This window comes from Xylophilus rhododendri, assembly GCF_009906855.1.
In the GTDB taxonomy this organism is placed as follows: domain Bacteria; phylum Pseudomonadota; class Gammaproteobacteria; order Burkholderiales; family Burkholderiaceae_C; genus Xylophilus; species Xylophilus rhododendri.
On sequence record NZ_CP047650.1, the window covers coordinates 4,887,277 to 4,943,946 of the forward strand.

Consider the following 56,670-nt stretch of genomic DNA (forward strand, 5'->3'; position numbering starts at 1 on the left):
CGCATGAGCCAGGCATTTCCCAAGCCGCGCAGCGGACCGCTGTCGCACCTCAAGGTGCTGGACCTGAGCCGGGTGCTGGCGGGCCCCTGGGCCGGCCAGGTGTTGGCCGACATGGGCGCGCAGGTGATCAAGGTGGAACGCCCCGGCGCGGGCGACGACACCCGCGTCTGGGGTCCGCCCTTCCTGAAGGACGCCGAAGGCCGCGAGACCCGCGAGGCCTGCTACTTCCTGGCGGCCAACCGCGGCAAGCGCTCGGTCACCCTCGACATCAGCCGTCCCGAGGGCCAGGAGATCGTGCGCCGGCTGGCCGCCGACGCCGACATCGTGCTGGAGAACTACAAGGTCGGCACGCTGGCGAAGTTCGGCCTGGACTACGAGAGCCTGAAGGCGGTGCGGCCCGACATCATCTACTGCTCGGTCACCGGCTTCGGCCAGACCGGGCCGCTGGCCAGGCTGCCCGCCTACGACTTCATGATCCAGGCCATGGGCGGCCTGATGAGCGTGACCGGCGAACGCGACGGCGAGCCCGGCGGCGGGCCGCAGAAGGTCGGCATGCCGATCATCGACGTGATGACCGGCATGTGGACAGCGGTCGGCGTGCTGGGCGCGCTGGCGCAGCGCGAGAAAACGGGGCAGGGCGACTACATCGACCTGGCCATGCTGGACGTGATGGTGGCCACCATCGCCAACCAGGGCATGAACTACCTGGTCTCGGGCAAGACGCCGCGCCGCATGGGAAACAAGCATCCCAACATCCAGCCGCAGGACGTCTTCACCTGCAGCGACGGCAAACAAATGGTGCTGGCCGTGGGCAACGACGGCCAGTTCGCCGCCTTCTGCGAAGCGGTCGGCGCGCCGCAGCTGGCGCGCGATCCGCGCTACGCGCTCAACAGCGACCGGGTGGTGAACCTGCAGCCGCTGATGGCATTCATCAGGGCCGAGATCGGACAGCGCCCGCGCCCGGAGATCATCGAACTGCTGCGCCGCCACGGCGTGCCCTGCAGCCCGATCAACGACATCGCCGAGATCCTGCAGGAGCCGCAGATCCTGCACCGGGAGATGCTGCGCTACCTCGACCATCCGACCGCCGGCAAGGTGCCGCAGATCGTCAGCCCGCTGCGCTTCCAGCAGATGCCGCTGGCCTTCGACGAGGCGCCGCCCTTGCTGGGGGCGGATACCGATGCCGTGCTGGCGGACATCGGGATGGGGGCCGGCGAGATCGCGGCCTTGCGGGCCGGCGGCGTGGTGTAGCAGCAGATTTTTTTCGGCTTACTTGCGTAGTTGGAATTTTCTGTTGCATAATTCGAGGCTCGCTACCAAGCAGGCTCAGGCTGAATCGGTAGCAAAGCAAGGAGTTTTTCTCCTGCAGAAATTTGACGGTTTCGAAGTGGGCTCTTAGCTCAGTTGGTAGAGCAGCGGACTCTTAATCCGTAGGTCGAGTGTTCGAGTCACTCAGGGCCCACCACCACTTCGCGAATAAAACCCCCAGCGCTTCCGGTGCTGGGGGTTTTGTCGTTTCGGGCTGGCAGAGGCTCACATCGTCAGGTGCTCGCCCGCGTTGTCGCCACCCAGCACCACATAGTTGGCGCGCTTCAGGTCGGCCAGCTGCGTGCCGCCGGCGTAGCTGATGCTGCTCTGCAGGTCCTGCTGCATCTCGGTCAGGGTGCCGGCGAGCGCGCCCTTGTGCGGCTGCAGGATGCGTTTGCCTTCCACGTGGCGGTACTCGCCCTTGTTGAAGTCGCTGGCGCTGCCGTAGTACTCCTTGAAGCGCTGGCCGTCGACCTCCACCGATTCGCCGGGCGACTCCTCGTGGCCGGCGAGCAGGCTGCCGATCATCACCATGCTGGCGCCGAAACGGATGCTCTTGGCGATGTCGCCGTGCTCGCGGATGCCGCCGTCGGCAATGATGGGTTTGGTGGCCACGCCGGCGCACCACTTCAGCGCCGAGAGCTGCCAGCCGCCGGTGCCGAAGCCGGTCTTCAGCCGGGTGATGCAGACCTTGCCCGGGCCGATGCCGACCTTGGTGGCGTCCGCGCCCCAGCTCTCCAGGTCGATCACCGCCTCGGGCGTGCCGATGTTGCCGGCGATGACGAAGCTGGCCGGCAGCTTTTGCTTGATGTGGCCGATCATGGCCTGCACCGTGTCGGCATGGCCGTGGGCGATGTCGATGGTGATGTATTCGGGCTGCAGGCCCTCGGCGGCCAGGCGATCGACGGTCGTGTAGTCGGCCGGCTTCACGCCCAGGGAGATGGAGGCGAAGAGGCCGGCTTCGCGCATCTGGCGCACGAACTCGACGTTGTCGAGGTCGAAGCGGTGCATCACGTAGAAGTAGCCGTTGGCGGCCATCCAGCGGCAGATGCGGGCATCGACCACGGTGCGCATGTTGGCCGGCACGACGGGAAGGCGGAAACTGCGGCCGCCCAGGGTGGCGGTGGTGTCGCACTCTGACCGGCTCTGCACCCGGCATTTGCGCGGCAGCAGCAGGACGTTGTCGTAATCGAAGATCTGCATGGGAATGACGGCCCCGGCGCCGCTTCCGGCAGGGTGCCGAAAGAAAAACCGGGCACCAAAAATAGTAGGCCCGGTGATCCATTCTAGGCCGACCGTTTAGGCGTGCGGCCCGGTGGGGCGTATAGACCTTATATGGCCGGGGCGCTCGACAAGTCCCGCGTTCTCAGGGTGTGCAGTGGCTGGCGGCGGAGGCGATCAGCCGGCCGCGGTCGTCGGCGATCCAGCCCACCAGGCGCAGCTTCGCGGGATCGGCGCCTTCGGGGATGTGCATGGAGCGCCGCTCGCTCCAGCCCTTGGCATCGAGGGCGATGTGCTCGACGGAGAGGGCGCCGCGCACCAGGCGGCGCGCACCGGTCGCTCCGGCGCTGCCGGCCGGCAGGTCCTCGATCAGCAGCAGCCAGGCATCGAAGGGGCCGCCGGCCGCGGCGGGCGGGGGCGTCCAGCCGATGGACACACCCAGGTAGTCGTTGACCGCCGGCCCCTGCGCCACCCGCAGCTTGCCGCCCTGGGCGGAGACGACGGGGTGGCGCCATTTCCAGAACTGCGGCTCGGGTGTTTCGGGTGTGTAGCCCAGCGCGGCCAGGCGTTCGCTGGCCTCGGGCAGTGCGGCGGCGGCCAAAGGCGCCTGGCTGTCGTCGCCGGGCACGATCCAGTCGATGGTGAAGGCGCCGCGGTCGGCCTGGGCGACGGGGCGCGACCAGCACTGGCTGCAGGTGTCGGGCAGGAAACGTTCGACGATCACCCGCGGCGGCGCCTTGCTGTCGCTGCTGCAGAGCGCGGCGGCCGCCGCGCCGGTGGCCGAGAACACCGCCAGGGCAGCGAGAAGGGCTGGTGCCAGCCGGGAAAGCGAGGTCATGACCAATAGCCTAACGCCTTGGCGCGACGGAGTTTCTACAATCGCCCGATGTTTCCAGACTCCTCGCAGGACGGCCTGTTCGCGGCACAGCCCGCATCCGGCCCAGCGGCCTCCGCGCCGCTGCTCGCCAACCTCAATCCCGAACAGCTGGCGGCGGTGACGCTGCCGGCCGGCCATGCGCTGATCCTGGCCGGCGCCGGCTCGGGCAAGACGCGGGTGCTCACCACCCGCATCGCCTGGCTGCTGCAGACCGGCCAGGTCTCGCCCGGCGGCATCCTGGCGGTGACCTTCACCAACAAGGCCGCCAAGGAGATGCAGGCGCGTCTCCAGGCCATGCTGCCGGTGAACACCCGCGGCATGTGGATCGGCACCTTCCACGGCCTGTGCAACCGCCTGCTGCGGGCGCATTACAAGCTGGTGAACCTGCCGCAGTCCTTCCAGATCCTGGACACGCAGGACATGCTCTCGGCCATCAAGCGCCTGATGAAGGAGCACAAGGTCGACGACGAACGTTTCCCGGCCAAGCAGGTGCAGTACTTCATCAGCGGCGCCAAGGAAGACGGCAACCGCCCCACCGACATCCAGCCGCGCGGCGAGGACGACCGCAAGAAGGTGGAGCTCTACGCCCTGTACGAGGCCCAGTGCCAGCGCGAGGGCGTGGTCGATTTCGGCGAGCTGATGCTGCGCAGCTACGAGCTGCTGCGCGACCACGCACCAGTGCGCGAGCACTATCAGCAGCGCTTCCGCCACATCCTGGTCGATGAGTTCCAGGACACCAACCGGCTGCAGTACGCCTGGTTGAAGCAACTGGCCGGCCCGAACGCCAGCGTGCTGGCGGTGGGCGACGACGACCAGAGCATCTACGCCTTCCGTGGCGCCAACGTCGGCAACATGGCCGACTTCGTGCGCGAATTCGATGTGAAGCACCAGATCAAGCTGGAGCAGAACTACCGCAGCTTCAGCAACATCCTGGACTCGGCCAACCACCTGATCAGCCACAACAGCCGGCGCCTGGGCAAGAACCTGCGCACCGACCAGGGTCCGGGCGAGCCGGTGCGGGTGTACGAGGCCACCAGCGATTTCGCCGAGGCGCAGTGGATCGTCGAGGAGATCCGCCAACTGGTGCGCGACGGCACCGATCGCAAGGAGATCGCCTGTCTCTACCGCAGCAATGCGCAGAGCCGGGTGATCGAGACGGCGCTGTTCAACGCCGCCGTGCCCTACCGGGTGTATGGCGGCCTGCGCTTCTTCGAGCGCGCCGAAATCAAGCATGCGCTGGCCTACCTGCGCCTGCTGGAGAACCCGAGCGACGACACCAGTTTCCTGCGGGTGGTGAACTTCCCGCCGCGCGGCATCGGCGCACGCAGCCTGGAGCAACTGCAGGATGCGGCGCGCGAGATGGGCTGCTCGCTGCACGACGCGGTATCCAGCATCAAGGGCAAGGCCGGCACCAACCTGGGCGCCTTCGTGGCGCTGGTGGATGTGGTGCGCGAGCAGAGCCAGGGCCAGCCGCTGCGCGCCATCATCGAGCAGGTGCTCGATGCCAGCGGCCTGCTGATCCACTACCGGGCCGAGCGCGAGGGCGCCGACCGGGTGGAGAACCTGGAGGAACTGGTCAACGCGGCCGAGAGTTTCGTCTCCATCGAGGGCTTCGGCCGCGATGCCAACGGCATGGATGCGCGGCCCTCGCAGTCGCCGGCCAGCCAGGGGCTGGACCTGTCCCAGCCGGTGCTGGACCAGCCGCTGGACGAACCGCCCGCCTTCGACGCCGAGACCGGCGAGACCCAGAGCCCGCTGGTCGCCTTCCTCACCCATGCAGCCCTGGAGGCCGGCGACAACCAGGCCCAGGCCGGCCAGGACGCCGTGCAGCTGATGACGGTGCATGCCTCGAAGGGCCTGGAGTTCGACTGCGTCTTCATCGGCGGCATGGAAGAGGGCCTGTTCCCGCACGAGAACTCCATGAGCGACCGCGACGGCCTGGAAGAGGAGCGCCGCCTGATGTACGTGGCGATCACCCGTGCGCGCAAGCGCCTGTACCTGAGCCATTCGCAGACCCGCATGCTGCACGGCCAGACGCGTTACCACGTCAAGAGCCGCTTCTTCGAGGAGCTGCCCGAGAACACACTGAAGTGGATCACGCCCAAGCAATCGGCCTTCGGCGCCTATGCGCCGCGGGCCGGCGCTGGCGGTTCGGGCTCGGGCTGGGGCGGCGGATCGGGCAGCTTCGGCATGGGTGCCGCGCCGCAACCGGTGGTTCAGCAGAAGGCCGCGCCCAGCCATGGGCTGCGGGCGGGGCTGCAGGTGTTCCACAACAAGTTCGGGGAAGGCACCGTGCTGTCGGTGGAGGGCGCCGGCGAGGAGGCGCGGGCCCAGGTCAACTTCCCGCGCCACGGGGTAAAGTGGCTGGCGCTGTCCGTCGCCAAATTGACGGTGGTCTGAAAACGGCGGGCCTGCCGCTCAGGCGGCGGCGGGCTCGGCGGCCGGTGCATCCGGCACCGGATGCACGAAGCAGTCGACGAAGGTGAAATACAGCGAGTTGAAGAACATCGCCGCCAGCGCCAGGGCCGAGATGGTGATCATGCCGGCCGTCACGCTCAGGGCCAGGGCCGAGCCGCTGTCGCCCAGCAGGCCGGTCAGCAGCAGCAGGGTGGTGAAGGTGCCCACCGCCACGCTCCACAGCAGGAAGATGCCCACCCAGGCCAGGGCATAGACCGAGAAGGCCCGCAGGTTGCGGATGCAGGCGATGAAGCTGAAGAACACGCTCTTCAGCGGCGAGATGCGGTACCAGTAGACCAGCGCCGGCGCATGCCAGAACAGCATCGACAGCGGCATGTACATCAGCAGCGTGAGCCACATGGCGGCCTGCACCGCCGGCACCTGGAACATCTCGGCCGGGCTGCGGTTGCCGGACACATAGGCGCGCGCGAACTGGCCGCCATCGATCAGCGCCGAAATGCCCAGCATGACGATGAAGCAGCCCGCGTACAGGGCGCCCAGCAGCAGCATCTGCCGCGCGTAGGCGGGGCCGGCACGGAAGGCAGAGAACAGCGCGGACGGCCGGGCCCGCTTGCCGGCCTCGGCATCGCGCGAGGCGGCCATCAGGCCGAGCGTGGCCGCCGGCATCAGGCACAGCACCACCAGGAAACCGATCACCGGCACCAGCGCCGCCATGCTCAGGCAGGCCAGGAACAGGATGAACAAGGCCGTCAGCGCCACCGGCTGGCGCCAGAAGATGCGCACGCCCTGGCGGGCCCAGGCCAGGCCGGTGCGAGCGGGGACGACGTTCAGGTGCATGTCAGGGGCAGTCGGTGGAAGGATGCGGAAGAAAAAGGGCGGTTCAGGCGGGCATCGGATCGCGTGCCTCGGCCAGGCGGCCGCGCAGCACACGTTCGAAATGGCCGGGATCGTGCGGCGTGAGCAGGGCGGCGTCGCGCGGCAGGTGGTAGTCCCACAGGCGCGAAATCCAGAAACGCAGCGCGGCGGCCCGCAGCATGGCAGTGCTGAGCCGCCGTTCGGCGGGCTCCAGCGGGCGCACGGCGGTGTAGGCGGCCAGGAAGGCCTGGCTGCGTTCGCTGTCCTGCAGGCCGGTTTCCAGGTCGATGCACCAGTCGTTGAGGCAGACGGCGATGTCGAAGAGAAAGCTGTCGATGCCCGCGAAGTAGAAATCGAAGAAGCCGGTGAGCCGCTCGCCCTCGAACATCACGTTGTCGCGGAACAGGTCGGCATGCACCGGGCCGCGCGGCAGGGCGGTGCTGTCGGATTGGGCGGCGATGTGGTTCTGGTAGGCCAGCTCGGCGCGCAGCAGCTGGGCCTGTTCGGCCTCCAGATGCGGCAGCACCGTGGGCGCCACCTCGTTCCACCAGGCCAGGCCCCGCAGATTGGGCTGTTGGCGCGAGAAGTCGGCGCCGGCCAGGTGCATGCGGGCCAGCATGTCGCCGACGGCCGCGCAGTGCGCCGCCTGGGGCGCCAGCTGGCTGCGGCCGGGCAGGCGGTTGACCACGGCGGCGGGCTTGCCCAGCAGCGCATGCAGCACGTCGCCGGAGCGGTCCGGCGCCGGGTCGGGCACCGGGATGCCGCGGGCGGCCAGGTGCTGCATCAGGTAGAGATAGAAGGGCAGCTGTTCGGCGGTCAGGCGCTCGAACAGGGTCAGCACGTAATCGACCGTGGCGCCCAGGTCGCCCTCGGCGGTGTCGGGCTGCACGGTGACGAAGTAGTTGGTGTTCTCGATGCCGCCGGCGATGCCGCGCAGGCTGACGAGTTCGCCCAGCCGCAACTGGCGCATCAGCTTGCGTGCCTCGTCTTCGGAGACTTCGGTGAATACGGCCATGGGAGAGGGGGAGACGAGAAACGGTCGGGGGACGGGAAGAGGAGGAAGGCGCGGGCGCCGCGATCAGAAGCCGATCATCTTCCAGGTGCGGGCGCCGCCGTTGGCATCGCCGCCTTCGCGCTCGGAAGCGCGGCGGCGCGCGCCGTCCGTCGGCTGCACGTCGTATTCCTTGGCGCCGCGCGGCTGCACCGTGATGCTCTGGGTGCGGCCGCCGTAGCGCACTTCGTCGATGGAGGTGCCTTCGTCGCCCACATGCAGGTGCTCGACCTTCTGCTCGACCCGCGGGGTGCGCGGCTCGGGTCCTTCGACCAGTTCTTCGGCCCGCACGTCGGACGCTAGCAGGCTGAAGGCAAGGGCCGCGGCCAGGATGGCGGCGGGGCGCAGGAGGGGGAGGGCGGACATGGGTTCGATTGTAGGCGCTGGCCTGCCGCCGGTCGTGGCTTGGCAGGCACAATCCCCGCCCATGAGCGACCTTCCGAACGCCGCGGCCGATGCCGCCTCCACACCCGCCCCCGCCGCCGCGCCGGAGCACGGCCGCAACACCCTGCTGCTGGTCGACGGCTCCAGCTATCTCTACCGCGCCTTCCACGCCATGCCCGACCTGCGGGCGGTGGCCGGCGACATGACCAGCCCCGCCACCGGCGCGATCCGCGGCATGGTCAACATGCTGGCCGCCCTGCGCCGCGAGGTGCGCGCGCACTACGCGGCCTGCGTCTTCGACGCCAGCGGGCCGACCTTCCGCGACGCGCTCTATCCCGAATACAAGGCCCAGCGCAGCCCGATGCCGCCGGACCTGCGCAGCCAGATCGAGCCGATCCACGAAGTGGTGCGCCTGCTCGGCTGGCCGGTGCTGTGCGTGCCGCATGTGGAGGCTGACGACGTCATCGGCACCCTGGCGGCGGCCGCGGCCGCGCAGGGCATGGACGTGATCGTCTCCAGCGGCGACAAGGACCTGAGCCAGCTGGTGAACGAGCGCATCACCATCATCGACACGATGAACGGCAAGAAACGCGACGTGGCCGGCGTGACGGCCGAGTTCGGCGTGCCGCCTTCGCTGATGATCGATTACCAGACCCTGGTGGGCGACGCGGTCGACAACGTGCCCGGCGTGCCCAAGGTCGGCCCCAAGACGGCCGCCAAGTGGCTGCTGGAATACGGCTCGCTCGAAGGCCTGCTGGCCCAGGCCGACAAGATCAAGGGCGTGGCGGGCGAGAACCTGCGCGGCGCCATCGAATGGCTGCCCAAGGGCCGGGAGCTGGTCACCATCCGCACCGATTGCGACCTGGCCGAACACATCGTGGGCCTGCCCTCGCTCGAAGGCGTGGCCATGGGCGCGCAGCAGACCGAGGAGCTGAAGGCCTTCTACCAGCGCTTCGGCTTCAAGGGCCTGGTGCAGTCGCTCAACGAGCAGGAACAGCCGCCCGAGCTGATCGAGAAATCGAAGAAGCCCGGCCGCAGCCCCGATCCGGGCCTGTTCGACGAGCCCGAGGTGCAGGCGGCAGAGAAGGTCAGCAACGTCCGCTACGACACCATCCTGGACTGGGCCGCCTTCGACACCTGGTTCGCCCGGGTGCAGGCCGCCGGACTGGTTGCCATCGACACCGAAACCACCTCCCTCGACGAGATGCGCGCCGAGATCGTCGGCATCAGCTGGAGCGTGGAGGCCGGCGAGGCCGCCTACATCCCGCTGACCCACGACTATCCCGACGCGCCGGCCCAGCTGCCGCGCGACGAGGTGCTGGCGCGGCTCAAGCCCTGGCTGGAGGACGCCTCCCGCGCCAAGCTCGGCCAGCATGTGAAGTACGACCGCCACGTCTTCGCCAACCACGGCATCGAAGTCGGCGGCTACCGCCACGACACCATGCTGCAGAGTTATGTGCTGGAAGTGCACAAGCCCCACGGCCTGGGCAGCCTGGCCGAGCGCCACCTGGGCCGCAGCGGCATCAGCTACGAAGACCTCTGCGGCAAGGGCGCCAGCCAGATCCCCTTCAGCCAGGTGTCGATCGACAAGGCGGCCGAATACTCCTGCGAGGATTCCGACCAGACGCTGGATGTGCACAACACCCTGTGGCCGCGCCTGGAGGCCGACGAGAAGCTGCGCTACATCTACGAACTGGAGATGAAGAGCAGCGAGGCGCTCTACCGCATAGAGCGCAACGGCGTGATGATCGATGCCGAGCGCCTGGCCCAGCAGAGCCACCAGCTCGGCCAGCGCATCCTGGAGCTGGAGCAGCAGGCCCACGAACTGGCCGGCCAGCCCTTCAACCTGGGCAGCCCCAAGCAGATCGGCGAGATCTTCTTCGTCAAGCTCGGCCTGCCGGTGGTCAAGAAGACGCCGAGCGGCGCGCCCAGCACCGACGAGGAGGTGCTGGAGAAGCTGGCCGAGGACTATCCCCTGCCGGCGCGCATCCTGGAGCACCGGGGCCTGTCGAAACTCAAGGGCACCTATACCGACAAGCTGGGCACCCTGGCCCTGCCGCGTACCGGCCGGGTCCACACCCACTACGCGCAGGCGGTGGCGGTGACCGGCCGGCTCTCCAGCAACGATCCCAACCTGCAGAACATCCCCGTGCGCACGGCCGAGGGCCGGCGGGTGCGCGAGGCCTTTGTCGCGCCGCCGGGCAGCGTGATCGCCAGCGCCGACTACAGCCAGATCGAGCTGCGCATCATGGCCCACCTGAGCAGCGACGAAGCCCTGCTGCGCGCCTTCCAGGACGGCCTGGACGTGCACCGCGCCACGGCGGCGGAGGTCTTCGGCGTGGCGGTGGAGGAGGTCGCCAGCGAGCAGCGGCGCTACGCCAAGGTCATCAATTTCGGCCTGATCTACGGCATGAGCAGCTTCGGGCTGGCGAAGAACCTGGGCATCGAGACCAAGGCGGCGGCCGCCTATATCGACCGCTACTTCCAGCGTTTCGCGGGTGTGAAACGCTACATGGACGAGACCCGCGCCTCGGCCAAGGAGAAGGGTTATGTCGAGACGGTGTTCGGCCGCCGCCTCTACCTGCCCGAGATCAACTCGCCCAACGGCCCGCGCCGCGGCGGCGCCGAACGCGCCGCGATCAACGCGCCCATGCAGGGCACGGCGGCCGACCTGATCAAGCTCAGCATGGTCGAGGTGCAGAAGGTGCTCGACGAGCAGCAGCGCGCCACCCGCATGATCATGCAGGTGCACGACGAACTGGTCTTCGAGGTGCCCGAGTCCGAGGCCGACTGGGTGCGCACCGAGGTGCCGCGCATCATGGCCGGCGTGGCGGCGCTGCAGGTGCCGCTGCTGGCCGAGATCGGTTTCGGCAGCAACTGGGAAGCCGCGCATTGAGCGCTTGACACGGTTGCTAAGATAAAAACGGCACAGCCCAGCGGCTCCTCGGACATCGGGGGGCCGTTTCTATTTGAGGACCGTGAGGTGAGAGGTTTATGGAACTGTTGGCAATTCTGGTGGCGACCCTGGCGGCGGGTGTGGGCAGCGTCTGGGTGGCGGCCCTGCTGCTGAAGGCGGGCGTGGGGTCTGGCCGCGGGCCGGGGCCGCAGCATCTGCTGAGCCTGGCGGCGGGGGCCTTGCTGTCCACCGCCTTCATGCACCTGCTGCCCGAGGCCTTCGAGAGCGGCATCGAGCCGCAGTGGCTGTTCGCGGTGCTGCTGGCCGGGGTGGTGTTCTTCTTCCTGCTGGACAAGGCCGAGCTGTGGCACCACGGCCATGAGCATGCCGCGCCCGGCCATGCACACGGGCACGGCCATCACGATCACCACGCCGACCATGCACACCACGATCACCCCGAACAGGAGCATGTGCATTCGCACACCCGCGCCTCCGGCGGCTGGGCGCTGGTCACCGGCGACAGCGTGCACTGCTTCGGCGACGGCGTGATGATCGCCTCGGCCTTCCTGGCCGACCTGCGGCTGGGCCTGGTCGCGGCGGTGGCGGTGCTGGCGCACGAGGTGCCGCACCATATCGGCGACCTGGTGGTGATGCGCAACTCGGCCGGCGGCCGGCGCATGGCGCTGGTGAAGGTGTCGCTGGCCGGTGCGGTCACCGCGCTCGGCGGCCTGGCCGGTTACTTCCTGCTGGAGCGTCTGCACGACCTGCTGCCGTATTTCCTGGTGGCCGCCGCCAGCAGCTTCATCTACGTGGCGCTGGCCGACCTGATCCCGCAGCTGCAGCGGCACCTCAGTTCACGCCAGACGGCTGCGCAGATCGCCTGGCTGCTCGGCGGCATCGTGCTGGTGGTGGTGGTGAGCCGGCTGGCCCACGAGCCGGAAGAGCCCGGCGAGCACGGCCACCGGCATTCGGCGGTGGCCGTGCAGGTGGACCAGGGCTGAGGCCCTGGCCGCGCCTCAGCTCGGGTCTGCGAGCTTGTAAACCGCCACTTTCTTGCTGACGATGATCTGCCGTGGGCTGCGCACCGACAGTTCGAGCAGGTTGAAGCTGCTGCCCGCCGCGTACTCGCTGAAGCCCAGGCTGTTGGTGCTGCAATGCCGGTCGGACGAGGTCTGCGGCGCGCAGTAGATGATGCCCTTGCGCGCGGTGCTGGCCAGGCCGGTGCTGTCGTTGAAACGTGCACCCTGCTGGCCCGCGGTGGTGCTGCCGAAAGGCGCGCGGCCGTTGACCGACAGGCTGGTGGGCGCCAGGGCGAAGGTGGGCACCATCCAGGCATCGCCGTTGTTGTCCTGGCTGAAGTCGATGTTGTTGGGGTCGGCCACCGTCGAGGTTCCGAAGAGGTGGTAGCCGTTGGCGCCCGAGTCCGCGCGGATCTCGGTTCGCATGCCGGCCGTGAGCTGCACGAACACACGCTGCTTCACTTCACCCAGCGTCTCGGCGCGCGAGATGGTGCGGGTGGTCTGCACCACATTGGTCCGGCCGTCCACGTGGAAGAACTCCACGGTCCACACGCCCTGGTTGGGCACCGCGGCGATGGTGGCGTCGGTGTACTGCGTGGGTGTGTAGACCAGCGGATCCAGGCTGGCCGGGTTGCCGCTCTTGCCGCTGTCCGCGTAGACGGCGGCCAGGCGCAGGATGTTGGTGCCGCTGGCCACGCCGTTCTGGGCGATCGCCATGAAGGACAGGCCCGCGGTGGGCAGCAGGGTCAGCTTGGGCTGGTTGGGGAAGGGCGAGGTCACTTCCACCTTGGTGAAGATGGAGTTGCCGTTGCTGTCCACCACGTTGGGCACATTGATGTTGTAGCCGGTGGTGAAGTAGCTGAAAGCGGGTGTGTTGACCAGCTCGCGGTCTTCCGAATAGGCGTTCACGGCGGCCGAATACGCATTGCCGTTGCCGCTCAGCTTGAGCGAGCCGTCGGCCAGGCGCAGCACCAGGGTGTTGGTGTCGGTGGTGGCCGTCGCGTCGGTGGTGCGGTAGGTGATCACGTAGTCGCCATTGCTGCGCACGAACTCGACATTGAAGCGATCCCACACCAGGCCGGTGGCGCCGCTGCGGAACAGGCTGGCGAAGGCGCCGCCGTTGTTGGCATCGCGGCCCACGTGCAGGCCGCTGTTGTAGTAGGTGGCGGGATCGTTGCCGACGAAGAGCTGGCGGCAGACCGGCGCGATCACGTTGGCCGGCTCGCCGATGCTGTTGCCCGTGTCGCTGCCGGCATTGACCCGCTGGCTCAGCGGCAGCGCATAGCAGGCCGTCATGCGGCTGGCCAGGTCGGCCAGGATGGCGGGCGTCGGCACCGTGGCGACGGTGGTGGTCGAGGTCACCGGCAGCGGCGGGATGGTCGCCGCGCTGCTGTCGAAGGCCACGAAGACGGCGTCGCTCGACGAGGTCTTCACGCTGATCTCGATATTGGCGCTGCTGCCGTTGGGCCGCACGGTGATGGACAGCGCGTCCAGCACCTTGTCCTGGCCGCTGCCGTCGGCGGCGAAGACGCCGGAGATCGGATCGATGGTCTGGCCGAGCAGGGCGAGGACCGGCGCCAGGGCGGTCTTCAGCGCATCGACCTGGGTCTGCAGCGTGGCCGCGGTGACGGTGGCCGGCGTGGTCTGGATGGTGCCGGCGAGGCTGGCCGGATTGCCGTCGGAAGCCAAGCGCGCGACGATGATGGTGGTCAGCGGCGTGACATTGGCCGTGCCGGTGGCCGAGGAGGCGGTGACGCTGTAGAGCGCCTGGTCGTCGCGCACCGCGCGGATCACCAGCGGCGCGGCGGTGCTGGCCGGCAGCGTGCAGCTGTAGCTGCCATCGGCGGCGGTGGTGGTGCTGCAGACGGTGGTGCCGGTGCTGTCGGTGACGGTGACCGCGGCGCCGGCGAACGGCGCGCCGGTGGCGGCCACGCCGCTCAGGGTGGTGGTGGTCGGCGAGACCGATCCGCCTCCGCCGCTGCCGGTATCGGTGCTGCCGCCGGAGCCGGCGCCACCGCTGGCCACGGTGCTGTTGCCGCTGCCGCCACAGGCCGACAGGAGCAGCGCGGTCGCGCCGACGAGGAAGGCTGCAGCCAGGCGCGTCGTGCGCCGGTTCTGCCTGCGGGAAGAGGTTTCGATCTCTGGCTTGAATTTCATGTTGCCGGGCTCCACGGATGGGTCATCGCCTCTAAATTGAGAGCCGGCCCAGCGTAGGTGGCATCGAAAACGCTCGCATCACCCATCCGGGTGAAAGAGGCCGCCGGAGCGCAGCTGTTACAGCTTCTGCATGCGCGCATTCGTCGATTTGGCGAAGTGCCTTATCGCAGCAGCGCATCCGCGTCCTTGCGGCGTATGACGTCCGCCAACTGCGGCCGGATCTCGCGATAGAGTTTTTCCGCGGATTCGCCATATTCCTGTCTGACAACCTGCCCGATATTTTCTTCCCGCGATTCGGCGCATATGCCATGTACGGCGCAATGGTCCATCACATACGGATCCAGCGGTCCGCTGCATGGCAGGCCCGTGCCGTCGCATATGGCGGCGCGCCAGGCCAGGTCGAATATTGCATTGGCATGCGGCTCTTCATAGACCCGGCCGCCGAATGTCACGTTGGAAGTGCTGGGTTTGAAAAACACTTTGCCTAATTTCTCTAGCGACAGCGGATCTGCTTCCGAAAGATATCGTTCCGCGATGTTGTGAGTTTCACGCTTGTTTTCTCCGATGAAATTCCATTCCTCGTAATGAGCGTCGAGCGGGCTGTTTTGCAGGCGGGGATCCTTGGATGTTCTAAGGGTGTTTTCAATGGATAATTCGTCGCTGGAAAAGCTGGCACACCGCGATGTGTAGATCTGTCGGGCAGTTTCTTGTGCCTGCGAACTTGCGGCCCTGGTGGAAAATTCGGCGACTTGCTCTCGCATTGCTTGGCATTGAATCAAAATATGCAAAGCGTAGGTGCCACCGCCCTCGGCACCCCGGCGCATCGACTTTTCAAAGACGGTGCGCCAGTCGCGTGAGCCCGCGTAATCAATCCCGAGCGATCGTAAGCCTTGATCTTGGGTGGTGCCGACTGCTGCCGTAATCTGAGTCGGCAGGTTTTTAAAAGTCACCATTGGCGGCGCTTCAAATGCTTTCTCTGCATAAGTGGGCTTCAGTGCTGTCGACGATGAGTTTGTCTTGGGTGCTGTTTCCTTCCATATCAAGAAAACACACCCAGCAAGCAGGAGCGCGCCGCCAACAGCAGATAGTATTTTTCCCACGCTTCAGCCGCAGACGACGTGACGATGTACAACGCCGTCTTTCTGCTTGAGGTCGGTGCCGTAGCCGCTTAAAGCGGCCGATGAAAGCGGTGACGTCACGACGTAGGTTTCCTCACCGCCGTCGGCGTAGATGACCGTAAATTTTTTGTCCCGTTTGAGCGGTGTTTTTCCTAGGCCAATAATGTCAAGTGCTGTGGTATATGTTAGCAATACTCGGTAGACGCGTTCAGCTGCCATCCAGCGGTCAAGCGATGAACTCCGCGATGTGGTGTTTCTGAGGTCTGTGCCGGCAGCGAGGCAGCGTACGTCGCGGGCCATTTCATATTTTTCTGCAAGAGCGGTTAGCACGACGAAGCCTTGGAAGGGCTCTCCAACGCCAAAGCTCACTCCGCCTGCTGCGCCAAGCGATGCTCCTGCGGGCCCAATGCTCACGCCGTATACGTCAATTGGCGGGAGCTGTGCGGCGGCTGGCTGAATCAGCGTCGATGCAAACATCAAAAAGACGGATGAGAAACGGATTTGGCGCCGGATATTCATTGAGCCCTCCAGAAAAGAGGGCCGAAGCTTGGCGTGGCGACTTAAAACTTTATGTGATCTTCAGGCAAAAGACGGGTGAGCGGGCTCTCGCATGTCATACGGATTACAGCTGGAGGTATTCGTTGGCGCCTGCCATCACATTCAATTCGGCCGCAGGCCCAACTGGCTGCGCACATCGCCAAGCATGCGCCGCGCCACCTGCAGCCGCTCGGCCGTGCCGCGCAGGCTCAGGTGCCAGCCCGAGACCTCTTCGTTTTCCGTCGCGCTGCGGTGCAGGGATTGCACCGCGTGGCGGGCCGCCAGCGTGTGGCGGTGCACCCGCAGCCAGTGGCCGGGCTGGCGCTTTTCCAGCTCGACCAGGGAGCCGTCGAGCATGAAGCTGCCGCGCGAGGTGACGGCCAGCAGGCGCTTGTCCTGCGCACGCAGGAACAGCACCTCCGACAGCGGCAGCCGCTGGGCCCGGCCGCGGTTGACCACCCTCAGGCTCTCTTCCACTTCCTCGATGGGCATGTCCGGCGTGCGGCACAGGCTGGCGGCCTTGTGCAGGGCGCGCTCCAGGCGCTCGGGGCGCACCGGCTTGGTCAGGTAGTCGACCGCATCGGCTTCGAAGGCCTGCAACGCATGCTGGCTGTGGCCGGTGACGAAGACCACCGCCGGCTTCGGTGTCCAGTAGCGCAGCGAGGAGGCCAGCTCCAGCCCGTCCTGCCCGGGCATCTGCACGTCGAGCAGCAGCAGGTCGAAGCGGCGGTGCCGCATCAGGCCGGTGGCGCGGCCGGTGTCGGCGGCTTCCTCGACCACGCCGCAGAGCCCGGTGCCGCAGCGCATCAGCATCTGCCGCATGCGCTGACGCGCGAGTTGGTCGTCGTCGACGATCAGGATGTTCATTGCCATGAAAGCAGCGCTCCGTTCAGGGATGGCGCGGCGGGCCCCGATAAAATGCCCGGCTGCGCTCTTTTCGACCTTACCCGATGTCCTCATCCGCCTCTCCGTCCCCCGCCTCCTCCAATCAACTCGACAAGAAGTCCGAGGCGTGGTCCGCTTTGTTCTCGGAGCCGATGAGCGATCTGGTCAAGCGTTATACCGCCAGCGTGTTCTTCGACAAGCGCCTGTGGCAGGCCGACATCCAGGGCAGCCTGGCGCATGCCGGCATGCTGGCGGCGCAAGGGATCATCGCGGCGGACGACCATGCGTCCATCCAGCGCGGCATGGCGCAGATCACCGGCGAGATCGAATCCGGCGGCTTCGAATGGAAGCTCGACCTGGAAGACGTGCACCTCAACATCGAGGCCCGCCTGACCCAACTGGTGGGCGATGCCGGCAAGCGCCTGCACACCGGCCGCAGCCGCAACGATCAGGTGGCCACCGACGTGCGCCTGTGGCTGCGCGGCGAGATCGACCTGATCATCGGCCTGCTGGCCGACCTGCAACGCGCCCTGGTGGACATCGCCGAGAAGAACGCCGAGGTGATCCTGCCCGGCTTCACCCACCTGCAGGTGGCCCAGCCGGTGGCCTTTGGCCACCACATGCTGGCCTATGTGGAAATGTTCTCGCGCGATGCCGAGCGCCTGGTGGATGTGCGCCGCCGCGTCAACCGCCTGCCGCTGGGCGCTGCGGCCCTGGCCGGCACCAGCTATCCGCTGGACCGCGAGATGGTGGCGCGTTCGCTGGGCATGGTGGACGAGGCCGGCCAGGCGCAGGTTTGCCAGAACAGCCTGGACGCGGTGAGCGACCGCGACTTCGCCATCGAATTCACCGCGGCCGCCTCGCTGGCCATGGTGCATATCAGCCGCTTCTCGGAAGAGCTGATCCTGTGGATGAGCCAGAGCTTCGGCTTCATCGACATCGCCGACCGCTTCTGCACCGGCTCCTCGATCATGCCGCAGAAGAAGAACCCCGACGTGCCCGAGCTGGCGCGCGGCAAGACCGGCCGGGTGGTCGGTCACCTGATGGGCCTGATCACCCTGATGAAGGGCCAGCCCCTGGCCTACAACAAGGACAACCAGGAAGACAAGGAGCCGCTGTTCGACACGGTCGATACGCTCAAGGACACCCTGCGCATCTTCGCGGAGATGGTGGGCGGCATCACCGTCAAGCCCGAGGCGATGGAGAAGGCTGCGCTGCGCGGCTATGCCACCGCCACCGACCTGGCCGACTATCTGGTCAAGAAGGGCCTGCCCTTCCGCGATGCGCACGAGACGGTGGCGCATGCGGTGAAGGCGGCGATCTCGCACCGGGTGGACCTGTCGGAGCTGCCGCTGGCCGTGCTGCAGGAGTTCCATCCGCGGATCGAGAAGGACGTCTACCAGGTGCTGTCGCTGCGCGGCTCGCTGGAGGCCCGCTCCACGCTCGGCGGCACTGCGCCGAATCAGGTGCGTGCGCAGATCGCCCGCCACCGGGCCCGGCTGAACTAAGCGGCGCCTAAGACCGCGCACCGACAATCCCGGCCATGCGAATCCTGCTGGTCGAAGACGACACCATGATCGGCGAGGCCGTGCTCGGCCTGCTGCGCGCCGAGCGTTATGCGGTGGACTGGGTGCGCGACGGCGAGATGGCCGACACGGCGCTGCGCAGCGAGCACTACGACGGCGTGCTGCTCGACCTGGGCCTGCCGCGGCGCGACGGCATCGAGGTGCTGAAGGCCCTGCGCGCGCGCGGCGGCCGGGTGCCGGTGCTGATCGCCACGGCGCGGGATGCGATAGCCGACCGGGTCGCGGGGCTGGACGCCGGCGCCGAGGACTATGTCGTCAAGCCTTTCGACACCGACGAGCTGCTGGCCCGTATGCGCGCCCTGGTGCGGCGCGGCGAGGGCCATGCGGCGCCCACCTTCTCGCACCGCGGCGTGACACTCGACCCGGCCACCCACCAAGCCACGCAGGATGGCCGGCCGGTGGCCCTGTCCGCGCGGGAATGGGCGGTGCTGGAGCCGATGCTGGCCCGGCCCGGCGTGATCTTCTCCCGCACCCAGCTGGAGGAGCGCATGTTCAGCTGGAAGGACGAGGTGAGCAGCAATGCGGTGGAGGTCTATATCCACGGCGTGCGCAAGAAGCTCGGCGCCGAGCTGATCCAGACGGTGCGCGGCCTCGGCTACATGGTGCCCAAGGCATGAACCTGCACCTGCCCGCGCCGCGCTCGCTGCAGGACCGGCTGATGGTGCTGCTGCTGGCCTGCGTGGTGCTGGCCGCCGCCGCCCTGGCCATGGGCGCCTACCGCAATGCCCTGCAGGAGGCCGATGCGATCAACGACCTGCACCTGCAGCAGGTGGCCAATTCGCTGCGTCACACGGTGCCCCTGGGCGGCATGGCGGGCGAGGGCGACGACGGCGACCTGGACCTGCAGGTGCAGATCTGGGGCTCCGACGGCGTGCAGCTCTACCGCTCGGCGCGCTCCGGCCTGCCGCAGCGGGCGGTGCTGGGTTTTTCCGACATGACGGTCGAGGGCACGCGCTACCGCGTCTATTCGATCCAGACCCCGCTGCAGACGGTGCAGATCGCCCAGGACATGGACGCCCGCCAGGAGCGCGCCCGCGCCCAGGCCCTGCGCGCCACGCTGCCGGTGGTGCTGGTGGCGCCCGTCCTGATGCTGGCCATGGGCGCCATCATCAGCCGCACCCTGGCGCCGGTGGAGCGCATGCGCCGCCAGGTGGCCGGCCGCGCCGCCGACGACCTGCGGCCGCTGCCCGAAGACCATCTGCCCGACGAGGTGCTGCCCCTGGTGCAGGAACTCAACCTGCTGTTCGGCCGGGTGCGCGGCGCCTTCGATGCCCAGCGCCAGTTCGTCGCCGATGCGGCGCACGAGCTGCGCTCGCCGCTGACCGCACTCAAGCTGCAGGTGCAGGGCCTGCAGCGCGGGCCGACCGATGCCGCCGCGCAGGAGGCCGCCACCGCGCGGCTGGCGCAGGGCATAGACCGGGCGATCGCCCTGGTCGGCCAGCTGCTGCAGCTGGCGCGGCAGGATGCGGGCGAGGGCGCGGCATCGCCCGCCGTGCGTATCGACCTGCGCGACGTGGTGCAGACCGTGGTCGCCGACGCGCTGCCGCTGGCCGCCGCCCGGCAGATCGACCTGGGGGTGGTGGCATCCGACAGCGCCCCGCTGACCGGCCATGCCGAAAGCCTGCAGACCCTGCTGCGCAACCTGCTGGACAACGCGATCAAGTTCGCGCCGCCCGGCGGCCGGATCGATGTGGAACTGCGCCAATCCGCGGGCGAGGTGCTGCTGGCGGTCGACGACAACGGCCCCGGCATTGCGCAGGAGTTCCGCGCCCGGGTGCTCGACCGTTTCTTCCGCGCACCCGATGCCCAGGCGCCCGGCAGCGGCCTGGGCCTGGCCATCGTGCGGGCCGTGGCCGAGCGCCATGGCGGCCGGCTGGCGCTGCTGGCCTCGCCCACGCTGGGCGGGCTGCGGGTGGAGCTGCGCCTGCCCGGCGCCTGAGGCTGGACGGCGGGCTCAGCGCCTGTTGGATCGCAGGCCGAGCGCCCGCTCCGAAGTGCACTTGTCCTCGGCGGAGAATTTGCCGATGACCCGCACGACCCGGGCCCGCACGTCCGGCCAGAGCGGCGCCGGAATACCTTCGTGGACGGTCCTGAGCATTCCGAGATTGCCCATGATGAGATAGGAGCGCAGCCCATGCGCCAGATCCCACAGCCCATGCATGACCTCGGCCACGAGCGGTGGCGGCTGCCAGCACAGCTCCGTCAGCCGCTGGCGGAAGGCCAGGATGCGCTCCTCGCTGTGGGGCGTGAGCGAGGCGCTCAGCACCAGGCCGACCAGCAGGCGTTCCCGCGGGGGCAGCCCTGCGGCGTAGCGTCCCATGGTGCCCAGCAGTTCCTTGCGCAGTCCGTCGAATTCCTCGTCCTGCAGCAGCCTGGTGTAGATGGCCAGCAGGCGCAGGCAGACGCAGGCGCCGTGCCGGCCCAGGTGCTGGATCACATGGTTGGCCACCGGCCTCAGCAGGTCGTAGCTGCGCGAGCTGCCGAGGGTTCTTTCTTCGTCGAACATGCCCAGATAGCGGTGCAGATGCCTGGCCGCATCGGCCGGATCCCGCGGCAGGCTGGCCATCAGCAGGGCGGTGCGCTCGGCCTCCCATCCCTTGGCCGGCACGCTCTGCAGCGCCAGCACCTGGTATTGGCGCGGAAGCGCCTCGATGGCGTCGATCAGCAGGCGTTTCTGCGCGTCGGGGCCGTCGGCGGGATGGTTGGCCAGGGGCGCGTAGCAACTGTCGAGCAGCGCCAGCAGCCGCCAGCGGATGCCCGGCGGTGTCTGGGTCACCAGCGACAGGGCGGTCGGCAGGTTGGTGTGGTGGCGGCCGCTGTAGCGCATGCTGGCCAGGGCGGCCTGCACATGGGCGCGGCAGTAGGCCGGCAGGCGATCGACGTGGTTTTCCACGGCCTTGGGCAGTGCGGTGCTTTCGCTGGATCGGATCAGCAGGTCCAGCAGTGCCGCCACCAGCCTGTCCATGGGCGCGGGGTTGTCGATCAGCAGCGGCATGAATTCTTCCATCAGCGAAGGTGCGGCGGGCAGCACCTGCGCGGCGAAGCGCGCCAGATAGATGTCGCGGCGCTGGTCCCATTCGTATTGCTGGCAGCCGTCGGGCGCTTGCCGGGGCCATTGCCGCAGGTAATGCTCGACCAGCGCGGTGTTGGGCTGCAGGCCCATGGTCCTGGCCTTCTTGCCGAGGGCATGCCAGGAGGGCGCCTGCAGTTCCGGCAGCATGGCGTCGAGTTCGGACAGGGTGGCCGCCACGGTCTTGCCCTGGCAGGCCTTGTGGATGTTGCAGGCATGGGCCGCCGCCGCGATCGCCTTGGCGCCGGCCTGTTCCCATTCCGGGAACACCGTCGACAGGTCCAGCAGCTCTTGCATCACGGCATGGGCCTGCGCCAGCGTGTCGCCGGTGCTGGGCTGGTAGACCCAGGCGAACATGTCCTGCAGGATCTCCTGGGGCAGCATGCGGATGGAACTCACGGGGCTGGCCGCGGCGGCGGATGAAAGCATGGCAGGACGGCGCCGGCGGCGGTGCATCGGTCGGGGCTTGCGAATCTAGGGACGGGCCTCAGGGGCCGGCCGCGTCGATGCGAACCGCCGGCAAGGGTGGCGCAGCGCCGCGTTCGGCCAGGCCGCGGCTGTATTCGCGAACATGTGTCACGGCCTGCGAGCGGCATGCCGGCGGGAGCTGGTACAGCAGCTCGGCGAGTGCGACCTCGGCCCGCGCCTCGTCGTGCTGCTTCACATGCACGAACACCCTGGCCAGGGCATCGAGGCAGCCCATGAGGAGGTAGGAGGGCAGCCCCAGCGCCGGTTCGCGCATCACCCAGAAGACATCGGTCGCCAGCCACCGCTCCTGCGCGGACAGCCAGAGCAGCTGGTGGCGAAACACCCCCAGCCGGGTTTCCCCGTGCGGTGGCAGCAGGCCGCAGGCCAGGATGCTCAGCAGGCCGGAGGCGGCGGGCGGCAGTCCGGCGGCATAGTCCTTGCACATCACGATCAGCCCATGTCGGTGCTGCGCCTGTACGCCTTCGAGCCGCTCGGACAGCAGCCTGAGCAGCAACAGCACCACCGGCAGGCCGTGGCGGCCCAATTGGCGGGTGGCGTAGGCCAGCACACGCGTGAGGGCCAGCACGGCGTCGTTGCCGTTCAGCCGCGCCTGCGGATCGAATATGGCGAGGCTGCGCTTGAGGTGCGCGGCGGCCCGGGCCGGATCCTCAGGCAGCTTCCGCAGGCACTGCAGCAGCAGGGCGCAGCGCAGGTCCTCCCAGCCGGCGGCCGCCACCTCGGTCAGCACTCTCACGCCGTGGCGCTCCGGCAATGCCCGGATGGCCTGGATCAGGCTTCGCAGCAGCGGAGCGGAAAAACGCTTGTCCGCCCGCGCCGGCACCTCGATCCGGTCGGCCAGCGGCGGCAGCAGCCGGGCCTGCAGCCATGCCGGTGCCTGTGTTACCCGCTCCAGCTTCTTCGGCAGGGGACAGCGGGCCGCTTCGCCGTTTCGCAGGCAGGTGCGCACCGCCTGGAAGCTGGGCTGGCAGTAGGCCGGCAGGCTGTCGACCAGCCGGTGCAGCATGCCGGCGATGCGGGCGCTGCGCTTCTTCACGATGATGCGGTCGATCAGCGTGGACACCAGCCGGGGCATGTGCGGCCCGGACTCGGGCAGCAAGCGCATGAACGTTTCCAGCAGCCGGCTGTCGCGGTCGATCGCGATGGCCGCGAAGGCGGCGAGATGGCGGTCGCGCTGCAGGCTCCAGCCACGGATGCGGCTGCGTGGCGGAGGCTGGACCGGCCAGCGCGCCAGGTAGCGGCGGGTCGTCTTTTTCAGCGCCTCGCGGTCCATCGCCGACACCCGCTGCGCCAGGGTCCGCCAGGATGGCGCCTGCAGGCCGGCCGCGACCTTGCGGAGCCGGCGCAGCGCCGCGGCCAGTGCCGTGCCGGCGGGCTGCTCTTCGATGTCCACGCTGTTGCGCGCCGCCTTCACCGCGTCCTCGCAGGCCTTGTGCCAACGTGCGTTCAGGCTCGACAGGTCCAGCAGTTGCTGCAGCACGGACTGGGGCTGCCGCGCGCCATCCTGCGGGCCGCCGGCATAGACCTGGTCCGCGATCTGGATCAGTGTCTCGGTCGGCAGGTCGTCGATGCAGGCCGCCGGCACGGCGAGCGGGGCGGCGGAGGGCGTCGGGGTGCTTGGGGGCGCTGTCTGCATGGATGTCTCTCCGGTTCACGGCCGGGCTGGCTAGGGCCGCAGATGCAGGCCGAGCGTCCGGCCGAACAAGGCGCTGTCGTTCGCGACGAAGCCCCGCGCCAGCTCGCACAGGGTGTTCCGGACCCGCATCCAGAGCTGCTCGGGGAGCCGCTTGAGCACCGCGTCCAGGGTGTCCAGGCTGCTCATGAACAGGCAGGAGGACAGGCCGTGCTGCGGATCGCACAGCGAACACAGGACCCAGGCGATGAGGCCGGCGTCGTGCTTCAGCAGCTGGGCCAGGTCCATGCGGAAGGCCAGGACACGCATTTCGCCGGCCCGCTCGAACAGGCCGTGGACCAGCAGGCGGATCAGCATCCGGTCGCGCGGCGGCAGCTGCTCGGCATGCGCCTTGAACTGCTGCAGCACGTCCTGCCGCAGCGTTTCCTCCAGCGCCAGGCGCTGGTCGTAGTGCATCAGCAGGCTGCGGCACGCGCCCGTGCCGTGGGCGCCCAGCATGTCGAAGACATGGCGCCGTACCGGCTCCAGGATCTGGAAGACGGCCGGGGCACGCAGGTTCCGGCCGCTGTCGAAGACGGCCAGATAGGCCTCCAGATGCGGCGCCGCCTCTTGCGGCCGCGCGGGCAGGCAGTGCAGCAGCATGTCGGTGCGCAGCCGTTCCCAGCCCGGGGCGTGCAGCCGCCGCAGGGCGAGCACGCGGTACCGGGGGGCCAGCTTGCCGATGGCATCGACCAGCGCCTGCTGGGGCGCGCCCAGGCAGCAGCCTTCGTCCACCCTCGGCTGCGGAAACTGCGCATGCATCGCCACCAGCATGCGCCACTGCAGCCGCTGGGGCATTGCCTGCGCCATGAGCAGCACCGTCTGCAGGTTCAGGTGCTGCGTCTTGCCGTGGCGCATGCAGGCCTGCACGGCCTGGAAGCGCGCGCGGCAGTAGCGCGGCATGGTGTCGGCATGCAGGTCGAAGGCCTCTGCCAGGGACGGGCTGAGCAGGCCGTCGCAGGCCACGTCCAGCAAGGCCGCGGCCAGCCTGTCCATGGGGGCGCGGGATTCACCGAGCAGCAGCAGGAAATCCCGCATGCGCTCGCTCGCGTGGGGCAGCACCCCTGCCGCGAAATACGCCAGGCAGGCATCGCGCCGGCCGTGCCATTCGGCCTGCGGCATGCTGCCGGGCGGCACCCGGGCCGGCCATTGCTGCAGGTACTGGTCCACACCCAGATCCAGCGTGTGGGGGCCGAATGCCGCCGCGCGGCCGGGCAGGGCCTGCCAGGCCGGTTTCTGCAGGGCGGGGCGCAGAGCCTGGAGCGAAGCCAGGGCCTCGGCCAGGCCCTTGCCTCTTTTTTGCTGGTGGACGGCCAGGGCCTTGCCGGCCGCGAAGATGGAGTCCTGGCAGGCGGCCTTCCAGGCGCGGTTGAGCCTGGCCAGGTTCTGCAGCTGCTCCAGGGCGTATTCACCCTGCGCCAGGCTGGTGTTGGGCGAACCGGTGAAGACCTGCTCGACGATCTGCTGCAGCAGTTCGCCCGGCAGGTCGTTGATGGAGCCGATGCGGGCCTTGCCGGTAGCGGCGGCGATGAACATGAAGAGCCGGCGATCGGAGCGCCATCTGGATGTGATGAACGTTCCAATCTAGTCCGCGGCCCGGCCCCTGGCCGCGGGAAAACGAAAACCCCGCGCGTGCTGCGCAGGGCAGGCGGGCCTCGCTTATTCCAGCTCGCCCATCTGCGACTGCAGGTAGTTCGGCAGGCCGACCTTGGCCACCAGGTCGATCTGGGTTTCCAGGAAGTCGATGTGCTCCTCGGTGTCGTCGAGGATCTTCTGCAGCAGGTCGCGCGAGACATAGTCGCGCACCGATTCGCAGTGGGCCATGCCGGCCTTGATGGTGGCCTGGGCGCCGTATTCCAGTCCCAGGTCGGCGCTCAGCAGCTCGGGCACGTCCTCGCCGATGTTGAGCTTGCCCAGGTCCTGCAGGTTGGGCAGACCGTCGAGCATGAAGATGCGGTCCATCAGCCAGTCGGCGTGCTTCATCTCGCCGATGGATTCGGAGTATTCCTTCTTGGCCAGCTTGTCGAAGCCCCAGTGCTTCAACATGCGGTAGTGCAGGAAGTACTGGTTGATCGCGGTCAGCTCGTTCTTGAGCTGGGCCTGCAGATGCTGGATGACTTGGAGATCGCCCTTCATGTTGTTCTTTCTTTCGCGCTGATTGGATGGGGCGCGATTGTGGGGGTAGACCCCGAGGCCAACAAGGTAATCCCCCACGCGCGCGGTGTGCCTGCGGCTGAGGCTGAGACAGGTTCGCATTGTTCCCGGCGGGCGACGTCACGGCATCGTCAAACGCCGGGAATAGAAAATCCCAATTTGCCGCATACGTTCTATTCATCGGGAAGACGGGTTTGCCCGTCTATGCTTGCGGCTCTGTCAGTCATATCCAACGAGGAATCACGCAAATGTCTCTGATCAACAAGGAAGTCGCTCCTTTCAAGGCCACCGCTTACCACAACGGCAAGTTCGTGCCGGTGAGCGAGCAGAACTTCAAGGGCAAGTGGTCCGTCGTCGTGTTCTACCCGGCCGACTTCACCTTCGTCTGCCCCACCGAACTGGGTGATCTGGCCGACCACTACGCCGAATTCCAGAAGCTGGGCGCCGAAGTCTATGGCGTGTCCACCGACACCCACTTCACCCACAAGGCCTGGCACGACACCTCCGACACCATCGCCAAGGTCCAGTACCCGCTGATCGGCGACCCGAACCACCAGCTGGCCAGCTTCTTCGAAGTGCTGATCACCGAAGGCGACGACCACGGCCTGGCCCTGCGCGGCACCTTCGTGATCGACCCCGAAGGCCGCATCAAGACCATCGAAGTGCACGACAACGGCATCGGCCGTGACGCCACCGAAACCCTGCGCCGCCTGAAGGCCGCCCAGTACATCGCCGCCCACCCCGGCGAAGTCTGCCCCGCCAAGTGGAGCGAAGGCGCCGAGACCCTGACCCCCTCGCTCGACCTGGTCGGCAAGATCTAAGCGGTCCGCTGCGAACAGCCCGGGTGCGCCCGGGCTTTTTTTTCCGCAGCCGAACCATAACTATCGACTTATATAAATCAATAGCGAGTAATTATCATGCTGGACGCCAACCTCAAGAACGCACTCAAGGGCTACCTGGAGCGTGTCACCAGGCCGATCGAAATCGTCGCCTCGGTGGACGACAGCAAGGCGTCCGGCGACCTGAAGGACCTGCTGGCCGACATCGTCGCGCTGAGCGACAAGATCACCGTGGTCGAGCGCAGCGACGATGGCGAGCGCAAGCCCTCCTTCCTGATCACCAACCCCGGCGTGGACACCGGCCTGCGCTTCGCCGGCCTGCCGCTGGGCCATGAGTTCACCTCGCTGGTGCTGGCGCTGCTGCAGGTCGGCGGCCATCCGTCGAAGGCCGCGCAGGACACCATCGACCAGGTGAAGAACCTCGAAGGCGACTACCACTTCGAAACCTACTTCTCGCTGTCCTGCCAGAACTGCCCGGACGTGGTGCAGGCGCTGAACCTGATGGCGGTGCTCAACCCCAACATCAAGCACACCGCCATCGAAGGCAGCCTGTTCCCCGACGAGATCGAGGCGCGCCAGATCATGTCCGTGCCCACCGTCTATCTGAACGGCACCAACTTCGGCCAGGGCCGCATGCAGCTCGAAGAGATCGTCGCCAAGATCGATTCCGGCGCCGTGAAGCGCGAAGCAGCCAAAATCGATGCCCGCGCGCCCTACGACCTGCTGGTGGTCGGCGGCGGCCCGGCCGGCGCGGCGGCAGCCGTGTATGCCGCCCGCAAGGGCATCCGCACCGGCGTGGCGGCCGAGCGTTTCGGCGGCCAGGTGCTCGACACCCTGGGCATCGAGAACTTCATCTCGATCAAGGAGACCGAAGGGCCGAAGTTCGCCGTGGCGCTGGAAGAGCACGTCAAGCACTACGACGTGGACATCATGAACCTGCAGCGCGCCGAGGCCATCGTGCCCGGCGGCGAGCTGATCGAGGTGAAGCTGGCCAGCGGCGCGTCGCTGAAGGCCAAGTCGGTGGTGATCTCCACCGGCGCCCGGTGGCGCAACATCAACGTGCCCGGTGAGGCCGAGTACAAGAACAAGGGCGTGGCCTACTGCCCGCACTGCGACGGCCCGCTCTTCAAGGGCAAGCGCGTGGCGGTGATCGGCGGCGGCAACTCCGGCGTGGAGGCGGCGATCGACCTGGCCGGCGTGGTCGGCCATGTCACGCTGATCGAGTTCGGCGACCAGCTGCGCGCCGACGAGGTGCTGCAGCGCAAGCTGCGCAGCCTGCCCAACGCCAAGGTCATCGTGTCGGCGCAGACCACGGCCATCACCGGCGACGGCAACAAGGTCAACGGCCTGAGCTACAAGGACCGCGTCGGCGGCGAGGAGCACCAGGTGGAACTCGAAGGCGTGTTCATCCAGATCGGCCTGGTGCCCAACACCGAGTGGCTGAAGGGCACGCTGGAGCTGTCCAGGCACGGCGAGATCGTGGTGGATGCCCGCGGCCAGACCTCGCTGCCCGGCGTGTTCGCCGCCGGTGACGTCACCACGGTGCCGTTCAAGCAGATCATCATCGCGGCCGGCGACGGCGCGAAGGCCGCCCTGGGTGCCTTCGATCACCTGATCCGCAGTTCCGTGCCGGCCTGAGGCCCGTGCTCAGCCGAGTTCGTCCAGTTCGCGGTCGACGATCCGCTTCAGATGGGCCTCCACTTCGGGCGGCAGGTTTATCGGGGCAGGGATCACGACCGCGGACTTGATGCGGCTCAGAAACAAGTGCCGCGATCCCTCCAGCGCGCGCACCGTTGCCAGGGCCTGGTTCAGCGCCTCTTCGCAGGCCTCGAGGTCGGTCCTGTTCCGCCGCAGCGTCGTTTCCAGCTGGCGGCAGATGGAGAAGATCGTGGGGCTCGTCGGCAGTGCGAGGGTCAGCCGATATTCCAGGGCCCGCGCCCAGTCCGCTGCCTGCGACCAGTCGTGGCAGCGCACAGGCCGGGAACGGTCCTTCGGGAAGAACAGGCCGCCTTCGCCGCGGATATGTTCGCTCTCGTTGCGGTAGGCGAATCCGTCCTCGGTTTGGTAGAGCCTGCGGTCCTCGGAGTTGCCCGGCCGCCAGGACGGCGTGCCGGTCGGCACCCGGGCACCGGACTCGATGAGCTGGCCGTGCAGCGAAGCCAGCTTCTGATCCAGTCCTTGTCGCGGGATATCCGGCATCGCGCCGGCCTCTTGGGCCGGGGCGGTGGAGGCGCTCGAGCCTGAAGCCGCCGGGCTGCGGGTCGCCAACTCCTGAGGCAGGAGCGGGCAGGTGCTGTGGCTGGAAGGAAATGACATGGAGCGGCTTTCCAAACGGGGTGAAAAGCCGCGAGTCTCGAAGTGCCCCGGCCGCCAGCCGGCCCGCGTGGGCGAAGCGCTGGCCGCCGCGCCGAAGCCTCAGTAGATCAGCCGCTCGGGGCGGATCTCCTGCAGGATGGTGGTGGCGATCTCCTCGATCGACTTGGTGGTGGTCGACAGCCAGCGGATGCCGGTGCGCCGCATCATGGCCTCGGCCTCGGCCACCTCGTGGCGGCAGTTGACCAGGTTGGCGTATTTGGAGTTGGGCCGGCGCTCCTCGCGGATCTGCGCCAGGCGCTCGGGCAGGATGGTCAGGCCGAAGAGCTTCTTCTTGTGCGGCATCAGGGCCGGGGGCAGCTGGCGGCGCTCGAAGTCCTCGGGGATCAGCGGATAGTTGGCCGCCTTCAGGCCGTGCTGCATCGCCAGGTAGAGCGAGGTGGGTGTCTTGCCGCTGCGGCTCACGCCCACCAGGATCACGTCGGCGCCTTCGAGGTCGCGGTTGGACTGGCCGTCGTCATGGTCCAGGCTGTAGTTGATCGCCTCGATGCGGTCGTTGTATTCCTTGCTCTTGGAGACGTCGGCGAAGCGGCCCACGCGGTGCAGGGACTTGATCTCCAGCTCCTTTTCCAGCGGCTGCACGAAGGTGGCGAACATGTCCATCAGCATGCCCTTGCAGCCGCTCACCACCTTGAGCACCTCCATGTCGACCAGGGTGGTGAAGATCAGCGGGCGTTTGCCCTCCACCTCGAAGGTGTGGTTGATCTGGCGCACCACCTGGTGGGCCTTGTCGACGGTGTCGATGAAGGGCAGGCGCACATGGCGCGGCCGGATCTCGAACTGCGACATGATGGCGTTGCCGAAGGCTTCGGCGGTGATGCCGGTGCCGTCGGAGATGAAGAAAACGGTGCGGGTGTGCATGAGGGATATCCGGGGCTGGGCCAGGGGTTGGCGACATCGGCTGACGCGGCCTGTCATGGCCCGCGCCTACAATCCGCCGCATTATCCGAATTCCGCCATGGGCCACCACGACAACCCACAAGAAGCACAAAGCCGTGGTGCCGTCCCTGCCGCATGCCGCGCCCGCCCGGGCGATGACCGGCCCTTCGGATCGCAGGTTTTTACTTCTGGAGTCTTCCCATGTCCGCACTGTTCGAAGCGACCGCCCTGGTCGTTCCGTTTGAAAACCTGAGAATGTCCGACGTCGAGGCGGTCGGCGGCAAGAACGCCAGCCTCGGCGAAATGATCTCGCAGCTGCCCCAGGGCGTGCGGGTGCCCACCGGCTTCGCCACCACCGCCCACGCCTTCCGCCAGTTCCTGGCGCATGCAGGCCTGGCCGACCGCATCAGCGCCCGGCTTTCCAAGCTCGACACCGAGGACGTGCGTGAACTCGCCGTGGTCGGCGCCGAGATCCGCGGCTGGATCGAGGACCAGCCCTTCCCGGCCGATCTGGAAAAAGCCATCCGCGAAAGCTTCGTCACCCTGTCGGCCGGCAACCCCGCCGCCAGCTTCGCCGTGCGTTCCTCCGCCACCGCCGAAGACCTGCCGGACGCATCCTTCGCCGGCCAGCAGGAGACCTTCCTGAACGTCGTCGGCATCGAGGACGTCCTGCACAAGATGAAGGAGGTCTTCGCCTCCCTCTACAACGACCGCGCCATCAGCTACCGCGTGCACAAGGGCTTCGCCCACGACGTGGTGGCCCTGTCGGCCGGCGTGCAGCGCATGGTGCGCTCCGACCTGGGCGCGGCCGGCGTGATGTTCACCATCGACACCGAATCCGGTTTCGACCAGGTGGTCTTCATCACCAGCAGCTACGGCCTGGGCGAGACCGTGGTGCAGGGGGCGGTCAACCCCGACGAGTTCTACGTGCACAAGCCCATGCTCGAAGCCGGCAAGCGCGCGGTGATCCGCCGCAACCTGGGCTCCAAGCTGATCCAGATGGTGTTCTCCACGCCCGAGGAAAAGGCCGCCAGCGGCAAGCTGGTCAAGACCGTGGACGTGCCCACCGAGCAGCGCAACCGCTTCTCGCTGACCGACGCCGACGTCGAGCAGCTCGCCAAATACGCCCTGGTCATCGAGAAGCACTACGCCCGCCCGATGGACATCGAATGGGGCAAGGACGGCACCGACGGCCAGATCTACATCCTGCAGGCCCGCCCCGAGACGGTGAAGAGCCAGCAGGCCGGCAAGGCCGAGCAGCGCTTCAAGCTGAAGGGCACCGGCCCGGTGCTGGCCGAAGGTCGCGCCATCGGCCAGAAGATCGGCACCGGCCCGGTCCGCCTGGTGCACGACATCCGCGAGATGGACAAGGTGCAACCCGGCGACGTGCTGGTCACCGACATGACCGATCCCAACTGGGAGCCGGTGATGAAGCGCGCCAGCGCCATCGTCACCAACCGCGGCGGCCGTACCTGCCACGCGGCCATCATCGCGCGTGAACTGGGCATCCCGGCCGTGGTCGGCTGCGGCGACGCCACCGAACTGCTCAAGGACGGCACCCTGGTCACCGTCAGCTGCGCCGAAGGCGACACCGGCCGCATCTACGACGGCCTGCTCGAGACCGAAGTCACCGAAGTGCTGCGCGGCGAGATGCCGCCGGTCAAGGTGAAGATCATGATGAACGTCGGCAACCCCCAGCTGGCCTTCGACTTCTGCCAGCTGCCCAACGAAGGCGTGGGCCTGGCGCGGCTGGAGTTCATCATCAACAACAACATCGGCGTGCACCCCAAGGCCATCCTCGACTATCCGAATGTCGATGCCGACCTGAAGAAGGCCGTCGAGTCCGTCGCCCGCGGCCATGCCTCGCCCAAGGCCTTCTACGTGGACAAGGTCGCCGAAGGCGTGGCCACCATCGCCGCGGCCTTCTGGCCCAAGCCGGTAATCGTGCGCCTGTCGGACTTCAAGAGCAACGAGTACCGCAAGCTGATCGGCGGCAGCCGCTACGAGCCCGAGGAAGAGAACCCGATGCTGGGTTTCCGCGGCGCCGCCCGCTACATCAGCACCGAGTTCCGCGAAGCCTTCGCCATGGAATGCGAGGCCCTGCGCCGCGTCCGTGACGAGATGGGCCTGACCAACGTGCAGGTGATGGTGCCTTTCGTGCGCACCCTGAAGCAGGCCGAGCGTGTCACCGGCATGCTGGCCGAGCAGGGCCTGGCCCGCGGCCAGAACGACCTGAAGGTCATCATGATGTGCGAGGTGCCGAGCAACGCCATCCTGGCCGACCGCTTCCTGGAATACTTCGACGGCTTCTCCATCGGTTCCAACGACCTGACCCAGCTCACCCTGGGCCTGGACCGCGACTCCGGCCTGGAACTGCTGGCCGCCGATTTCGACGAGCGCGATCCCGCCGTGCAGGCCATGCTCTCGCGTGCCATCGCGGCCTGCCTGGCGCAGGGCAAGTACGTCGGCATCTGCGGCCAAGGCCCGAGCGACCATCCGGACTTCGCCCAGTGGCTGGCCGACGAAGGCATCGCCTCGATCTCGCTGAACCCCGACAGCGTGATGGACACCTGGAAGCGCCTGGCGGGCTGATCCCTTCGCCGCATGGCAAAAAGCCCCCGTGCCTCAAGGCGCGGGGGCTTTTTTCTTGGCGAAGGCGGCGGCTCGTCAGTCCTTGAACTCGGCCACCAGATCGCAGATCAGCTTGCGTTGCCGCGCATCGAGCTGCAGGTAGCGCGCCAGCATCGCGCGGTCGGCGGCGCTCATCGCCGGCTCCAGCGTCTCGGCCTCGCGGACCAGGGTGACCGGGCTGGCCTCGGGGCCGAAACGCAGTTCGTGGGGAGACACGTCCAGCCAGATCGCGAGGGCGCGCAGCTTGTCCTGGGTCGGCATGGATTGCCCTAGCAGCCAGTTGCGCACCGCATAGAGCGAGACGCTCTTGCCCCAGTAACGCAGGTTGAATTCATGGGCGATGACCGTGGGGGATTGCGGCACGCCGGCCGCCGCCAGCGCTTTGCGAAAGCGCTCTGAGAAGGTCTTGGCCTCGGGACGTGCAAGCTTGCTCGACATGGGGAGACCTTAGGACGGATGCGGACCGCGACGGAGAAAAGTCAGCAAATATCACGTGATACTGGATCAATCGGACCGCCTTTCGTCGGCCCTTCATGCGGCAAACCCCAGGAGCCCGGGCCGGGCCGCGCTGCGATGATCCGGACATGACGATCAGCGTGACCGAATCTCCATCCGAAGCCGGCCCCGTCCGGATCCACCGGCTGGGCGGGCTGCGCATCCTGCTGCTGGCCGTCTGGGCCGCGGCCGCCTTCGGCACCTGCTGGTTCGCCCGGGCGCTGCCCGGCGACGGGCAGGGCGGGCAGCCGCTGGCCTATGCCCTGGCCGGGCAGGGACTGCTGATCGTGTTCATCGTGCTCGTGGTGCTCAACGCCATCGTGTTCAACCGCCGGGATGCCCGGGCGCAGCAAGCAGGCGCCGGGGCAGGGCCCGGTGCCTGAGACCTCCGGCCGCGCCTATCTCCGCGGGCTGCACTGGATCCTGGCCGCCTATGTGGCGGGTGTGCTGCTCTTCCTCGGCCTGCTGGCGGCGGCCGAGCATGCGGGGCTGGCGCGGCAGTGGATAGGGCCGATCTTCCTGTTCTCCACGGTGATGGTGTATGCGGCCATCGGTGTCTGGGGCCGTACCTCGGATCCGGAGGAGTATTACGTCGCCGGCCGCCGCATCCCGCCGATGTACAACGGCATGGCCTCGGCGGCCGACTGGATGAGCGCGGCCTCCTTCATCAGCCTGCCGGGCGCGCTCTACCTGCAGGGCTTCTCCGGCACACCGGGGCAGGCCGGCGGGCTGGCCTATCTGCTGGGCTGGACCGGCGGCTTCTGCCTGGTGGCCATCCTGATCGCGCCGCAGCTGCGGGCGCTGCGGCTCTACACGGTGCCGGATTATTTCCAGCTGCGTTTCGGCGGCCGCTGGCCCCGGCGCATCGCGGCGGGCGCGGCGGTGCTGTGCTCCTTCACCTATGTGGTGGCGCAGATCTACGGCGTGGGCCTGATCGCCTCGCGGCTGACGGGAGTGCAGTTCGAGATCGGCATCATGCTGGGCCTGGGCGGCGTGCTGCTGTGCTCCTTCCTGGGCGGCATGCGGGCCATCACCTGGACGCAGGTCTCGCAGTACGTGGTGCTGCTGCTGGCCTTCCTGATCCCGGTGTCCTGGCTGGCCTGGCAGCAGTTCGGCAATCCGCTGGCGCCGCTGGTCTACGGCACGCAGATGCGCAAGATCGCCGCGCTGGAAGACCAGCTGCGCCAGGACCCCGCCGAGCAGCAGGTGGCCGGCCTCTACCGCGAACGCGCCCAGGGCTGGGCCGAACGCCTGCGCGATGTGGACGCCGCCCTGGCGCGCGACCGCGAGGCGGCGCAGGAGCACATCCGCGCGATGCGGGCGCGCCATGCGGACGTGGGCGAGATCGTCGTCGCCAGCCGCGCCCTGTCGCAGCTGCCGCGCGACGCGCAGGACGCCCGCGAGCGCTGGACCAAGGCCCAGCGCGAGGACAGCGAACGCGCCCACGCCCTCGGCGGCCTGCCATCGCATGCCACGCCCTACGCGGGTGACCCCGAAGGCACGCCGGCCGAGCGGGAGGCCTTCGAACTGTCGCGCCGCAATTTCCTGGCGCTGATGTTCTGCCTGATGGTGGGCACCGCCGGCCTGCCGCATCTGCTGACGCGGTACTACACCGTGCCCAGCGTGGCCGCGGCGCGCAGCTCGGTGGCCTGGTCGCTGGTCTTCATCGCGGTGCTGTATTCGGGCGCGCCGGCCCTGGCGGCGATGGTGAAGTTCGAGGTGATGCAGCACCTGGCCGGCAGCAGCTTCGGCAGCCTGCCGGACTGGATCGCGCAGTGGGCGAGGGTGGACCCGGCGCTGGTGGCGATCGAGGACATCAACGGGGACGGCATCCTGCAGTTCGGCGAGCTGCGCCTGGGCGCCGATGTGATCATGCTGGCCGCGCCCGAGCTGGCGGGGCTGCCTTATGTGGTGTCCGGCCTGGTGGCGGCGGGTGGGCTGGCGGCGGCCTTGTCGACCGCCGACGGCCTGCTGCTGACCATCAGCAACGCCCTGGTGCGCGACATCGCCCTGCCCGAGGTGCGGCGGCCGCTCACGCCCGAGCAGCGGGTGATCCTGGGCAAGTTCGCGCTGCTGGCCGTGGCCATGCTGGCGGCGGTGGCCGCGGCGGTGCGTTCGGCCGAGATCCTGTCGCTGGTCTCGGCCTCGTTCTCGCTGGCCGGCTCGGCCTTCGTGCCGGTGATGCTGCTGGGCCTGTTCTGGCGCCGCGCCAGCCCGGCGGGCGCCGTGGCCGGCATGCTGGCCGGCCTGGGCGTGACGGTGTATTACATGCTGGACCACAGCAGCAGCCTGCGCGGCCTGCTGGGGCTGGCGGCGCAGGCGCCGCTGTGGTGGGGCATACAGCCGGTGTCGGCCGGCGTGTTCGGCGTGCCGGCCGGGCTGGCCGCGGCGGTGCTGGTGAGCCTGCTGCGGCCGGCGCGCCGGCCGGGCGATGCGCCGATCAGTTGATCGCCAGCAGCTCCACGTCGAACTTTAGCGTGGCGTTCGGCGGGATCACACCGCCGGCGCCGCGTGCGCCATAGCCCATCTTCGGCGGGATGATCAGGGTGCGCTTGCCGCCCACCTTCATGCCCTGCACGCCTTCGTCCCAGCCCTGGATGACCATGCCGCCGCCCAGCGGGAATTCGAAGGGGTCGTTGCGGTCCAGGCTGGAGTCGAACTTCTTGCCCTGCTCGCCGTTCTCGTAGAGCCAGCCGGTGTAGTGCACCTGCACATTGGTGCCGCGGGTGGCTTCGGCGCCGGAGCCGACCAGGATGTCCTCGATCAGCAGGCCGGAGGTGGTGCCGTCCGAGCCTTCGTCCTCGTCCTCGTCGGACTCGACTTCCAGCAGCTCGACATCGAACTTCAGCGTGGCATTGGCCGGGATCACGCCGCCGGCGCCGCGTGCACCGTAGCCGAGGTCCGACGGAATGATCAGCGTGCGTTTGCCGCCGACCTTCATGCCCTGCACGCCTTCGTCCCAGCCCTTGATCACCATGCCGGCGCCGAGGCTGAATTCGAAGGGCGAGCGGCGGTCCAGGCTGGAGTCGAACTTCTGGCCCTGCACGCCGTTCTCGTAGAGCCAGCCGGTGTAGTGCACGGCGACATTGGCGCCACGGGTGGCTTCGGTGCCGGTGCCGGTCTCGGTGTCCTCGAACTGCAGGCCGGAGGCGGTGGTGGTGAAAGCCATGGATGGGTCTCCTCGGTAAAGGCTGGGGGCTGCAAAACCATCGATTATGGGACCCGCAGCAGGCGCTCCAGCGCGGCGGCCCGCAGCACGGCGGCAGCAGCGCCGTAGCGCTCGGCGATCGCGGATCCATGCCGGCCTTCCAGCGAATCGCACAGCTCCGCAAGCCGGGCGGAATGGACGTTGCCGGCGCCCAGCGCCCGGTCGAGCACGCCGCGGGCGATATAGGCCAGGCGCACGAAAGCCAGCGCATCGCCGGCGAGCTGCCGGCGCGGCTGGGATTGGTCCTGGAAGAGCTGCGCGAGATCGACGAGCCGCGACCGGTCATCGTCGTACGGGGCGTTCATCACCCCGCATTTACGGTGCTCAGGCGGCCGTGGATGCGCCGCGCGTGTGACTTGTGTGAGGAATCGTGGTCAGCGTGGACTCACGGACGTGCGATGTGCCAGACGCCGCGGAAGTTCTCGCCCTTGGTATCGCCCACCGCCATGTCGTCCTTGAAGCGGTAGACCGGCTTGCCCTTGTAGGCCCACTGGCCAGCGCCGTCGTCGCGCTTGACCACGGTGAACTCGCTCATGGTCTTGGCATCGGCCGCGGCCATGACCGGCGGCCACATGGCCACGCAGGGGCCGTTGCAGGCGCTCTTGCCGGCGGCGTCGCGGTCGAAGGTGTAGAGCGTCATGCCCTGGGCATCGACCAGCATGCCGTTGGAGACCTTCACAGGGCCCGAGCCCGGCTGCATGGAGGCGCAGCCGGCCAGGGCGGTGAGAACCAGGGAGGCGGCGAGGGCGGCGAGACGTTTTTGCATGGAAATTCTCCAGTCAGGGTGAAGCGAGGAAGTCGCCCTGCATGGACGCGGCAGCCGCCGCGTTTATTCCCGCGCCGCTATCAAAAAAACGTCAGACGCCGGCCGGGCGCGGCGGCTTGGGCCGCGGCGGCTCGGCGGTGTGGATCAGCTGCGTGGCCTTGTCCATGTCGCCGGCCAGCAGGGCGGGCACGGCGGCCAGGCTGCGGTCCATGGTCTGCTCGATGGCGATGCGGTCGTCCTGCGAGGGTTTCTTCAGCACCCAGTGGATGACCTCGTCGCGGTTGCCCGGATGGCCCACGCCCAGGCGCAGGCGCCAGTAGTCGGGGCTGCCCAGCTGTGCGTGGATGTCGCGCAGGCCGTTGTGGCCGGCATGGCCGCCGCCCTTCTTGAGCTTGGCCTGGCCGGGGGCGATGTCGAGTTCGTCGTGCGCCACCAGGATCTCCTGCGGCGCGATCTTGAAGAACTTGGCGAGCGCCGCCACCGACTTGCCCGAGGCGTTCATGAAGGTCAGCGGCTCCAGCAGCCAGACCGGCTTGCCGGCGATGGTGGTGCGGCCCGCCAGGCCCCAGTAGCCCTTTTCCACCGCCATGTTCACGCCGAGCTGGCGCGCCAGGGCGTCTATCCACCAGAAGCCGGCGTTGTGGCGGGTGGCCTCGTATTCCGGGCCTGGGTTGCCCAGGCCGACGAAGAGTTTGATCATGGGGAACGGGTGCGGTGGCTGCGGCGAAAAAAGGCCGCGGAATTTAGCACGCTGCCCCGGATGCGCTCAGGCCTGAGTCGCGAAATCGAGGATCGCGGTGTCGTCGCCATCGGCGACGACCGCCACGGCTGCATTGCGCAGATCGTCTCGGATCTCCTCGAAAGCCAGGTAGGGCGGCGTATGGGCTGCAGGTGCAAAGACCGTGAACAGTACCTTCTCCGGCAGGGCGCCGCGTTTGCGAAGGCGGCGGATCCTGTCGACCCACTGGCCTCCGTGTGTCAGAAGCTTGGTCGGTTCGTCCTGTCCGAGATAAAGCGGTTTGATGACTCTGTCTACCTCACCCCGAACCGTGCGGACAAAAGGGAAATTGACGGTGAAGTCGGCAGTTCCCAATTTCCCCGGCCGGTACAGCGGGCCCAGCTCCGCGCGCACAAGCAGCTTGCGCATCGCGGTTTCCAGCAAGCGCTCCTGATACTCCCTGCCAGCGAAATTTCGTTCAACGTAGCAGTCGAACAGATCGTCCAGTTTCTCGGCTGGATCATGGGCCAGCAGCATTCGTGGCTCATCGAACTGCAGCATCGCATCACGAGTCCGGGTGAGCTCGCTGAAAAGAAGGTCCGCCAGGGGGGCCGGCGCGGCCTGCGTCACGAATGCTGTTCGATCCAGCTCGTCCTTGAAGCGACGCAGTTCCTTCTCCATCATTTCGCGTGCATCCAGGTAGATTCTTCGATCGAGCTGGTGGAAGAAATGCGTGATCCGTCCCACGCGCTTGAGCAGTCGAAAGCCGAAGTACCGAGCCTGCGGTGCGATCAGCACCACACCCACGTTGGCGAACTCACCCGTTTCAACGAAAGGGCGAAATCGCAGGAGTGCGTATTGGCAGGGGAGCCTGTTCATGGGAGGTTCCAGAAGTCTTCCTGGAGAGCGCGCTCGAGGCATGCCGAAATTTCGTGCCAATCCACGTCGGCGGGAACGTCGGGGCCGGCATGCCACCAAGTCGAAGGAATGCTAGCACGCACGGAATCCAGATTACCCAGGGCACCTTTGAGTCGTTGGCGGTAGTGGGCGCGAAGGTCGTGATCGGCGTACACCGCGTTCCACCATGGCGCGAAAACGTGCGTGGACAGGAAGTCCGTCGCATTGAAATGGCGGTCAAATGCCTGGTTGTGATCGATGACGGCCAGGGTGGCGTCCTGCGCATTCCAGAGCAAATTGGGATTGCCTCCCATGGCTGTGAGTTTGCGGTCTTCGTTGCGTACCCACCAGTCGAAAACCAGCACGTCTGTTGCCATTGCATGCGAGACCATGCCGCGGGTCGTGAGATTCAACTCCTGAGCGAAGGGCAGGCGGCGGGATGCGAACACGAGGCCGGTGCCGAGCTGGTGAATGTCGGACCGGAACCTGATGTTCACCAATGGGCTTGGAACATCCGCCAGGACGAAGGGCGCCACCGGAAGCCCGAGAGCCACCGCCAGATGGCCCGCCACCCATTCGCATATCAGACTGCGCCGCCCGGCGCTCAAGCCTTTGACGTAGTAGATGCAACCGTCGTCGCCCCTGCAGATGAAAGGCTCGGTGATGCCCTGAGTGGCGCGGCCCAGGACCTCTTCGATGACGACGGCAGGCTGATCGGTAAGCATTCGGCCGGAATGTACCCCGGCCTTCGGGCCGCTCAGGCCGCCAGCACTTCCTTCACATAGGAAGGCGCATGCATCTCGATCACCTCCACGCTCAGCTGCACCATCATGCCGGCCGGCTGCGGGATGCGTTTGCGCATCACCACGGCGATGCGTTCGCTCATCTCGGCCTTGACCGCGTCGCTGCGGCCGGGCAGGAGCCGCAGCAGGCAGTAGACGAAGCCGCGATCGCCCAGGCCCGTGCCCACCACCGTCTCGTCCAGCGGCACGATGCGCGACTTGAGGTCGGGCTCGTTGCGGATCTGGCCGCTGGCCACCAGGGTGGCGTTGACCTCGCGCAGGGTCTCGGCCAGCGCGAAGCCGGCCTCCAGGTTGCGCGAGTATTCGATGGTCAGGTGGGGCATGGGCAATCCTCGGTGGCGGTCAGGCCAGGGTGTACGCGGTCTTCACGATGGTGAAGAATTCCTGCGCGTATTTTCCCTGTTCCCGCGGGCCGTAGCTGCTGCCCTTGCGGCCGCCGAAGGGCACGTGGTAGTCGACACCGGCCGTGGGCAGGTTGACCATCACCATGCCGGCCTGGCTGTGGCGCTTGAAGTGCGTGGCGTACTTCAGGCTGGTGGTGGCGATGCCGGCCGAGAGGCCGAACTCGGTGTCATTGGCCGTGGCCAGGGCCTCTTCGTAGTCCTTCACGCGGATCACGCTGGCGACCGGGCCGAAGACCTCCTCGCGGTTGATGCGCATGCCGGAGGTGCTGTCGGCGAACAGGGCGGGCGCCATGAAGAAGCCTTCGTTGCCGCTGCCGGTGTGGCAGGCGATGCGCTCGCCGCCGGCCACCAGGCGTGCGCCCTCGGACTTGGCGATCTCCACATAACTCAGGTCCTGCTCCAGCTGGCTCTGGCTGGAGACCGGGCCCATGTCGGTGCCGGCGGTCAGCGCATCGCCGACCTTGATCTTGGCCATGCGCGCGGCCAACGCCTCGACGAACCGGTCGTGGATGCCCTGGGTGACGATCAGCCGGCTCGACGCGGTGCAGCGCTGGCCGGTGGAATAGAAGGCCGACTGGGCGCACAGCTCCACCGCCTGGGCCAAATCGGCGTCGTCCAGCACCACCTGCGGGTTCTTGCCGCCCATCTCCAGCTGAACCTTCTTGCCGCCTTCCAGCGCCAGCGCCGCCAGGCGACGGCCCACGCCGACCGAGCCGGTGAAGCTGATCGCGTCGATGCCGGGGTGCTTCACCAGCGCATCGCCGATCACGCTGCCGCGGCCCATCACCAGGTTGAACACGCCGGCGGGGATGCCGCTGCGGCTGATGATCTCGGCCAGCGCCCAGGCGCAGCCCGGCACCAGGTCGGCGGGCTTCAGGACCACGCAGTTGCCGAAGGCCAGGGCCGGGGCGATCTTCCAGGCGGGAATGGCGATCGGGAAGTTCCAGGGCGTGACCAGGCCGACCACGCCGACCGGCTCGCGGGTGATCTCCACGCCGATGCCCGGGCGCACCGAAGGCACGGTCTCGCCCGACAGGCGCAGGCATTCGCCGGCGAAGAACTTGAAGATCTGGCCGGCGCGGGTGGCTTCGCCTATGCCTTCGGCCTTGGTCTTGCCTTCCTCGCGGGCCAGCAGCGTGCCCAGCTCCTCGCGGCGGGCGAGGATCTCGGTGGCGATCTTGTCCAGCGCGTCGCTGCGCGCCTGGATGCCGCCGGTGGACCAGGCGGGGAAGGCGGCGCGGGCGGCGGCCACGGCCTCGTCCACATGCGAGGCATCGCCCTGCGTGTACTGGCCGATCACGTCGGCGAGGTTGGACGGGTTGCGGTTGGGCGAGAGCGCGATGCCGGCTTTCCACTCGCCGGCGATGAGGTTCAGGTGTTCCATGGGGACCGATCAGAAAGAGACGATAAAAGGGATGCGGCTTATTCGAGTTTGATGCCGGTGGCCTTGACCACCTGGGCCCACTTGGCGACTTCGGCCTTCTGGAAGTCGGCGAACTGGGCCGGCGTGAAGGTGGAGGGCTGCATGCCCAGCGATTTCAGGCGCTCCTGCATCTCGGGCGTGGCGAGGATCTTCAGGATCTCGGTGTTGAGCCGGTCCACGATGGCCTTGGGCGTGCCGGCCGGCGCGAAGATGCCCTGCCAGGACAGCACCTCGAAGCCCGGCAGCGTCTCGGCCACGGTGGGCACGTCGGGCAGGGAGTCGATGCGTTTGGCGGAGCTGACGGCCAGGGCGCGCAGCTTGCCCGACTGGATGTGGGCGCCGGCCACCACGGTGGTGTCGAACATCATGTCGACCTGGCCGGCGATCACGTCCTGGATCGCGGGGCCGGAACCCTTGTAGGGCACGTGCACGAACTTGGCGCCGGCCTTGTAGCCCAGCAGTTCCAGCGTCATGTGCTGCGAGGTGCCGTTGCCGGCCGAGGCGGAAGTGACCGAATCCGGCTTGGCCTTGGCCGCGGCGATCACGTCCTTCAGGGACTTGTACGGGCTCTTCTCGCCCACCACCAGCACCACCGGGTTGGCGCCGATCAGCACCACCGGCGTGAAGGACTTGATCGGGTCATAGCCCAGCTTGGGATAGAGGCTGACGTTGATCGCATGCGAGCTGACCGTGCCGCCGACGATGGTGTAGCCATCGGGTGCCGCACGCGCGGCCAGCTCGGAGCCGATGCTGCCGCCGGCGCCGCCGCGGTTGTCCACCACGAAGGTGGTGTTCAGCACGGCGCCCAGCTTCTGGCCGATCAGGCGGGCCAGGATGTCGGTGGTGCCGCCGGTGGGGAAGGGCACGACATAGGTGATGGGCTTGCTGGGCCAGCCGTCCTGCGCGAAGGCGGGGAGGGCGGCGGCGGTGATGGCCGCGATGGCGGCTTGAAGTGCGTTGCGACGATTCATGGTTGTCTCCGTATGAAAATTAAAGAATCAGGAACTCTGGCGAGGCGCAGCGAGCCGCGGATTCCAGGGCCGAAGCCGCGAGGCTTCGCCGAGCCGCAAGGCGCCCCCGGTAGGGGGTTGGCGAAGACACGAAGTGCGGAGCCTGGGGGCGAGTCAAGTGACCGGTGCCGGGTTGAACAGCACCAATTGGTTGTGCAATTTCCAATGCTCGGCCCAGGTCTTCTTGCGCCCGCTGGCCACGTCGAGCATGAAGCGGAACATTTCCCAGCCCAGCTCCTCGATGGTGGCCTCGCCGTCGGCGATGCGGCCGGCGTTGATGTCCATCAGGTCGTGCCAGCGCCGCGCCAGGTCGGTGCGGGTGGCCACCTTGATGACCGGCACCTCGGCCAGGCCGTAGGGCGTGCCGCGGCCGGTGGTGAAGACATGCAGGTTCATGCCGGCCGCCAATTGCAGCGTGCCGCAGATGAAATCGCTGGCGGGCGTGGCGGCGTAGACCAGGCCCTTCTGGATACCTTCGCCGCGCAGGCGCTGGCCGGGCGAAAGCACGCCGCTGATGGCCGAGCTGCCCGACTTGATGATGGAGCCCATGGCCTTCTCCACGATGTTGGAGAGCCCGCCCTTCTTGTTGCCCGGCGTGGTGTTGGCGCTGCGGTCGGCCGAGCCGCGCTGCAGGTAGGCGTCGTACCAGGCCATCTCGCGGATCATGGCCTCGGCCACCTCGGGGCTGCTGGCGCGCGAGGTGAGCTGGTCGATGCCGTCGCGCACCTCGGTCACTTCCGAGAACATCACCGTGGCGCCGGCCCGCACCAGCAGGTCGGTGCAGAAACCCACGGCCGGATTGGCGGTGGCGCCGGAGAAGGCATCGCTGCCGCCGCACTGCACACCCACGATCAGGTCGGCGGCCGGGCAGGTCTGGCGCTGGCGGGCGTTCAGGCGCTCCAGGTGTTCCTCTGCCTGCCGCATGATGTGTTCGACCATGGACATGAAGCCCACATGCTCGTCGTCCTGCAGGCAGACCACGTCGAGTTTTGCTTCGGCGCTGGCGCCCACGTCGGCCACGTTGCGTTCGTCGATCAGGGGGATGGTGCCGGGCGGCATCAGGCGCTCGGGCTGCAGCTTCTCGCAGCCCAGGCTGACCAGCATCACCTCGCCGCCGAAATTGGGGTTCAGGCTGATGTTGCGCAGGGTGCGGATCGGGATCTTGGCGTCCGGCGCGTCGATGGCCACGCCGCAGCCGTAGCCGTGCTCCAGGGCGACCACGTCGTCCACGTTGGGAAAGCGCGGCAGCAGTTCCTTCTTGATGCGCTCGATGGCGTATTCGGTCACGCCGGCCACGCACTGCACCGTCTGGGTGATGGCCAGGATGTTGCGGGTGCCGACCGTGCCGTCCGGGTTGCGGAAGCCTTCGAAGGTGTAGCCCTCCAGCGGCGAGCTGTCGGGCGCGGCCACGGTGCTCAGCGGCAGGCCTTCGAGCGAGCGGGCCTCGGGCATGTCGAGCACCCGTTCGTGCACCCAGCTGCCGGCGGGCAGGTCCCGGGTGGTGTGACCGATCACCACGTTGTAGCGCCGCACGGCGGTGCCGGTCGGCAGGTCGGTGGTGGCCACCTTGTGGCCCTGGGGCACACGTTCGACCAGCCGGGTGCCGTCGGGCAGCACCGCGCCGGCATCCAGGCCGCCGTCGTTGGCGACGATGGCAACGTTGTCATTCGCATGCATGCGAATCGCATGCGGCGGGCGTACGGGGGAAACGATGGCGTTCATGGCGTGGAGCGGTGGCTCTTCGTTTGGCTGGGCCCACGATGGAAGCACAGCGGCGGTAGTCCGGTGGGCCCTGGGGTTTGTCTCGGGTTTTTGTTGTCTGTCGTATGTTGTCGTACAACGATCGGCCGCATTATCATCAGGCGATGGTCAGCCCGTCAACCGAGATTTCGCCGTCCCAGGAGCTTGGCTCCGCGGCGCCCGCCGCCGCTTCAGCCGCCCTGCCGCGGCCGCGTTCGCGCGGCCTGGCGCATGGCCTGGTGGAGGATTTCAGCGCGCGCATCCGCGGCCAGATGCTCAAGCCCGGCGACAAGCTGCCGACCGAGTCGGCCATCATGCAGAACTTCGGGGTGAGCCGGACGGTGGTGCGCGAGGCGCTGTCCAAGCTGCAGGCGGCGGGTCTTGTGGAGACGCGGCACGGCATCGGCACTTTCGTGCTGGCGGTGCGGCCGGGCGGCATCTTCCGGCTGGATCCGGCCGACATGGGCAATTCCATCGACGCGATCGCGGTGCTGGAGCTGCGCATCAGCCTGGAGACCGAGTCGGCCGGCCTGGCCTCCGGCCGTCGCAGCGACCAGGACCTGGCCGACATGCGCGACGCGCTGGAAGCCTTCGCCGCCGCCGTGGCGGCCGGCAGCGACACGGTGGGGCCGGACTTCCGCTTCCACCTGGCCATCGCCCGCGCCACCGGCAACCGCTATTTCGCCGACATCCTGGACCACCTGGGCCAGACCATCATTCCGCGCACCCGCATCACCGCCACCCGCATCCCGCGCGAGGACCAGTCGCACTACCTGCAGCGGGTCAACCGCGAGCACGACGAGATCTACGCCGCCATCGCCCGGGGCGACGCCGAATCGGCCCGCGCCGCCATGCGGGTGCACCTGACCAACAGCCGCGAGCGCCTGCTGCGGGCGAGGGCGGCGGCGCAGGCTTCGGCGGGCAACCCGGGCTGAGGCCGGCTCACCCGGGATTTCCCTGCTTCGGAAAGCTGGACGTCGTCCGGGTTTTGGTTGTACGATGACTGATCTCTAGGGCCGGCTGCCGGCTCCGCTTTCTTACCACCTGCCATCCAAAGTAGACACACCATGAGCTTTTCGCCCCAAGAACTCAAGTCCATCATGGGCTCCGGCCTGCTGTCCTTCCCGGTCACCGACTTCACCGCCAACGGCGATTTCGACAAGGCCAGCTACGTCAAGCGCCTGGAGTGGCTTGGCCCCTACGGCGCCACCGCGCTGTTCGCGGCCGGCGGCACGGGCGAGTTCTTCTCGCTCTCGCCCGAGGAATATCCGGACGTGATCAAGACGGCGGTCGACACCTGCCGCGGCACCGTGCCCATCATCGCCGGCGCCGGCGGCTCCACCCGCCAGACCATCCAGTACGCGCAAGCCGCCGAGAAGGCCGGCGCCCACGGCATCCTGCTGATGCCGCACTACCTGACCGAAGCCAGCCAGGAAGGCCTGTACCAGCACGTCAAGGCGATCTGCGACAGCGTGAAGTTCGGCGTGATCATCTACAACCGCGCCCAGGCCAAGTACCAGCCCGCCACCCTGAAGCGCCTGGCCGATGCCTGCCCCAACCTGGTCGGCTTCAAGGACGGCGTGGGCGACATCGAGTTCATGGTGTCCGTCTACCAGGCCATGGGCGACCGCTTCAGCTACCTGGGCGGCCTGCCGACCGCCGAGGTCTATGCCGCGGCCTACAAGGCGCTGGGCACGCCGGTGTATTCCTCCGCCGTCTTCAACTTCATCCCCAAGACCGCGATCGAGTTCTACGAGGCCGTGCGCACCGACGACCTGGCCACCCAGCACCGCCTGCTGAAGAACTTCTTCATGCCCTACCTGGACATCCGCAACAAGGCGCCGGGTTATGCGGTGTCTATCGTCAAGGCCGGCTGCACCATCGTCGGCCATGGCGCCGGCCCGGTGCGCCCGCCGCTGAGCGATCTGAAGCCCGCCGAGTTCGAAGAACTCAAGGCCCTGATCGAAACCCTCGGTCCTCAATAAGCCCGCCGCCAGCCCCGCCCGGGGCGGCCGTGCACGGCGGCCCCTCGCCAGAGGGCGCCGCCGTTTTTGTTTCCCTGGATAGAACCGCCGCATGACCCGCAAAACCCGCCTCCTGCAGATCGCCCGCCTGCCTCTGCCCGCCCTCAACACCGAACTGGCCTCGAGCTACGAGGCGGTCAACCTGGCCGAGCAGGCCGATCCGGCGGCGTATCTGGCCGAGCACGGCGCGGGCTTCGAGGCGGTGGTCACCTCCGCCGCCATCGGCCTGAAGGCCTCGGTGATCGCCGCGCTGCCGAAGCTGAAGGTGGTGAGCAGCTTCGGCGTCGGCTTCGACGCGCTGGACATCGCCGCCCTGCAGGCGCGCGGCATCCCGGTCGGCTACACCCCCGGCGTGCTCAACGAATGCGTGGCCGACCTGGCCTTCGCGCTGTTGATGGACGTGTCGCGCGGCATCGCCACCAGCGACCGCTTCGTGCGACGCGGCGACTGGAGCCGCGGCGGTTTTCCGCTGCAGACGCGGGTGTCGGGCAAACGCATAGGCATCGTCGGCATGGGCCGCATCGGCCAGGCGGTGGCCGAGCGTGCGGCGGGTTTCCGCATGGAAGTGGCCTACAGCAACCGCAAGCCGGTGGCCGGCTCGCCGCTGCGTTATTTCGACTCGCCGCTGGCGCTGGCCGGCTGGGCCGACTACCTGGTGCTGACGGTGGCCGGCGGCGCCGACACCCGGCACCTGATCGATGCGGCCGTGCTGGAAGCGCTGGGCCCCAAGGGTTTCCTGATCAATGTGGCGCGTGGCACGGTGGTGGACGAGGCGGCGCTGGTCGATGCCCTGGCCCATCAGCGTATCGCCGGTGCGGGGCTGGATGTCTTCGAGAAGGAGCCGGGCGTGCCCGAAGCCCTGTTCGCCCTCGACAATGTGGTGCTCACCCCCCACACCGCCAGCGCCACCTGGGAAACCCGCCGAGCCATGGCCGACCTCGTCCTGGACAACCTGCGTGCCTTCTTCGACGAAGGCCGGGTGCAGGTGGCCGTGCCGGGCACGCAGCTGCCGGCGGCCGCCTGAGCCATATTCTTTTCCCCTTCTTTCGAGTCTTCCCATGTCCGCTTCCTCCTCGACCCCCGTCGTCACCGCCCTGCGTGTGATCCCCGTCGCCGGCCACGACGACATGCTGCTCAACCTGAGCGGCGCCCATGCGCCTTTCTTCACCCGCAACATCGTCATCCTGACCGACAGCAGCGGCCGCACCGGCGTGGGCGAAGTGCCCGGCGGCGAGAAGATCCGCCAGACGCTGGAAGACGCCGCCGCGCTGGTCGTCGGCCAGTCCATCGGCAACTACCAGGCGGTGCTCAACGCCATGCGCAAGGCCTTCGCCGAGCGCGACAGCGGCGGGCGCGGCGCGCAGACCTTCGACCTGCGGATCGCCATCCATGCGGTGACGGCCGTCGAATCGGCACTGCTCGACCTGCTCGGCCAGTTCCTCGGCGTGCCGGTCGCGGCACTGCTCGGCGAAGGCCAGCAGCGCGAGGCGGTGCAGATGCTGGGTTACCTCTTCTACGTGGGCGACCGCAAGAAGACCGACCTGGCCTACCGCAGCGAGCCCGATGCCCCTGATGCCTGGAGCCGCCTGCGCCACGAGGTCGCCCTCACGCCCGAGGCGGTCGTGAAACTCGCCGAAGCCGCGCAGGAGAAATACGGCTTCCAGGACTTCAAGCTCAAGGGCGGCGTGCTGGCCGGCGATGCCGAGGTCGATGCCGTCACCGCCCTGCACGAACGTTTCCCCGAAGCCCGCGTCACGCTGGACCCCAACGGCGGCTGGCTGCTGAAGGACGCGATCCGCCTGGGCGAACGCATGCGCGGCGTGGTCGCCTATGCCGAGGACCCGTGCGGCGCCGAGGGTGTGTACTCGGGCCGCGAGGTGATGGCCGAGTTCCGCCGCGCCACCGGCCTGCCCACGGCCACCAACATGATCGCCACCGACTGGCGCGAGATGTCGCATGCACTCAGCCTGCAGTCGGTGGACATCCCGCTGGCCGATCCGCATTTCTGGACCATGGCCGGCTCGGTGCGGGTGGCGCAGACCTGCCAGGCCTTCGGCCTGACCTGGGGCTCGCATTCGAACAACCACTTCGACATCTCGCTGGCCATGTTCACCCATGTGGGCGCGGCGGCGCCGGGCCGGGTGACCGCCATCGACACGCACTGGATCTGGCAGGACGGCCAGCGCCTGACCAAGGAGCCGCTGCAGATCGTGGGCGGCTATGTGCAGGTGCCGAAGAAGCCCGGCCTGGGCGTCGAGCTGGACATGGCCGAGGTGGAAAAGGCCCACCAGCTGTACCTGCAGCACGGCCTGGGCGCGCGCGACGACGCCCAGGCCATGCAGTACCTGATCCCGGGCTGGAAGTTCAACAACAAACTTCCCTGCCTGGTGCGCTGAGCCGCGCCTGTCAGTCGCGCACGCCGGTTTCGAAAGTGCCGCCGGCGGCGGGTATGAAACCGGTCACGCCCGCCGTGTAGAGCAGCCAGCCCGGCCGGCCGCCGCCGGCCTGCACCACACCCAGCACGGGCGAGTCGTAGGCCAGGGTGGAGGCGGTGCTGCCGCTGGTGTAGTCGGCGCCGGAGAGGGTGGCGGTGGATGCGCTGCCGCTGCTCAGCAGCGTGGCGTAGCTGCCGTCGGCCGTGCCGGATGCCAGCGTCTGCTGCGGCGCGTACAGCCGCATGCCGTAGCTGGTGCCCGACTCGCGCCACAGCACCAGGGGCACGTAGTTCGCACCCACCTTGCCGGCGACCACCGAGCCGCTGAGCGTGCCGCCGGTGGTGACCGCGCTGCCGCCGGCCGCGGTGGCGCGCAGGTCGAAGGCGCCGCGGGCGCTGTTGTAGCTGATGTAGCCTTTGGTGGTCTGGGTGCAGGCCGCGTCGTAGACCACGAACTGGCCGGTGCCCGTGTCCTGGCAGGTCTGGAAGGTGCCGGCATTACGCAGCCGGGCCGAAGCGGCATAGCTGGTCGAGGTGCCGCCCGCGCCGTACTGCACGCCGACGGCGTTGTAGATGTTGGCGATGGTGTTGAAGACCGCCGGATTCGCCACGTTGTCGAAGGTGCTGGCAAACGCCAGCAGCGGCAGGAAGCTGCTGCCGGTGGGCGCGGCCACGCCGCCCTGCACCACGCCGCCGGTGCCCAGGGTGAAGGTGGCGCCGTTCTCCCCGCTGGCATAGGTGCAGTTGCCCAGGGGCAGCAGGTTGCCGCTGCGCTGGCTGCCGGCGCTGCGCTGCAGGCTGGCGTCTATGGTGAGCGTGTAGGCCAGGGTGCTGGGGTTGAGGCTGAAGGTCAGCTCTTCGCCGAACACATTGCCGCCCTTGTAGGCCGTGGTGGCGCTGGGCAGGTTGGCGCAGGCCAGGGGATCGCCGGCCTCGGCCACGCAGCTGTAGTTGACGGCGGCGTCGGCGCTGCCGCTGCCCTTGTACTTGGGCCAGGCCGGGTACTGGCACAGCGGCCGGGTGCGGCCGTAGGTGCCGGCCACGCTGTCGGCGACGATGCCGGTGGCGGGGGCCAGGCCGGCTTCCACCCAGTTCTCCAGCGCGGCCAGCGAATCCCAGGCGGGAATGAACACGCCGGTGCCGTGGCCCATGCCGGGCACGGTATAGAAACGCACGCCCTTGGCGGCCACGTCCGCGCCCACGGTGCTCACCACACGCTGGTAGTAGTCGATGGTGGAGTTGTTGCTGATCACCTCGTCGGCCAGGCCGTGCAGCAGGATCAGCCGGCCGCCGCGGTTGAGGAAGGGGCGCAGGTCGGGGTTGGTGGCGTCTTCGAGCGCGGACACATCCATCACCCGCTGGGTGTAGGCGCCCGGCGACAGCGGGTCGAAAGCGAGGGTGTCGAACAGCGCCTGCCGGGTGACGAAGAACTTGGTCCATTGGTCGCCGGTGACGTACATATTGGCGTCCGCCGAGGTGGCCGGGTTGCCCGGCACCGCGCGGGTGCCCAGGTCGCGGGTGGTGAAGGGGCCGGCCACCAGCGCGCCTTCGAGGAGGTTGTAGCCGCCGGCCCTGGTCACGCCGTTGGCCAGCGTGTAGCCGGTGAAGTTGAGCGGCGATTCGATGGCCAGCACGGTGGCGATCTGTGCATCGCTCAGGCAGCTGTTGCCGGTGTCGGTGCCGCCCGCGCAGCGCAGGTTGGCCAGCACCTGGGTGTTGAGCTGGCGGCAGCTCTCCACATTGCTGACGATGCCGTCGGCCACGCCGTCGAGCTTGTCGCAGGCGGCCAGCACCGTCTTCTGCACCAGCAGGGTCTTGGTGAGGTTGAGCCAGCCGGCGCCCGCGTTGCTGTAGAGGGCGCGGCCCACCGCCACGTTCGACAGGCGGGTGCCGGTGTAGTTGAGCGCCGGCTCGTTGGCGATCACGCCGATGTAGTCGTTGGGCCAGCGCTGGATGTGGTTGAGCGCGTCCCGCCCGCCGGTGGAGGTGCCGAGGAAATAGGCGAGCCTGGGCGCATTGCCGTAGAAGGCCTGGATCAGCGCCATCGCCACGTCGTGGGTCTTCTTCAGCGACAGGCCGCCGTAGTTGGCCACGGCCTCGTCGTTGGTGGCGAAGCTGCCGTCGGTGATGCTGCCGCTCTGGTGGCCGCCGTCGTCGCCGAAGGTGGCATAGCCCAGGGCCAGGGGGGCGCGTTTGTCGGCGGGGCCGAAACGCACCTGCTCGCTGCCGTCGATCAGCGTGCCGTTGAAGCCGCCGCCGCCGTAGTGGATGGCCTTGCCGTTCCAGCTGGCCGGCAGGTTGAGCGCGAAGTTGATGGCGGGCGCGCTGGTGTCCACCGGCTGGATGCTGCCGCGCACCTTGCAGTAGCTGCCCAGGGCATTGCCGGTGTCGGTGGCCGCGACGGCAGTGGCCGTGGTGACCGTGGCGCCGTTGGTGGGCACGCCGATCAGCGATGCGGCGATGCTGCGTCCCACGAGGTCGCCGCAGGCCAGCTGGACCACGGGCGTGGGCTGGGTGACGCCACCGCCACCGCCGCCCCCGCTGCCACCGCCGCCGGTGGCGCCATCCGCCGTGACCGCCGAATTCCCCCCTCCGCCGCAGGCCGAGAGCGCGGCCACCACGAGCGCCGAGGCGCCGAAAAGCAGGGCGCGCGGCCACGCCGCGACCGCCAGGTCTTGCACTGTGTGCTTCATGTCTTTTGTCTCCTTATCGTGCCCCGGCCGGCGGCCTGGGGCGGGCTAACGATAGGAAGGCGGGTGCATTGCGTCAAATACGATTGCACCCCTGGCTCCATACGGGAAAAGTATCGGAACCGGGAGAGAAAAAAGACCGATGGAATTGAAGCAATTGCGCTATTTCGTGGCCGTGGCCGAGGCCGGCCACATGACCCGCGCCGCCGCCCGGCTGGGCATGCAGCAGCCGCCGCTCAGCCAGCAGATCCGCGCGCTGGAAACCCGCCTGGGCACCCAGCTCTTCGTGCGCCATCCCAAGGGCGTCACCCTCACCGAAAGCGGCCAGGTGCTGCTGGCCGACAGCCGCCGCCTGCTGGAGGAAGCCGCGGCCATGGAGCGGCGCATGAAGGACATCGCGGCCGGCCGCGCCGGCTCGCTCAACATCGGCTACACCAGCTCGGCCGCCGCCCATGCCTTCACGCCGCGGGTGCTGCGCGAATGCCGGCGCGCCTATCCGGGCATCGCGCTGCAGATCGTGGAAGACCATGCCGCCGGGCTCACCGACAGCCTGGCCGCCGGGCGCCTGCACTGCGCATTCCTGCGGGTGCCGGTGGCGCGGCCGGCCGAACTGGTGTTCGAGACCCTGCTGCGCGAGCCGGTGCTGGTGGCCCTGCCGGCCGGCCATCCGGCGCTGGAGGGCGATGGCCCGGTGGCCCTGCGTTCGCTGGAGCGGGAGCGTTTCATCCTGGTGCGCCAGCATGGCGCGCCGGGCCTGTATGCGCAGCTGCTGGCGCTGTGCGAGAAGAGCGGCTTCCTGCCGGCGCAGGTCCAGGAGGTGGGCCGCATGATGAGCGCGCTGAACCTGGTCGCGGCCGGGGAGGGCGTGACGGTGGTGCCGGCCTCCATGCACGGCGCCCATGCGCATGCCATCGGCTACCGCCTGCTGGACCAGCCGCTGGATGCACCGCTCACCCTGGTCTGGCGCGCGGGCGAGGGCAGCGCCGCGCTGCAGTCCTTCGTCGCCCTGGTGCGCGCGGCGGTGGCGGATGGCCGCGACGCCTGAGCCGGGCGGCGTGCGCGCCGGCTGACGCGCTTTCGTGCACCCCGGCGCGACGCCCGGCCCGGGCGCGCAAGCTGGGGCCTGTCGCGATTTCCGAGCCTGCCATGAGCCTGCCCACCTCAGCGATGTCCGTTCTGCCGCCATGCGCGGCGCCTGCCGAAACCGCTTCGGCCCGGCTTCGGTCCACACCGCCGCCCGCGGCCGGCGAGATGGCCGAACTCGATCGCATGACGCAGCACGGCGACTCGGGCTGGCAGGCCGGCGATGCCTTCACGGCCGCACCGGATGCCCTGGCCTTCGCTTCGCTGGTCAGCCGGGTGCCCCATGCCACGGCGCCGGTGCTGGCCTGCACCGCCCAGGCGCTCGGCGGCGTGCTGGCCGATGCGCGGCGGCAGGACGGCGCCTCCTCGCCGTCGGCCACGCTGGGCCTGCTCAATGTGCTGGCCAGCGGGGGCGGGCCCTTGCCGGCGCTGCGCATCGGCCATCTGCTCGACCTGCTCGCCGCGCTGGGCGATTCCCGGCCGGGGCTGGTGCCGGCGCCCTATGCGCTGCAGTTCTGGCAGGACTGCTTCTGGGCCGCCATCAGCCGCCGCGCCGCGGGTCAGGCGCGCCTGCTGCACATGCTGGTGCCGCGCCTGCGCGACGAGATCCGGCGCGCGCCGCTGTGGCTGGAGCTGCAGCACCGGCCCGACGCCCTGGTCCGCATGCTGCGGCATGCGCTGGAAGGCGCGGCCTGCGTCCACGGCGCCGCCTATGCCGAACTCGGCGGCCGGCTGGAACAGCTGCTGCCCGACCGCGAACGGGTGGCCGGCGTGCTCCAGGCGATGCTGCTGGAAGCCCTGTTCGACACCATGCCCGGTCAGCTGCCCGCCGGCACGCTGCTGCGCGGGCAGCTCGCCGAGGCACGCGCGCGGCGTGCATCGGGTGAGGTGTCGGCGGCGGACTTCGATCGCCAGATCGTCCGGCTGCTGGCCCGGCTGGACCTGGCTTCCCGTGCCGTGCCGCTGCCGCCGGAGCAGGTGCTGCGGCGCGGCGCGCTGGCGCGTGCCGGCATGAGCGGCGTGCGCGGCTTCCTGCCGGAAGAGTTGCTGCCCTTCGCCCCGGATGGCCAGATCCTGTCGGCCATGGCCTTGCTGTGCGCCGGCAAGCTGTTGGCGGTTTGCCGCGCGCACGAGACCGGCGGGCCGACGGCGCTGCGCCAGGCGATGGCGCAGTGCGGCATCCTGCTGCTGACCGACACCCTGGCGCAGCACTGGTCGCCCGCCACCAGCTGCGTGCCGCTGGATGCCATGCTGGGCGCCCTGCGCATCGGCGTCTGGCTGGTCGGCCATGCGGGCAAGGGTGTCTGCCGCGTCGCCCCCCTGTGCGGCGCCCGGCGGCAGGCCGCGCGCGACGGCATCGGCGATGCCGTCGATACCTGGCTGCTGGGCCTGCGGGTCGATGCCTGGCTGGGCGCGGCCAGCGGCTGGGAAACCCTGTTGAGCCAACACTGGTGCGAGGTGCTACGCCGCTGGCGCCGCGAGCCGGCGGCGCGCGAGGAACTGCTGGACTCCGCCAGCCTGCTCCTGCCCGAAGGCTTCGGCTGCGCGGCCGGCGCGGCGCTGGCCAGCCGGCATGCGGCGCTGCTGGAACTGTTCCAGCGCTGCCTGTCGGCCTACGCGATCGAAGGCGTGCCGCGCAGGCGCCTCACCCGGTCGCTGCAACTGCAGCTGGAACGGGCGATGGCGGCGGGCTTGCACTGAGCCTGTCGCGCGCTGCCTGCGGCTTCGGTTGCGCTGGCCCTGTTTCGCCCTGGCCCGGACCGGCGCCTGCGGCGGGATGGAAAGTGAGCGACCTGTTTTTCATGCACGGCACCATGTTTGTCACCAGTCCCCCCAGCCCCACCAGCCCCGGTCAGCCGACGACGAATTCAGGATCGGACGGATCCGAGGACAAGACCCCGGTTCCGCCGCCATCCGGGCAGGTGTCGAACCCCGCGCGGCAGGATCACCTGGCAGGGCTCAGGGCCATTCTTTCGCGGGAAGACCAGCCCTTCTGTGCCGCTGTCGGCGCCGAATCCGACGGTGACTGCCTGGGCAGCGTCTTCGAGCAGCTGCCGGCTGAGCTGTCCGAGGGCTACGAGCGTGTGTGGTTCGACCGGACGGCACGGGATATGGCGCGCGAATTCAAGGACGGGCTGGAACGGGTCGCTGGCGGACCGGCCGACGAGATTGAAACAGGCGTTCGTCTTTTCACGCTCCAGCGCATGGACGCATGCGGAGTGGAAGTGTGGTGCCCCGGGCCTGGCGAGAGCTGGTCCGTCGATCGCATGCTGCGGATGTTGCGTGCCCACGCCTGGCGGCTTCGGCTTTGCGTGGCCGCGGCTCTGAAGGCCTCCAGCGTCCCGGCCGAGGAGGCGGCCCTGGCCCTCCGCGCCTTCGAGGCGGCCATGGACGAATGGATGGGCCATACCTATCGCTGGGGACGCAGCCTCTGGCATATGCCGGACATGGGCTGCGAATACGACCGGGTCATGCAGCCGGCGGTCGAGCAGTGGCATGTCGCCCTGAACGCCTGGGCTTCGGAGCCGGAGCAGCGCGACGCCTTGCTGGCCGAGCGCCCTTGCTGGAGCATCGAAGAGCTGGGCACGGTGATCGCCGGGCTGCTGCAGGCCGCGCCCGGATGGAACCCGCCATGCCTGGGCGATCTGAGCAGTTATCTGTTGCAGGTCTTCCAGCGCTGCCTCTCCAGCCGCGCCATCGAAGGCGCGGAGCGCCAGAGGCTGTTGGGCGTCTTCGCCAACCGGCTCGACAGCGCCGTCCGGCAGCTGGAGGACGAGGCTGCGACCCTGGTCCCGACACGGCTGAAACTTCCGCCCCGGCCCCGGCCGCCGATCGACCATGGTCAGAGCAAATTCCGCTACTGCCGACCGCACGCCGAGGTGCTGGCCGAACTGCAGAGGCGCTTCCGGATCGCCGGCGTGGCGGCATGGCGGCCGGATGCGGCGATCGAAGATCCCGCCGCCTTCGACAAGACCGTGCTGGACCGTGCCGCGTCCATCGAGCTCGCGCTCGATGTACGGGCCAGCCGGCCCGCCGAAGCGATCGAGGCCGGCCTGCTGAAGCGGGTCACCCGGCTGCTGGACGAGACCTCGGCCGCCGCATGGTCGCCATCGGGCGCCAGCACCAGGGCCGACGACCAGGGCGTCTCGCAGATGCAGCAGATCCTGCTGGTCAACCAAACCGGGGTGTTCGCCGGCATCGACGCGTCGCGGCTGTCGCCCGAGAAGGCCGCGCATGCCCGCGCAGGCGTGCAGCGAGCCCTGACCGACTGGGTGGCTGCCAAGCTGGACTGGCTGCCCAGCCCCCGCAACCTCGACTACCTGAGGATGTTCGCCCGATGGCAGGCCATGCGGGTCCGCTGGACGGAACAGCCCGAGGCGCGCGACGTGCTGGCACAGGATTTCCTGCCGCTGGACCAGCTGCCGGCCTGGTGGCACGACGGCGGGCGGGAGACGGTCAAGGCGGAACTGCTGCATATCTTCGACCGCTTCACCCGGAGCCTGGACATGCAGCCCTTCGAGCGGGAGGCCCTGATGGCGATCTTCGAGGAGCAGTTCGACGGCCTGGCCGCGGTGCCGCCGGCGGTGCCGTCATGATGAACCCGGCCCCTTCCGGCGCGACGGCCGATCGCCCCGCGATCCGCGGCAGCCGCTTCGTCTGCCTGCCGCGGTCGTGGCCGATGGCCGGCCGCCGGGCCGTCGGCCAGCAGGGTCTTGAACGCCCGTCGTAGACTTCCGCCGAGCCACGACGCCCGTTTTTCTTCCCTCAGCATGACCACTCAGCCCACCGAAGCCCAGATCCGATCCGCCCTCGCCGGGGTGACAGACCCCAACACAGGCGAGAGCCTGGCCAGCCCGCGCGCCCTCAAAAGCGTGTCCGTGGCGCCGGACGGCGCGCTGCGCCTGGCCGTCGAGCTGGGCTATCCGGCCCGCAGCCAGCATGCGGCGCTGGCCGAAAGCCTGCGCAGCGCCGCGCTGGCCGTGCCGGGCGTGAGCCGCGTCGAGGTGGACTTCAGCCTGAAGATCGTCGCCCATTCCGTGCAGCGCGGCCTGCAGCCCATGCCCGGCGTGCGCAACATCCTGGCCGTGGCCTCCGGCAAGGGCGGCGTGGGCAAGAGCACCACCGCCGCCAACATCGCCCTGGCCCTGGCCGCCGAGGGCGCGCGGGTCGGCCTGCTCGACGCCGACATCTACGGCCCCAGCGTGCCCACCATGATGGGCATCGCCGGCCAGAAGCCCGCCAGCACCGACGGCAAGACCATGGACCCGCTGCGCGCCCACGGCCTGCAGCTGATCTCCATCGGTTTCCTGATCGAGCCCGACCAGGCCATGATCTGGCGCGGCCCCATGGCCACCCAGGCGCTGGAGCAGCTGCTGCGCCAGACCAACTGGGACGACCTGGACTACCTGGTGGTCGACATGCCGCCCGGCACCGGCGACATCGCGCTCACCCTGTCGCAGCGCGTGCCGCTGGCCGGCGCGGTGATCGTCACCACGCCGCAGGACATCGCCCTAATCGATGCACGCAAGGGCGTGAAGATGTTCGAGAAGGTCGGCGTG

At 68.4% G+C, this 56,670-nt stretch carries 48 protein-coding genes, 1 tRNA gene and 1 pseudogene (2 of these 50 cut by a window edge); 22 read left to right on the plus strand and 28 right to left on the minus strand.

Annotated elements, in window-relative coordinates:
- From GT347_RS22635 to GT347_RS22645, 3 genes are all read left to right on the plus strand, one after another.
- Window positions 1-7, plus strand: partial view of an acyl-CoA dehydrogenase family protein gene (locus tag GT347_RS22635; RefSeq protein ID WP_160554335.1) — the 3' portion only. The gene continues 1,067 nt to the left of window position 1, outside the view; 7 of the gene's 1,074 nt are visible here — the last part of the coding sequence; its start codon lies beyond the left edge, outside the window; the stop codon is at window positions 5-7.
- Window positions 4-1,251 carry a CaiB/BaiF CoA transferase family protein gene (locus GT347_RS22640; RefSeq protein WP_160554336.1) on the plus strand — a complete coding sequence of 416 codons (1,248 nt, stop codon included), beginning with the start codon at window positions 4-6 and terminating at the stop codon, window positions 1,249-1,251. The genes GT347_RS22635 and GT347_RS22640 overlap by 4 nt, the downstream gene beginning before the upstream one ends.
- 138 nt (window positions 1,252-1,389) lie before the next feature.
- Window positions 1,390-1,465: transfer RNA gene (locus tag GT347_RS22645), tRNA-Lys, on the plus strand.
- 68 nt (window positions 1,466-1,533) lie between these two features.
- Here GT347_RS22645 and GT347_RS22650 read toward each other — a convergent pair.
- Window positions 1,534-2,511 (minus strand): GMP reductase, encoded by a 978-nt coding sequence (locus GT347_RS22650; protein ID WP_160554337.1) that lies wholly within the window; start codon window positions 2,509-2,511, stop codon window positions 1,534-1,536.
- 163 nt (window positions 2,512-2,674) lie between these two features.
- On the minus strand, window positions 2,675-3,367 hold the full coding sequence (locus GT347_RS22655) for a hypothetical protein (RefSeq protein WP_160554338.1): 693 nt from the start codon (window positions 3,365-3,367) through the stop codon (window positions 2,675-2,677).
- A 48-nt stretch (window positions 3,368-3,415) separates the two neighbouring features.
- On the opposite strand from GT347_RS22655, the gene GT347_RS22660 reads away from it, so the two are divergent.
- Window positions 3,416-5,806, plus strand: a complete 2,391-nt coding sequence (locus tag GT347_RS22660) for a UvrD-helicase domain-containing protein (protein WP_160554339.1) — start codon at window positions 3,416-3,418, stop codon at window positions 5,804-5,806.
- Window positions 5,807-5,824: 18 nt separating this feature from the next.
- Here the strand turns inward: GT347_RS22660 and GT347_RS22665 are convergent, their stop codons facing one another.
- The 3 genes from GT347_RS22665 to GT347_RS22675 form a co-directional block, all read right to left on the minus strand.
- Complete coding sequence (locus GT347_RS22665) at window positions 5,825-6,661, minus strand: BPSS1780 family membrane protein (protein ID WP_160554340.1); 837 nt, start codon at window positions 6,659-6,661, stop codon at window positions 5,825-5,827.
- A gap of 43 nt (window positions 6,662-6,704) precedes the next feature.
- Window positions 6,705-7,694, minus strand: coding sequence for a homoserine kinase (locus tag GT347_RS22670; RefSeq protein ID WP_160554341.1), 990 nt, complete (start codon window positions 7,692-7,694; stop codon window positions 6,705-6,707).
- Window positions 7,695-7,757: 63 nt separating this feature from the next.
- Window positions 7,758-8,096: a hypothetical protein gene (locus GT347_RS22675; RefSeq protein WP_160554342.1), complete on the minus strand. Its 339-nt coding sequence runs from the start codon at window positions 8,094-8,096 to the stop codon at window positions 7,758-7,760.
- A gap of 61 nt (window positions 8,097-8,157) precedes the next feature.
- On the opposite strand from GT347_RS22675, the gene polA reads away from it, so the two are divergent.
- Together polA and GT347_RS22685 are read left to right on the plus strand one after the other, a co-directional pair.
- Window positions 8,158-11,010 carry a DNA polymerase I gene (gene polA / locus GT347_RS22680; RefSeq protein WP_160554343.1) on the plus strand — a complete coding sequence of 951 codons (2,853 nt, stop codon included), beginning with the start codon at window positions 8,158-8,160 and terminating at the stop codon, window positions 11,008-11,010.
- Between the two features lie 98 nt (window positions 11,011-11,108).
- Window positions 11,109-12,011 (plus strand): ZIP family metal transporter, encoded by a 903-nt coding sequence (locus GT347_RS22685; protein ID WP_160554344.1) that lies wholly within the window; start codon window positions 11,109-11,111, stop codon window positions 12,009-12,011.
- Window positions 12,012-12,026: 15 nt separating this feature from the next.
- Here GT347_RS22685 and GT347_RS22690 read toward each other — a convergent pair whose 3' ends face one another.
- The 4 genes from GT347_RS22690 to GT347_RS22705 form a co-directional block, all read right to left on the minus strand.
- Entirely contained in the window at window positions 12,027-14,186 is a 2,160-nt protein-coding gene (locus GT347_RS22690) for a carboxypeptidase regulatory-like domain-containing protein (RefSeq protein ID WP_160554345.1), read from the minus strand.
- A gap of 161 nt (window positions 14,187-14,347) precedes the next feature.
- Window positions 14,348-15,286, minus strand: coding sequence for a hypothetical protein (locus GT347_RS22695; protein WP_160554346.1), 939 nt, complete (start codon window positions 15,284-15,286; stop codon window positions 14,348-14,350).
- A 3-nt stretch (window positions 15,287-15,289) separates the two neighbouring features.
- A complete protein-coding gene (locus tag GT347_RS22700; RefSeq protein ID WP_160554347.1) occupies window positions 15,290-15,823 on the minus strand; it encodes a hypothetical protein in 534 nt (177 codons plus the stop codon).
- A gap of 141 nt (window positions 15,824-15,964) precedes the next feature.
- A complete protein-coding gene (locus tag GT347_RS22705; protein ID WP_160554348.1) occupies window positions 15,965-16,714 on the minus strand; it encodes a LytR/AlgR family response regulator transcription factor in 750 nt (249 codons plus the stop codon).
- A gap of 77 nt (window positions 16,715-16,791) precedes the next feature.
- Between GT347_RS22705 and argH the strand changes: the two genes are divergently transcribed.
- The 3 genes from argH to GT347_RS22720 are packed head-to-tail and all read left to right on the plus strand — an operon-like array spanning window position 16,792 to window position 20,251.
- Window positions 16,792-18,234: an argininosuccinate lyase gene (argH, locus tag GT347_RS22710; protein ID WP_160554349.1), complete on the plus strand. Its 1,443-nt coding sequence runs from the start codon at window positions 16,792-16,794 to the stop codon at window positions 18,232-18,234.
- A 35-nt stretch (window positions 18,235-18,269) separates the two neighbouring features.
- Entirely contained in the window at window positions 18,270-18,929 is a 660-nt protein-coding gene (locus GT347_RS22715; RefSeq protein ID WP_160554350.1) for a response regulator, read from the plus strand.
- Entirely contained in the window at window positions 18,926-20,251 is a 1,326-nt protein-coding gene (locus tag GT347_RS22720) for an ATP-binding protein (protein WP_160554351.1), read from the plus strand. Before GT347_RS22715 ends, GT347_RS22720 begins: the two co-directional genes overlap by 4 nt.
- Before the next feature lie 15 nt (window positions 20,252-20,266).
- Here the strand turns inward: GT347_RS22720 and GT347_RS22725 are convergent, their stop codons facing one another.
- The 4 genes from GT347_RS22725 to bfr form a co-directional block, all read right to left on the minus strand.
- Entirely contained in the window at window positions 20,267-21,811 is a 1,545-nt protein-coding gene (locus tag GT347_RS22725; RefSeq protein ID WP_160554352.1) for a hypothetical protein, read from the minus strand.
- 58 nt (window positions 21,812-21,869) lie between these two features.
- Window positions 21,870-23,504 (minus strand): hypothetical protein, encoded by a 1,635-nt coding sequence (locus GT347_RS22730; protein ID WP_160554353.1) that lies wholly within the window; start codon window positions 23,502-23,504, stop codon window positions 21,870-21,872.
- 30 nt (window positions 23,505-23,534) lie between these two features.
- On the minus strand, window positions 23,535-25,076 hold the full coding sequence (locus GT347_RS22735; protein ID WP_160554354.1) for a hypothetical protein: 1,542 nt from the start codon (window positions 25,074-25,076) through the stop codon (window positions 23,535-23,537).
- Window positions 25,077-25,199: 123 nt separating this feature from the next.
- The gene (bfr, locus tag GT347_RS22740) at window positions 25,200-25,676 is read right to left on the minus strand and encodes a bacterioferritin (protein WP_160554355.1); all 477 of its coding nucleotides are present in this window, start codon (window positions 25,674-25,676) and stop codon (window positions 25,200-25,202) included.
- A gap of 266 nt (window positions 25,677-25,942) precedes the next feature.
- On the opposite strand from bfr, the gene ahpC reads away from it, so the two are divergent.
- Both ahpC and ahpF read left to right on the plus strand, forming a co-directional pair.
- Window positions 25,943-26,515: an alkyl hydroperoxide reductase subunit C gene (ahpC, locus tag GT347_RS22745; protein WP_160554356.1), complete on the plus strand. Its 573-nt coding sequence runs from the start codon at window positions 25,943-25,945 to the stop codon at window positions 26,513-26,515.
- Window positions 26,516-26,611: 96 nt separating this feature from the next.
- Window positions 26,612-28,171: an alkyl hydroperoxide reductase subunit F gene (ahpF, locus tag GT347_RS22750; protein ID WP_160554357.1), complete on the plus strand. Its 1,560-nt coding sequence runs from the start codon at window positions 26,612-26,614 to the stop codon at window positions 28,169-28,171.
- A gap of 9 nt (window positions 28,172-28,180) precedes the next feature.
- Here the strand turns inward: ahpF and GT347_RS22755 are convergent, their stop codons facing one another.
- Window positions 28,181-28,849: a hypothetical protein gene (locus GT347_RS22755; RefSeq protein ID WP_160554358.1), complete on the minus strand. Its 669-nt coding sequence runs from the start codon at window positions 28,847-28,849 to the stop codon at window positions 28,181-28,183.
- Window positions 28,850-28,948: 99 nt separating this feature from the next.
- Window positions 28,949-29,767: a posphoenolpyruvate synthetase regulatory kinase/phosphorylase PpsR gene (gene ppsR, locus GT347_RS22760; protein WP_160554359.1), complete on the minus strand. Its 819-nt coding sequence runs from the start codon at window positions 29,765-29,767 to the stop codon at window positions 28,949-28,951.
- Window positions 29,768-29,986: 219 nt separating this feature from the next.
- On the opposite strand from ppsR, the gene ppsA reads away from it, so the two are divergent.
- Complete coding sequence (ppsA, locus tag GT347_RS22765; protein ID WP_160554360.1) at window positions 29,987-32,377, plus strand: phosphoenolpyruvate synthase; 2,391 nt, start codon at window positions 29,987-29,989, stop codon at window positions 32,375-32,377.
- A gap of 75 nt (window positions 32,378-32,452) precedes the next feature.
- Here ppsA and GT347_RS22770 read toward each other — a convergent pair whose 3' ends face one another.
- On the minus strand, window positions 32,453-32,854 hold the full coding sequence (locus GT347_RS22770) for a hypothetical protein (RefSeq protein ID WP_160554361.1): 402 nt from the start codon (window positions 32,852-32,854) through the stop codon (window positions 32,453-32,455).
- Window positions 32,855-33,000: 146 nt separating this feature from the next.
- Between GT347_RS22770 and GT347_RS22775 the strand changes: the two genes are divergently transcribed.
- Both GT347_RS22775 and GT347_RS22780 read left to right on the plus strand, forming a co-directional pair.
- Window positions 33,001-33,294 carry a sodium/substrate symporter small subunit gene (locus GT347_RS22775; protein ID WP_160554362.1) on the plus strand — a complete coding sequence of 98 codons (294 nt, stop codon included), beginning with the start codon at window positions 33,001-33,003 and terminating at the stop codon, window positions 33,292-33,294.
- Window positions 33,248-35,359, plus strand: coding sequence for a VC_2705 family sodium/solute symporter (locus GT347_RS22780; protein ID WP_160554363.1), 2,112 nt, complete (start codon window positions 33,248-33,250; stop codon window positions 35,357-35,359). The genes GT347_RS22775 and GT347_RS22780 overlap by 47 nt, the downstream gene beginning before the upstream one ends.
- Here GT347_RS22780 and GT347_RS27700 read toward each other — a convergent pair.
- The 11 genes and pseudogenes from GT347_RS27700 to garD all read right to left on the minus strand — a co-directional run bounded on the left by GT347_RS27700 (window position 35,352) and on the right by garD (window position 43,862).
- Complete coding sequence (locus GT347_RS27700) at window positions 35,352-35,738, minus strand: FKBP-type peptidyl-prolyl cis-trans isomerase (protein ID WP_229722941.1); 387 nt, start codon at window positions 35,736-35,738, stop codon at window positions 35,352-35,354. The two genes, GT347_RS22780 and GT347_RS27700, sit on opposite strands and share 8 nt — an antisense overlap.
- A pseudogene (locus GT347_RS27705) lies at window positions 35,730-36,080 on the minus strand (FKBP-type peptidyl-prolyl cis-trans isomerase); the annotation flags it as partial. The pseudogene GT347_RS27705 and the gene GT347_RS27700, both read right to left, overlap by 9 nt.
- A gap of 44 nt (window positions 36,081-36,124) precedes the next feature.
- Window positions 36,125-36,424, minus strand: a complete 300-nt coding sequence (locus GT347_RS22790; RefSeq protein WP_160554365.1) for a hypothetical protein — start codon at window positions 36,422-36,424, stop codon at window positions 36,125-36,127.
- A gap of 80 nt (window positions 36,425-36,504) precedes the next feature.
- Complete coding sequence (locus GT347_RS22795; protein WP_160554366.1) at window positions 36,505-36,885, minus strand: COG4315 family predicted lipoprotein; 381 nt, start codon at window positions 36,883-36,885, stop codon at window positions 36,505-36,507.
- A 91-nt stretch (window positions 36,886-36,976) separates the two neighbouring features.
- Entirely contained in the window at window positions 36,977-37,585 is a 609-nt protein-coding gene (pth, locus tag GT347_RS22800; protein ID WP_160554367.1) for an aminoacyl-tRNA hydrolase, read from the minus strand.
- A gap of 66 nt (window positions 37,586-37,651) precedes the next feature.
- Entirely contained in the window at window positions 37,652-38,482 is an 831-nt protein-coding gene (locus tag GT347_RS22805) for a DUF3037 domain-containing protein (protein ID WP_160554368.1), read from the minus strand.
- A complete protein-coding gene (locus GT347_RS22810; protein WP_160554369.1) occupies window positions 38,479-39,225 on the minus strand; it encodes a HipA family kinase in 747 nt (248 codons plus the stop codon). Before GT347_RS22810 ends, GT347_RS22805 begins: the two co-directional genes overlap by 4 nt.
- Window positions 39,226-39,257: 32 nt before the next feature.
- Window positions 39,258-39,626 carry a 5-carboxymethyl-2-hydroxymuconate Delta-isomerase gene (locus GT347_RS22815; RefSeq protein WP_160554370.1) on the minus strand — a complete coding sequence of 123 codons (369 nt, stop codon included), beginning with the start codon at window positions 39,624-39,626 and terminating at the stop codon, window positions 39,258-39,260.
- A 19-nt stretch (window positions 39,627-39,645) separates the two neighbouring features.
- Window positions 39,646-41,091: an aldehyde dehydrogenase family protein gene (locus GT347_RS22820; protein ID WP_160554371.1), complete on the minus strand. Its 1,446-nt coding sequence runs from the start codon at window positions 41,089-41,091 to the stop codon at window positions 39,646-39,648.
- Window positions 41,092-41,129: 38 nt separating this feature from the next.
- A complete protein-coding gene (locus GT347_RS22825) occupies window positions 41,130-42,101 on the minus strand; it encodes a Bug family tripartite tricarboxylate transporter substrate binding protein (protein WP_160554372.1) in 972 nt (323 codons plus the stop codon).
- A gap of 153 nt (window positions 42,102-42,254) precedes the next feature.
- A complete protein-coding gene (gene garD, locus GT347_RS22830; protein WP_160554373.1) occupies window positions 42,255-43,862 on the minus strand; it encodes a galactarate dehydratase in 1,608 nt (535 codons plus the stop codon).
- A gap of 143 nt (window positions 43,863-44,005) precedes the next feature.
- Between garD and GT347_RS22835 the strand changes: the two genes are divergently transcribed.
- The 4 genes from GT347_RS22835 (at window position 44,006) to gudD (ending at window position 48,300) form a co-directional block, all read left to right on the plus strand.
- On the plus strand, window positions 44,006-44,815 hold the full coding sequence (locus tag GT347_RS22835) for a FadR/GntR family transcriptional regulator (RefSeq protein WP_160554374.1): 810 nt from the start codon (window positions 44,006-44,008) through the stop codon (window positions 44,813-44,815).
- 132 nt (window positions 44,816-44,947) lie between these two features.
- Window positions 44,948-45,865, plus strand: a complete 918-nt coding sequence (gene kdgD, locus GT347_RS22840; RefSeq protein WP_160554375.1) for a 5-dehydro-4-deoxyglucarate dehydratase — start codon at window positions 44,948-44,950, stop codon at window positions 45,863-45,865.
- A gap of 91 nt (window positions 45,866-45,956) precedes the next feature.
- Window positions 45,957-46,928: a 2-hydroxyacid dehydrogenase gene (locus tag GT347_RS22845; protein WP_160554376.1), complete on the plus strand. Its 972-nt coding sequence runs from the start codon at window positions 45,957-45,959 to the stop codon at window positions 46,926-46,928.
- 34 nt (window positions 46,929-46,962) lie between these two features.
- Window positions 46,963-48,300: a glucarate dehydratase gene (gudD, locus tag GT347_RS22850; RefSeq protein ID WP_160554377.1), complete on the plus strand. Its 1,338-nt coding sequence runs from the start codon at window positions 46,963-46,965 to the stop codon at window positions 48,298-48,300.
- Between the two features lie 10 nt (window positions 48,301-48,310).
- Here gudD and GT347_RS22855 read toward each other — a convergent pair whose 3' ends face one another.
- On the minus strand, window positions 48,311-51,031 hold the full coding sequence (locus GT347_RS22855; protein ID WP_160554378.1) for a tannase/feruloyl esterase family alpha/beta hydrolase: 2,721 nt from the start codon (window positions 51,029-51,031) through the stop codon (window positions 48,311-48,313).
- 139 nt (window positions 51,032-51,170) lie between these two features.
- Here GT347_RS22855 and GT347_RS22860 point away from each other — a divergent pair, with 139 nt between their 5' ends.
- From GT347_RS22860 to apbC, 4 genes are all read left to right on the plus strand, one after another.
- On the plus strand, window positions 51,171-52,073 hold the full coding sequence (locus GT347_RS22860) for a LysR family transcriptional regulator (protein WP_160554379.1): 903 nt from the start codon (window positions 51,171-51,173) through the stop codon (window positions 52,071-52,073).
- 101 nt (window positions 52,074-52,174) lie between these two features.
- Window positions 52,175-53,812, plus strand: coding sequence for a hypothetical protein (locus GT347_RS22865; RefSeq protein ID WP_160554380.1), 1,638 nt, complete (start codon window positions 52,175-52,177; stop codon window positions 53,810-53,812).
- Window positions 53,813-53,895: 83 nt separating this feature from the next.
- On the plus strand, window positions 53,896-55,707 hold the full coding sequence (locus tag GT347_RS22870; protein WP_160554381.1) for a hypothetical protein: 1,812 nt from the start codon (window positions 53,896-53,898) through the stop codon (window positions 55,705-55,707).
- Window positions 55,708-55,881: 174 nt separating this feature from the next.
- Window positions 55,882-56,670 carry the 5' portion of an iron-sulfur cluster carrier protein ApbC gene (apbC, locus tag GT347_RS22875; RefSeq protein WP_160554382.1) on the plus strand. 315 nt of this gene lie beyond the right edge of the window, so only the first 789 of its 1,104 coding nucleotides appear in the window; it begins with the start codon at window positions 55,882-55,884; its stop codon lies beyond the right edge, outside the window.

Bases quoted from the DNA above. Each gene is read 5' to 3' on its own strand.
- GT347_RS22640 (WP_160554336.1), top strand. From the start codon at position 4: ATGAGCCAGGCATTTCCCAAGCCGCGCAGCGGACCGCTGTCGCACCTC.
- GT347_RS22650 (WP_160554337.1), bottom strand. From the start codon at position 2,511: ATGCAGATCTTCGATTACGACAACGTCCTGCTGCTGCCGCGCAAATGC.
- GT347_RS22655 (WP_160554338.1), bottom strand. From the start codon at position 3,367: ATGACCTCGCTTTCCCGGCTGGCACCAGCCCTTCTCGCTGCCCTGGCG.
- GT347_RS22660 (WP_160554339.1), top strand. From the start codon at position 3,416: ATGTTTCCAGACTCCTCGCAGGACGGCCTGTTCGCGGCACAGCCCGCA.
- GT347_RS22665 (WP_160554340.1), bottom strand. From the start codon at position 6,661: ATGCACCTGAACGTCGTCCCCGCTCGCACCGGCCTGGCCTGGGCCCGC.
- GT347_RS22670 (WP_160554341.1), bottom strand. From the start codon at position 7,694: ATGGCCGTATTCACCGAAGTCTCCGAAGACGAGGCACGCAAGCTGATG.
- GT347_RS22675 (WP_160554342.1), bottom strand. From the start codon at position 8,096: ATGTCCGCCCTCCCCCTCCTGCGCCCCGCCGCCATCCTGGCCGCGGCC.
- polA (WP_160554343.1), top strand. From the start codon at position 8,158: ATGAGCGACCTTCCGAACGCCGCGGCCGATGCCGCCTCCACACCCGCC.
- GT347_RS22685 (WP_160554344.1), top strand. From the start codon at position 11,109: ATGGAACTGTTGGCAATTCTGGTGGCGACCCTGGCGGCGGGTGTGGGC.
- GT347_RS22690 (WP_160554345.1), bottom strand. From the start codon at position 14,186: ATGAAATTCAAGCCAGAGATCGAAACCTCTTCCCGCAGGCAGAACCGG.
- GT347_RS22700 (WP_160554347.1), bottom strand. From the start codon at position 15,823: ATGAATATCCGGCGCCAAATCCGTTTCTCATCCGTCTTTTTGATGTTT.
- GT347_RS22705 (WP_160554348.1), bottom strand. From the start codon at position 16,714: ATGGCAATGAACATCCTGATCGTCGACGACGACCAACTCGCGCGTCAG.
- argH (WP_160554349.1), top strand. From the start codon at position 16,792: ATGTCCTCATCCGCCTCTCCGTCCCCCGCCTCCTCCAATCAACTCGAC.
- GT347_RS22715 (WP_160554350.1), top strand. From the start codon at position 18,270: ATGCGAATCCTGCTGGTCGAAGACGACACCATGATCGGCGAGGCCGTG.
- GT347_RS22720 (WP_160554351.1), top strand. From the start codon at position 18,926: ATGAACCTGCACCTGCCCGCGCCGCGCTCGCTGCAGGACCGGCTGATG.
- GT347_RS22725 (WP_160554352.1), bottom strand. From the start codon at position 21,811: ATGCTTTCATCCGCCGCCGCGGCCAGCCCCGTGAGTTCCATCCGCATG.
- GT347_RS22730 (WP_160554353.1), bottom strand. From the start codon at position 23,504: ATGCAGACAGCGCCCCCAAGCACCCCGACGCCCTCCGCCGCCCCGCTC.
- GT347_RS22735 (WP_160554354.1), bottom strand. From the start codon at position 25,076: ATGTTCATCGCCGCCGCTACCGGCAAGGCCCGCATCGGCTCCATCAAC.
- bfr (WP_160554355.1), bottom strand. From the start codon at position 25,676: ATGAAGGGCGATCTCCAAGTCATCCAGCATCTGCAGGCCCAGCTCAAG.
- ahpC (WP_160554356.1), top strand. From the start codon at position 25,943: ATGTCTCTGATCAACAAGGAAGTCGCTCCTTTCAAGGCCACCGCTTAC.
- ahpF (WP_160554357.1), top strand. From the start codon at position 26,612: ATGCTGGACGCCAACCTCAAGAACGCACTCAAGGGCTACCTGGAGCGT.
- GT347_RS22755 (WP_160554358.1), bottom strand. From the start codon at position 28,849: ATGTCATTTCCTTCCAGCCACAGCACCTGCCCGCTCCTGCCTCAGGAG.
- ppsR (WP_160554359.1), bottom strand. From the start codon at position 29,767: ATGCACACCCGCACCGTTTTCTTCATCTCCGACGGCACCGGCATCACC.
- ppsA (WP_160554360.1), top strand. From the start codon at position 29,987: ATGTCCGCACTGTTCGAAGCGACCGCCCTGGTCGTTCCGTTTGAAAAC.
- GT347_RS22770 (WP_160554361.1), bottom strand. From the start codon at position 32,854: ATGTCGAGCAAGCTTGCACGTCCCGAGGCCAAGACCTTCTCAGAGCGC.
- GT347_RS22775 (WP_160554362.1), top strand. From the start codon at position 33,001: ATGACGATCAGCGTGACCGAATCTCCATCCGAAGCCGGCCCCGTCCGG.
- GT347_RS22780 (WP_160554363.1), top strand. From the start codon at position 33,248: ATGCCCGGGCGCAGCAAGCAGGCGCCGGGGCAGGGCCCGGTGCCTGAG.
- GT347_RS22790 (WP_160554365.1), bottom strand. From the start codon at position 36,424: ATGAACGCCCCGTACGACGATGACCGGTCGCGGCTCGTCGATCTCGCG.
- GT347_RS22795 (WP_160554366.1), bottom strand. From the start codon at position 36,885: ATGCAAAAACGTCTCGCCGCCCTCGCCGCCTCCCTGGTTCTCACCGCC.
- pth (WP_160554367.1), bottom strand. From the start codon at position 37,585: ATGATCAAACTCTTCGTCGGCCTGGGCAACCCAGGCCCGGAATACGAG.
- GT347_RS22805 (WP_160554368.1), bottom strand. From the start codon at position 38,482: ATGAACAGGCTCCCCTGCCAATACGCACTCCTGCGATTTCGCCCTTTC.
- GT347_RS22810 (WP_160554369.1), bottom strand. From the start codon at position 39,225: ATGCTTACCGATCAGCCTGCCGTCGTCATCGAAGAGGTCCTGGGCCGC.
- GT347_RS22815 (WP_160554370.1), bottom strand. From the start codon at position 39,626: ATGCCCCACCTGACCATCGAATACTCGCGCAACCTGGAGGCCGGCTTC.
- GT347_RS22820 (WP_160554371.1), bottom strand. From the start codon at position 41,091: ATGGAACACCTGAACCTCATCGCCGGCGAGTGGAAAGCCGGCATCGCG.
- GT347_RS22825 (WP_160554372.1), bottom strand. From the start codon at position 42,101: ATGAATCGTCGCAACGCACTTCAAGCCGCCATCGCGGCCATCACCGCC.
- garD (WP_160554373.1), bottom strand. From the start codon at position 43,862: ATGAACGCCATCGTTTCCCCCGTACGCCCGCCGCATGCGATTCGCATG.
- GT347_RS22835 (WP_160554374.1), top strand. From the start codon at position 44,006: ATGGTCAGCCCGTCAACCGAGATTTCGCCGTCCCAGGAGCTTGGCTCC.
- kdgD (WP_160554375.1), top strand. From the start codon at position 44,948: ATGAGCTTTTCGCCCCAAGAACTCAAGTCCATCATGGGCTCCGGCCTG.
- GT347_RS22845 (WP_160554376.1), top strand. From the start codon at position 45,957: ATGACCCGCAAAACCCGCCTCCTGCAGATCGCCCGCCTGCCTCTGCCC.
- gudD (WP_160554377.1), top strand. From the start codon at position 46,963: ATGTCCGCTTCCTCCTCGACCCCCGTCGTCACCGCCCTGCGTGTGATC.
- GT347_RS22855 (WP_160554378.1), bottom strand. From the start codon at position 51,031: ATGAAGCACACAGTGCAAGACCTGGCGGTCGCGGCGTGGCCGCGCGCC.
- GT347_RS22860 (WP_160554379.1), top strand. From the start codon at position 51,171: ATGGAATTGAAGCAATTGCGCTATTTCGTGGCCGTGGCCGAGGCCGGC.
- GT347_RS22865 (WP_160554380.1), top strand. From the start codon at position 52,175: ATGAGCCTGCCCACCTCAGCGATGTCCGTTCTGCCGCCATGCGCGGCG.